Annotated in this window: 43 protein-coding genes, 2 tRNA genes and 6 pseudogenes (1 of these 51 running past the window's edge); 20 read left to right on the forward strand and 31 right to left on the reverse strand. The window is 50.8% G+C overall.

The window, feature by feature from the left end:
- The 5 genes and pseudogenes from GM30_RS12105 to GM30_RS12125 all read right to left on the reverse strand — a co-directional run.
- The coding region (locus tag GM30_RS12105) for a DUF932 domain-containing protein (RefSeq protein WP_155483967.1) at positions 1-230 on the reverse strand (230 nt) is incomplete at its 3' end.
- Positions 231-341: 111 nt separating this feature from the next.
- A complete protein-coding gene (locus GM30_RS12110; protein ID WP_049848825.1) occupies positions 342-575 on the reverse strand; it encodes a DUF905 domain-containing protein in 234 nt (77 codons plus the stop codon).
- 129 nt (positions 576-704) lie between these two features.
- Positions 705-1100: pseudogene (locus GM30_RS12115) on the reverse strand (hypothetical protein); the annotation flags it as partial.
- A 64-nt stretch (positions 1101-1164) separates the two neighbouring features.
- Positions 1165-1569 (reverse strand): hypothetical protein, encoded by a 405-nt coding sequence (locus GM30_RS12120; protein WP_049848827.1) that lies wholly within the window; start codon positions 1567-1569, stop codon positions 1165-1167.
- A gap of 198 nt (positions 1570-1767) precedes the next feature.
- The gene (locus GM30_RS12125) at positions 1768-2655 is read right to left on the reverse strand and encodes a GTPase family protein (RefSeq protein WP_049848929.1); all 888 of its coding nucleotides are present in this window, start codon (positions 2653-2655) and stop codon (positions 1768-1770) included.
- Between the two features lie 2098 nt (positions 2656-4753).
- On the opposite strand from GM30_RS12125, the gene GM30_RS12135 reads away from it, so the two are divergent.
- The 10 genes from GM30_RS12135 (at position 4754) to GM30_RS12180 (ending at position 14752) form a co-directional block, all read left to right on the forward strand.
- Positions 4754-5341, forward strand: coding sequence for an inovirus-type Gp2 protein (locus tag GM30_RS12135; RefSeq protein ID WP_049848829.1), 588 nt, complete (start codon positions 4754-4756; stop codon positions 5339-5341).
- Positions 5342-5440: 99 nt separating this feature from the next.
- Positions 5441-5647, forward strand: a complete 207-nt coding sequence (locus tag GM30_RS12140) for a helix-turn-helix transcriptional regulator (protein WP_049848830.1) — start codon at positions 5441-5443, stop codon at positions 5645-5647.
- A gap of 116 nt (positions 5648-5763) precedes the next feature.
- Positions 5764-6156: a putative zinc ribbon protein gene (locus tag GM30_RS12145; protein WP_049848831.1), complete on the forward strand. Its 393-nt coding sequence runs from the start codon at positions 5764-5766 to the stop codon at positions 6154-6156.
- Between the two features lie 61 nt (positions 6157-6217).
- Entirely contained in the window at positions 6218-6637 is a 420-nt protein-coding gene (locus GM30_RS12150; protein WP_049848832.1) for a putative zinc ribbon protein, read from the forward strand.
- 176 nt (positions 6638-6813) lie between these two features.
- Positions 6814-7401 carry a restriction endonuclease subunit S domain-containing protein gene (locus tag GM30_RS12155; protein ID WP_049848833.1) on the forward strand — a complete coding sequence of 196 codons (588 nt, stop codon included), beginning with the start codon at positions 6814-6816 and terminating at the stop codon, positions 7399-7401.
- 41 nt (positions 7402-7442) lie between these two features.
- Positions 7443-9050, forward strand: a complete 1608-nt coding sequence (locus GM30_RS12160; RefSeq protein WP_049848834.1) for a type I restriction-modification system subunit M — start codon at positions 7443-7445, stop codon at positions 9048-9050.
- Positions 9047-10249 (forward strand): restriction endonuclease subunit S, encoded by a 1203-nt coding sequence (locus GM30_RS12165; protein WP_049848835.1) that lies wholly within the window; start codon positions 9047-9049, stop codon positions 10247-10249. Before GM30_RS12160 ends, GM30_RS12165 begins: the two co-directional genes overlap by 4 nt.
- Before the next feature lie 58 nt (positions 10250-10307).
- Entirely contained in the window at positions 10308-13223 is a 2916-nt protein-coding gene (locus tag GM30_RS12170) for a type I restriction endonuclease subunit R (protein WP_049848836.1), read from the forward strand.
- Positions 13224-13358: 135 nt separating this feature from the next.
- Positions 13359-13922 (forward strand): hypothetical protein, encoded by a 564-nt coding sequence (locus GM30_RS12175; protein ID WP_049848837.1) that lies wholly within the window; start codon positions 13359-13361, stop codon positions 13920-13922.
- On the forward strand, positions 13922-14752 hold the full coding sequence (locus tag GM30_RS12180; protein WP_049848838.1) for a hypothetical protein: 831 nt from the start codon (positions 13922-13924) through the stop codon (positions 14750-14752). Before GM30_RS12175 ends, GM30_RS12180 begins: the two co-directional genes overlap by 1 nt.
- 323 nt (positions 14753-15075) lie before the next feature.
- Here GM30_RS12180 and GM30_RS12185 read toward each other — a convergent pair whose 3' ends face one another.
- Together GM30_RS12185 and GM30_RS12190 are read right to left on the reverse strand one after the other, a co-directional pair.
- A complete protein-coding gene (locus GM30_RS12185; RefSeq protein ID WP_049848839.1) occupies positions 15076-16347 on the reverse strand; it encodes a tyrosine-type recombinase/integrase in 1272 nt (423 codons plus the stop codon).
- Between the two features lie 200 nt (positions 16348-16547).
- A tRNA-Leu gene (locus GM30_RS12190) sits at positions 16548-16632 on the reverse strand.
- Between the two features lie 244 nt (positions 16633-16876).
- Between GM30_RS12190 and GM30_RS12195 the strand changes: the two genes are divergently transcribed.
- The 8 genes and pseudogenes from GM30_RS12195 (at position 16877) to GM30_RS12230 (ending at position 24071) form a co-directional block, all read left to right on the forward strand.
- Positions 16877-17890, forward strand: coding sequence for an HNH endonuclease (locus GM30_RS12195; protein WP_049848840.1), 1014 nt, complete (start codon positions 16877-16879; stop codon positions 17888-17890).
- The gene (locus tag GM30_RS12200) at positions 17890-18477 is read left to right on the forward strand and encodes a class I SAM-dependent methyltransferase (protein ID WP_049848841.1); all 588 of its coding nucleotides are present in this window, start codon (positions 17890-17892) and stop codon (positions 18475-18477) included. Before GM30_RS12195 ends, GM30_RS12200 begins: the two co-directional genes overlap by 1 nt.
- Before the next feature lie 86 nt (positions 18478-18563).
- Positions 18564-19321: pseudogene (locus tag GM30_RS12205) on the forward strand (NAD(P)-dependent alcohol dehydrogenase).
- Positions 19322-19454: 133 nt separating this feature from the next.
- Positions 19455-20330, forward strand: coding sequence for a carbohydrate ABC transporter permease (locus GM30_RS12210; RefSeq protein ID WP_049848930.1), 876 nt, complete (start codon positions 19455-19457; stop codon positions 20328-20330).
- Positions 20320-21107: pseudogene (locus tag GM30_RS12215) on the forward strand (carbohydrate ABC transporter permease); the annotation flags it as partial. The gene GM30_RS12210 and the pseudogene GM30_RS12215, both read left to right, overlap by 11 nt.
- Positions 21105-21729: pseudogene (locus GM30_RS26600) on the forward strand (metallophosphoesterase); the annotation flags it as partial. The pseudogenes GM30_RS12215 and GM30_RS26600, both read left to right, overlap by 3 nt.
- 5 nt (positions 21730-21734) lie before the next feature.
- Positions 21735-22756 (forward strand): annotated as a pseudogene (locus GM30_RS12225) (ABC transporter ATP-binding protein).
- Positions 22749-24071 (forward strand): ABC transporter substrate-binding protein, encoded by a 1323-nt coding sequence (locus GM30_RS12230; protein WP_049848842.1) that lies wholly within the window; start codon positions 22749-22751, stop codon positions 24069-24071. The pseudogene GM30_RS12225 and the gene GM30_RS12230 overlap by 8 nt, the downstream one beginning before the upstream one ends.
- 43 nt (positions 24072-24114) lie before the next feature.
- Here GM30_RS12230 and GM30_RS12235 read toward each other — a convergent pair.
- A pseudogene (locus GM30_RS12235) lies at positions 24115-25663 on the reverse strand (dihydroxyacetone kinase subunit DhaK).
- A 134-nt stretch (positions 25664-25797) separates the two neighbouring features.
- On the opposite strand from GM30_RS12235, the gene GM30_RS12240 reads away from it, so the two are divergent.
- Positions 25798-27276 carry a helicase HerA-like C-terminal domain-containing protein gene (locus GM30_RS12240; protein WP_049848843.1) on the forward strand — a complete coding sequence of 493 codons (1479 nt, stop codon included), beginning with the start codon at positions 25798-25800 and terminating at the stop codon, positions 27274-27276.
- A gap of 40 nt (positions 27277-27316) precedes the next feature.
- On the opposite strand, the gene mtr is transcribed toward GM30_RS12240, so the two are convergent.
- The 12 genes from mtr to GM30_RS12295 all read right to left on the reverse strand — a co-directional run bounded on the left by mtr (position 27317) and on the right by GM30_RS12295 (position 40960).
- Positions 27317-28540, reverse strand: a complete 1224-nt coding sequence (mtr, locus tag GM30_RS12245; protein ID WP_049848844.1) for a tryptophan permease — start codon at positions 28538-28540, stop codon at positions 27317-27319.
- A gap of 148 nt (positions 28541-28688) precedes the next feature.
- Positions 28689-30584: a DEAD/DEAH family ATP-dependent RNA helicase gene (locus tag GM30_RS12250; RefSeq protein ID WP_049848845.1), complete on the reverse strand. Its 1896-nt coding sequence runs from the start codon at positions 30582-30584 to the stop codon at positions 28689-28691.
- Positions 30577-30657: a protein YrbN gene (gene yrbN, locus GM30_RS26160; protein ID WP_124965724.1), complete on the reverse strand. Its 81-nt coding sequence runs from the start codon at positions 30655-30657 to the stop codon at positions 30577-30579. The genes GM30_RS12250 and yrbN overlap by 8 nt, the downstream gene beginning before the upstream one ends.
- Before the next feature lie 104 nt (positions 30658-30761).
- The gene (gene nlpI / locus GM30_RS12255) at positions 30762-31646 is read right to left on the reverse strand and encodes a lipoprotein NlpI (protein WP_049848846.1); all 885 of its coding nucleotides are present in this window, start codon (positions 31644-31646) and stop codon (positions 30762-30764) included.
- Positions 31647-31756: 110 nt separating this feature from the next.
- Positions 31757-33892, reverse strand: coding sequence for a polyribonucleotide nucleotidyltransferase (pnp, locus tag GM30_RS12260; protein WP_049848847.1), 2136 nt, complete (start codon positions 33890-33892; stop codon positions 31757-31759).
- Positions 33893-34138: 246 nt separating this feature from the next.
- Positions 34139-34408, reverse strand: a complete 270-nt coding sequence (gene rpsO / locus GM30_RS12265) for a 30S ribosomal protein S15 (protein ID WP_003861789.1) — start codon at positions 34406-34408, stop codon at positions 34139-34141.
- Between the two features lie 150 nt (positions 34409-34558).
- Positions 34559-35503, reverse strand: coding sequence for a tRNA pseudouridine(55) synthase TruB (gene truB, locus GM30_RS12270; RefSeq protein WP_049848848.1), 945 nt, complete (start codon positions 35501-35503; stop codon positions 34559-34561).
- The gene (rbfA, locus tag GM30_RS12275; protein WP_049848849.1) at positions 35503-35904 is read right to left on the reverse strand and encodes a 30S ribosome-binding factor RbfA; all 402 of its coding nucleotides are present in this window, start codon (positions 35902-35904) and stop codon (positions 35503-35505) included. The genes truB and rbfA overlap by 1 nt, the downstream gene beginning before the upstream one ends.
- 94 nt (positions 35905-35998) lie before the next feature.
- A complete protein-coding gene (gene infB, locus GM30_RS12280; protein WP_049848850.1) occupies positions 35999-38683 on the reverse strand; it encodes a translation initiation factor IF-2 in 2685 nt (894 codons plus the stop codon).
- Between the two features lie 24 nt (positions 38684-38707).
- Entirely contained in the window at positions 38708-40195 is a 1488-nt protein-coding gene (nusA, locus tag GM30_RS12285) for a transcription termination factor NusA (protein ID WP_049848851.1), read from the reverse strand.
- Between the two features lie 27 nt (positions 40196-40222).
- Entirely contained in the window at positions 40223-40675 is a 453-nt protein-coding gene (gene rimP, locus GM30_RS12290) for a ribosome maturation factor RimP (RefSeq protein ID WP_049848931.1), read from the reverse strand.
- 208 nt (positions 40676-40883) lie between these two features.
- Positions 40884-40960 (reverse strand) — tRNA-Met (locus GM30_RS12295).
- Between the two features lie 332 nt (positions 40961-41292).
- Here GM30_RS12295 and argG point away from each other — a divergent pair.
- On the forward strand, positions 41293-42639 hold the full coding sequence (gene argG / locus GM30_RS12300) for an argininosuccinate synthase (protein ID WP_049848852.1): 1347 nt from the start codon (positions 41293-41295) through the stop codon (positions 42637-42639).
- Between the two features lie 179 nt (positions 42640-42818).
- On the opposite strand, the gene GM30_RS12305 is transcribed toward argG, so the two are convergent.
- The 11 genes in view from GM30_RS12305 to tssH are tightly spaced (at most 48 nt apart) and all read right to left on the reverse strand, a layout consistent with a single transcriptional unit that may run on beyond the window.
- On the reverse strand, positions 42819-43175 hold the full coding sequence (locus tag GM30_RS12305; RefSeq protein ID WP_038162322.1) for a DUF6277 family protein: 357 nt from the start codon (positions 43173-43175) through the stop codon (positions 42819-42821).
- 21 nt (positions 43176-43196) lie between these two features.
- A complete protein-coding gene (gene tssM, locus GM30_RS12310) occupies positions 43197-46685 on the reverse strand; it encodes a type VI secretion system membrane subunit TssM (RefSeq protein ID WP_049848853.1) in 3489 nt (1162 codons plus the stop codon).
- An 8-nt stretch (positions 46686-46693) separates the two neighbouring features.
- Positions 46694-48229, reverse strand: a complete 1536-nt coding sequence (icmH, locus tag GM30_RS12315; RefSeq protein ID WP_049848854.1) for a type IVB secretion system protein IcmH/DotU — start codon at positions 48227-48229, stop codon at positions 46694-46696.
- Complete coding sequence (tssK, locus tag GM30_RS12320) at positions 48226-49581, reverse strand: type VI secretion system baseplate subunit TssK (RefSeq protein ID WP_049848855.1); 1356 nt, start codon at positions 49579-49581, stop codon at positions 48226-48228. Before tssK ends, icmH begins: the two co-directional genes overlap by 4 nt.
- An 18-nt stretch (positions 49582-49599) precedes the next feature.
- Positions 49600-50097 (reverse strand): type VI secretion system lipoprotein TssJ, encoded by a 498-nt coding sequence (gene tssJ / locus GM30_RS12325; RefSeq protein WP_049848856.1) that lies wholly within the window; start codon positions 50095-50097, stop codon positions 49600-49602.
- A complete protein-coding gene (locus GM30_RS24385; protein ID WP_072091742.1) occupies positions 50090-50455 on the reverse strand; it encodes a PAAR-like domain-containing protein in 366 nt (121 codons plus the stop codon). Before GM30_RS24385 ends, tssJ begins: the two co-directional genes overlap by 8 nt.
- 5 nt (positions 50456-50460) lie before the next feature.
- Positions 50461-51084 carry a DUF3540 domain-containing protein gene (locus GM30_RS12330; protein WP_049848857.1) on the reverse strand — a complete coding sequence of 208 codons (624 nt, stop codon included), beginning with the start codon at positions 51082-51084 and terminating at the stop codon, positions 50461-50463.
- Positions 51077-52180, reverse strand: a complete 1104-nt coding sequence (locus GM30_RS12335; RefSeq protein WP_049855661.1) for a pentapeptide repeat-containing protein — start codon at positions 52178-52180, stop codon at positions 51077-51079. Before GM30_RS12335 ends, GM30_RS12330 begins: the two co-directional genes overlap by 8 nt.
- Before the next feature lie 20 nt (positions 52181-52200).
- Entirely contained in the window at positions 52201-54438 is a 2238-nt protein-coding gene (locus GM30_RS12340; RefSeq protein WP_049848859.1) for a DUF2169 family type VI secretion system accessory protein, read from the reverse strand.
- A gap of 11 nt (positions 54439-54449) precedes the next feature.
- On the reverse strand, positions 54450-56819 hold the full coding sequence (vgrG, locus tag GM30_RS12345) for a type VI secretion system tip protein VgrG (protein ID WP_049848860.1): 2370 nt from the start codon (positions 56817-56819) through the stop codon (positions 54450-54452).
- Between the two features lie 48 nt (positions 56820-56867).
- Positions 56868-57671: the 3' portion of a type VI secretion system ATPase TssH gene (gene tssH / locus GM30_RS12350; protein WP_049848861.1), read on the reverse strand. 1773 nt of this gene lie beyond the right edge of the window; only the last 804 of its 2577 coding nucleotides appear in the window; its start codon lies beyond the right edge, outside the window; it ends in the stop codon at positions 56868-56870.

Genomic DNA, 57671 nt, shown 5'->3' on the forward strand with positions numbered 1-57671 from the left:
CGTCGGTTCTGATCGCGGACGCGACTCTGGCAGGCAAAGAACGGTTCAAAACCTTCGCGATGCAGGTTTTCAAGTACGGTGATGGTCGGTATCCAGGTATAGCGGTCTGAACGGGACTCATGCCTGTCGCTCCCGAAGACGCTGGGAACAACCTGCATCAGTTCTTCACGGGTCAGGGGACGGTCGCGGCGGATCTGGTTCACCCGACCAAAATGGCTGGCTAATCTCATACTTAATTTCCTCATGGTCAATGTCACGGTATAAACAAAAAGACCATGCGCCCTGACGGGCGCATGGTCTGTCGGTGTACTGGCTGGTGTGCGGGTGATGCCCGTGGTGCGTCAGTTCTGGGGGAGCCCATGGCTTACCAGATAACGGTTAAACCACTCCCCGGCATCCGATTCAAAATTCCATGCCCGCCAGATTAACTGACTGTCGCGGTCACGGATCACCAGCCGAAAATGGCTCCCCTTGTCGTCTTCAATGGTGATGTTGCAGTAAAGTGCCGCCACGGCTTCAGCCTGTTGGCGGGTGAAAGGGCCGGGTGGTAACGGCGTATCGTCAGTGTTTTGCACAGTGCGCTCCTGATAATTGGTACAAAAACAAACGCCCTGCCCGAATGAGCAGAGCGTGGAGTAGTGTTGGCTAAAAGATTGTTTACGGCAGAAGTGTTATTACGGAGGCTGGTTCAGCGAGTATTGCANTAGCGTGAAGACCGCCGGTTTTGCACCAGAGCCGGAAACGATCACACGTTTACCGGTACGCAGCTTGTTCCACGCCCACATAAGGTTGTCTTCTCCCACGTGAGAGTCGCTTTCGCTGATATTTGCCTCTTCTTCGTTATCAATTTTCATCGTCAGGGTCTGACCGCTGTCCATGCTGACCTGATGGCCGTTTGCGTCGGTAAAGATGATGGTGGCGGCCTGTGAACCGGAGCTGTCGCAGGCGAGATACAACTGTGACTGCCCCTTGCCGAGGATGGTATATTCCGCCGTACCCTGTGCGAAGCCGCTCGTCCATGTGTCGTGGCTACCGAACGCCAGCACCTGACCGGAGAAACAGAGTACGAGGGCCAGGGGGACTATCGATTTGAATGACATAAAAATTTTCCTTTACCAAACAATGAGAAATTTGGGGAGATTAGAGGTCGATGCTAAAGACTGTTTATTCGGTCACCGTGAAGGTGCCATGGTCGGTGAATACACGGGCTTCAAGGAAGCTGCAGACCACGCCCGCCGGTGGCTGAAGGTAGGTATGGCCGAAATGCCAGGTCAGTCCGTCAGCAAAATGCATCGTGGTGGGCGTGAAGGTCGCACCCTGCGCCACCCATCCCTCAAGTCGTTTGCCCTGGTATGTGATGGTTCCCTTTGTCAGCAGCGGACATTTGCCCCGGTTGACGTCAATATTCTTAATCACAACGGTATCAGTTTTAGCCGTAACGGTGACATTGATACCCTGTATGTTCTTCTGAATATCGACCTTAATGATGTCGTTTTCAGCCGCTGCGGCCGTTGAGGACAGGGCTGCCAGCAGCGTCATGGCTGCAGCAACGGTATAATATTTAGTCATGTAAGTTCCTTAAGGCGTGACAACTCCTGCGAGTCATCGCATTGATTTTTAATGAAGAAATAACGTAATGACACGGTTCCCCGTGGATTATGTAACTGCGGGACTTATCAGGTACAGCGATGAATATCGATCTGTTCGATCGGCGATACTGATCGTGATGAAGCGAAAATGCTTATCGACAGTGATGAACTTTTTTATCTAACCGAAGAAAAATCCCCACAGGGAGCGTGCCGCGCGGGCGACGGTGTGGGTCACCGCATGCAGCGCCGAACGGGCCACCTGCGGCAGCGGGGCCAGGTCAATGACCTTATCGATAACCTCCACCACGGCATCACCGAAGCTGTTGCTGGCGGTGCTGATGATGCTGGTGGTGCGATACCCGGTCTGCAGGTGCGGCACAAGCGGACTGCGGGCCTGCTTTGGGAGGCGGGTTATCATCGCCTCCACCAGGCGCGACAGACGGTAACGCCCCCGGACCGAGACCGGCAGAATATTAATTTCTGCTATCTGTAACTGACGGGCCACCGCCTGCTGTTTCTGCGCAATACGTTCTGCCTGTAACGCTGAGGGCTGAGCCGATAACCAGTTCCACCGTTCCGCAGGTTCGGTTTTGTCCACCTGGTTTAACACCCACAGCACCGGCGGCAGCGGTGCGCTGAACTGCGCGAATACATTCTGATAAAAGTATTCTTCCACTGCATAAGCCCGGTCATCGGCTTTGAGCACCCACAGCACCATATCGAGCTGTGGCATGAGTTCGCGGTACAGCTCACGATATTCATCGTCGCGGCTGACACTCTCACCCACGCCGGGCAAATCGACCAGCGTCAGAAAATGGCTCCCGAAGCGCAGTCGTATACGTTGTGGCTGGCGGGTGCAGGCTTCAACCGCATTGACCGCACAGACTTCACTGCGGAATAACGCATTGCACAGCGAGGATTTGCCGACACCGGTTTTGCCCATAATGCCAATCACGGGTTCGTACGTGACCAGCCGGTTAAGCTCCTGCAGCAAATGCTGGCGCAGTGAGCGCGGATAACACCGGAGATGGCGACGAATAAGGGCATAGCCTGAGGGATGTTTCATATCGGCCTCTGAATGAAAAAAGGCCATCCGGTGGGGATGGCCTGTTGAAGTGAAACGTGAGTAAATTCAGTAAGATGATATATAAGTTAGATTTTTTTAATCCAGAACTTCAGCAATAGCCCTCGGCCCCGCCAGTAACGAGTACTACATATCATCGTACATTATACCCTCTGGAATCTCCCAGATCTCAGCAGAGGCGGNATACTAATTACTTTATCTTCTCCGCCATTTGAACCAGTTATTATTTTGGGCTGTTTTCGTTCTTTCCGGGCGAGGTATTTCTCATTTGAGTATTGATTGTCATAAGTAAAGCTACCAGCCTGAGTAAAGGTCGTTACACCCGGTATTGCATTATAATTTTTTGCTACGCGGGCCATATAATTAAGATGATTTTTTTTATTTTCAGTTCGTTCCGTTATGCTTTTTAGCAGTTTATTCAACTCCTTAATTTGATTATGAACGCGTAACTGCCCATTAGTTTTCTTTTTAACCTGTTGGTTTTGAAGTTGATTCTGAAGGTACTCTTCAAGATGAGCTATTTTTTGCTTAACTTCACTAATGGTGATAGCTGCTTCTTCGTCCCTGTTGGGATCTTCCGAACTAAAGGGCAACAATACGTCTTTATAATGCAATTCATAGTCCGGGAGAGTATCGGCGATTTTCTTCATGACATGATTTGGAGGTTCTGCAAGTTCGCCGGTAAAGGAGTAGTAGTGAACTTTGACCCGGCAGCCACTGATAATACCCCAGGTTTTGCTAATATCATGAGAATACCATGTATTGAGGTCACCCTCTGAAAGGTAAAAAATAACATGCAGAAAAGGCTCAAAAGCCGTATCAGTTACCATGACCAGTTTTGAGTATCCTAAAAAACTAACATAGGGTGACCTGTGCCGAAGTATTTTCAAAACCTTTGGAAACTGCCTGGTAAGCAATGCCGCACGAGCTTTCAGCCGCTTATAAGCCGAACCAGCATCGAAATGCTCCATCTCTTCTCTCTCAAGAAAAATGGATAATGGAAGCAATGTCAGTTTCTTTTTCTTGACTCTGGCTTTTTCCTGCATAACGCAATAATGCTGCTGCAGGCTGGTGAAAACCTTCTTTTTATCATTGAGCAAAATCTTGAGTTCGCGCCGATATTCAGCCTCAGGCGGGTGACTGAACTTATGTCTCCAGTAACTGTGATGGTATTGCCTGGCAAGGACCACTTCGTTGTCTGCTCTTTGCCTGGTGCTGAAGTTTTGTGGGGGTTGTCCCTTCGCTTTCCTTTCGTTTAGCTCTTTTCTGATATTTTCGCGCAGAAGCGTCAGGAGAAAATTTGCAGGCTCGTAGCCCCTCTCCCGGGAATCAGAATCCTGGACTGATTTCTTATTGAACTGAATCAGAGTATAAGCATCAGCGATTTCACCAAAGATAACGTCATTCCATCGCTTTCCCACATCAGCAGGTTCTACATTGAAAAATCGAAGTTCATCTAAAGGAAGAGGGGAAAGTCCCGTCGCAAGACGCTGATCTTTCTGTTTCTCTATGTCTCTCCATTTAGCATTTTCTTCTGAATCTGGCGTTTTTTTCATCACAGTCCTTTTCCTGTCTCTTCAACGACCTTCGCTTGATGCCGACATCGCGACAGCTTACTTTATGCCAATTCCTTCATTTTCGCATTCAATAATGATGTTTAAAATCTTGGTTTTTTATACATCAAAAACCTATAAAACATGTCTAAAAATACCGTTTTTCATGTCGAAAAAATATGCTTTAAATCTCATTAATCACTATGTTTTAGCCAGTAACCTTCAATTTTCACTGTTTTCAATTTCTCCACTCATGATGCTCACGTTCCGGTCTGAAGGAGAGCGATCCTGCTCAAGCATCAATCTCTTCCCGTAGGTCTCCCATAGAAGAAGTAAAGCATGTACAGTGAAGCAGAATATTTCACTGCGTTTAGGTATTATTATTCTTACTTAAAGAAGTGCTCTTAATCACCTTTCCACCTTCCCCTTTAGAGCTCACTACCAGACTTACCACTCCACATGTCCCTGAGTGATTCAAATCTGAAGTATCTCTCACATCCAGTGTTAACCACATTGAGAGAGACGACATGACATATCGAACTAACCCGAATTTCACCATAGATGATGAATTATTCACTGACCTGACAGACCACATGGAAAGTCTTCGGGAGCGTTACTCTGACATCATCCCGCTACGTATGGATTTCGCTTATAAGACGACCAGCAGACGTTATGCCGACCGTTATCGGGACCACTGGGATATGGACATGTACCGGTTGGCTGAAAGAGTAATGCGGACTAATACCGTCATTGGCTATGCATGGGTGATGGAGCTCACCTGTCAGCATGGTCTTCATTTTCACGCGGTGTTCTACCTGGATGGCCAGCGTAAGCGGAATTCCTACCGTTCTGCGAGAGTGATTGCCGAAGAGTGGCGAGAAGTTACAAACGGCGAGGGTATCTTTGAAAACTGCCAGAAAAAAATTTACCACAAAGTGAATGGCTCAAGATGCCTGCACTACTCAGATCGCAAAGGCTATCGTGATCTGGCGTTTATCGTGAGCTATCTGGCAAAGCTCGAGCAGAAAGAGATGCTTGCAAACCCGGCATGCTGGCTGAGTGAGATTAAGCCTAGGGGGCGTGGAGGAAGGCCACGCCTGATAAGGGGAAGATGAGTATCAGTTAAAAAATACGCCACGGGCACATCGTTTGAAGAAGTCTGCAGCATTCGGATACCTGGCTTCTTCTCCCTTACCACCAACGGAGAAAAAACGATGACCACACCTGGTAGCCTTCTCAGCGACAAATTTGTTGATATGGCCTTCATTACACAGCTCACTGGCTTAACCGACAAATGGTTCTACAAACTGATTAAAGACGGGGCGTTCCCAAAGCCCATTAAGCTGGGCAGAAGCTCCCGCTGGCTTGAAAGCGAAGTGGAAGCCTGGCTGCAGCAACGCATCGCACACTCCCGTCAGTAATCTATCGAAGCAATCACCTTCCCCATCTGATTTAACGCCACCAGTCGTATGACCTGCACTGCTGCCCTCCCCGGGATGGTTTACGCCTGCGCTTCATCCGGCAAAGGACCAATACTATGACGATTTACGCCAAATCTTTTATCGCGCTTGACGGCAATCAGCGCCTTACGGGCGCGACCACCGCACAGCTTTACCCTTACGCCCACTATACCTGCCACCTCTGCGGCAGCGCCCTGGTATTCCACCCTGAATGGGGTACTAACTGCCCGTGGTTTGAACATACATGGGAAAACCTGACCGAGAACGGTCGTCACCATTGCCCGTACGTACACCCTGAGCCGAAAGAAGCGCGGCGGATACGCATGCTGCGCCGTTACGTCCCGGATGTCCTACCGATAGTGCGGAAGGCCGACTGGCACTGTTCGGAGTGCGGCAGCGAGTACCACGGCGAACGTTACTGCATGAGTTGCCGTACTGGCGACCACAGTGTCGAAGTCACTGCTAACTAACCCCCTTACCTTTTTCCCCGTCAGCAGCGACTGGATTACCTGCTGCGGGAGGAGTTGTACCATGCGAATTCTGAAATGTTATCTGGCGAACAACATCCGTAATCAGTTTGTTAATGCCAAAGAAGCCGCTAAGGCCGGTGATGATGCAGGGCACTGGACATGCGCCAGTGAATTACTCCTGCGTACAGGCGAAGCAGGAGAAGCCCCCTGGTTTGAACACATACCGCATTCCATTCCCCATCAACGGCTTATGAAATGCGCATGGGTGGACCCTGAGGAAAAAGCACGGGCTCGAGAAAAGAAGCTCCGTCAGGTGGTGTATTCCGTGGACAAAAATTTAAGACCGCCTCAGGAATGGCATTGTGTGCTGTGTGATACCGAATATCAGGGGAATAAGTACTGCAGAATATGTAAATCCGGGCTCTACAGTACGGAGCCGAGGTTCATAGGCTGTCTCCCCAAACCTGAGGACGAAAACTAGCTCGGTACAATCTGTAGCGTATCTGATGTGCTGCCTGCCACTAACATACAACTCGCCAACGTAGCTCTTTCTACCTAGTCTGAAAACGAGAATTTTACGTAATAAATTTAAATTCAGTTGACTTCACCACCCGGATTGATAGACTCACCACACGCATTGTAATTTAAGTTTATTCAATGAAAACTGAGCCAGTACCCTATTCCATCGTTGCTTCATTTACTCCCGGTGCGCATGTCAGTCGTATCAGACAGAATGATAAGGCTAAAGCATGTCGCTTTTATGCTACCGAGCAATTTATGCGTGACTGCTGGCAACCGGGTACTACTATCAACGGTGATAAAGAACAGGTTGTACGCCCCACTCAAGCGGTTCTGTCAGTCCAGACGGGAGATGTAGTTATAAGCCTGATTCATGGTAAGGCTGCTATCGTCAGCCCTGAGCATGCCGGACGTCTGCTCAGTAATAACTATGTCAGGGTCGAAGTTGACAGCCGGAAGGTTATTCCTGCGTGGTTTGTCTGGCACTTCAATGAAAGCAGGGAGAGCCGCCGCCAGCAAGCTATGGCAACGCAGGGGTCAACGTTTGTATTGCGTTTGTCTCTTACTGAGGTACGTCAGTTTACTGCAACGCTGCCTCCTCTTAATAAGCAGAAGGCAATCGGTGGGCTCTATTTGGCGACCATTGAAAAACGCCATTACCAGGAACGCTTGGCCGTACTAAACGAACAACAGATCCTGAGCCAGCTCAGTGATATGATTCAGTAACTATCCCTTAACCGGGACTTACAAGAACAACAGGAAGAAGTATGTCGCCCCAGATTGAAGCGCAAAATTTGAGTGAACTGCAAAGCCGCCTTTGGAATATTGCAGATACCCTGCGTGGCAAGATGAATGCCGATGAGTTTCGTGACTATTGCCTTGGTTTCATCTTTTACAAGTATCTTTCCGAGAAGTTTGTCACCTATGCCAACAAAATCCTGAAGGAAGACGGGATTAAGTATAACGAGCTGACAGCTGAGCATCCGGTTTATCAGGACATCATTGATGCGGTAAAAGACGACAGTGTTCAGACGCTGGGTTACTTTCTGCCCCCAACTGACCTGTTCCACACCATGGCTCAGCGTGTAGCGAAAGATCAGAAAGGTGCTGGAGAAGGTTTTATCCTCGAAGATCTTGCTACCACCTTACGCAATATTGAGCAAAGCACCTTGGGCACTGACTCCGCTGATGACTTCAGCAACCTGTTTGAAGACCTGGATTTAGGCTCCAGCAAACTGGGTAATACTGCCAAAGCCAAAAATGAGCTGATTGGAAAGGTTATCACCGAACTCGACAAACTGAGTTTTAACCTGAGTGAAGCCAGTTCTGACATTCTGGGCGATGCTTACGAGTATCTGATTGGTCAGTTTGCATCCGGTGCAGGTAAGAAAGCAGGCGAGTTCTATACACCGCAGCCAGTTTCTACATTGCTGGCAAAAATTGTTACCACACATAAGCTCAAACTGAAAAACGTCTATGACCCGACCTGTGGCTCTGGCTCTCTGCTGCTGCGTGTAAAACGTGAAGCCTCTTCCGTAGGTAAGATCTACGGTCAGGAGATGAACCGCACCACCTACAACCTGGCACGTATGAACATGATTTTGCATGGTGTTCACTATGCTGACTTTGAAATCATGCAGGAGGATACGCTGGAGCATCCGCAGCATACGCATCTGAAATTTGATGCGATTGTCGCCAACCCACCGTTCTCGGCCAAGTGGAGCGCCAGTCCGCTGTTTATGAACGATGACCGTTTTGCGCAATACGGTAAGCTCGCGCCGTCCAGTAAAGCGGATATGGCATTTGTGCAACATATGTTTTACCACCTGGAAGATGACGGCACGATGGCGGTGGTTCTGCCTCATGGGGTCTTATTCCGTGGTGCGGCAGAAGGACACATCCGCAAGTTCATGATTGAACAGTTGAACTGTATTGACGCCGTTATCGGGCTACCTGCGAATATCTTCTATGGTACCAGTATCCCAACCTGTGTGCTGGTGCTGCGTAAGTGCCGTAAACACAACGACGGTATTTTGTTTATTGACGCAAGCAACGACTTTGAGAAGGTGAAAACTCAGAATCGCCTGCTGCCGGAACATATCGACAAGATTGCAGATACTTACAACGACTGGAAAGCTCAAGAGAAGTACAGCCATATTGCGACGCTGGAAGAGATTCGCAGCAACGATTACAACCTCAATATCCCGCGCTATGTCGATACCTTTGAAGCAAAAGATGAAATTGACCTCAATGCGATAGCACATGAGATTCGTGAGCTGGAAGGAAAAGTGGCTCAGATCGATAAGACCATTGCTGGATTCTGTAAAGAATTGGGGATCGATGCGCCATTTGTACAGGCGGAGGATAAAAAATGATGGTGCCAAAGTTAAGATTTAAAGGTTTTAGTAAAAATTGGTATAGTAATAAACTGGAAAATATTTTTTCATTTAAGAATGGACTCAATGCCAGCAAAGAGATGTATGGAAATGGCATTAAATTTATTAATGTTCTAGATATCATTAATAATGATAAAATTACATTCGATACGATTCAAGAAAGTGTACAAGCCACAGATGAGCAGATATCTTCTTATCAAGTAAAGCAAGGCGATATACTTTTTCAGCGTAGTTCGGAAACAAGAGAAGAAGTTGGGCAGGCTAATGTATATGCTGATACTAACCCTGTCTTATTTGGTGGTTTTGTAATCAGAGGCAGGCCGTTAGTTAAGCTAAATAGCGCTTTTATAAATTATCAATTAAAAACTGACATATTGAGAAAAGACTTAACCCAGAGAAGCGGCGGTAGCACCAGATATAATATTGGACAAGAATCTTTAGGCAAGGTTACGGCTTTTTTCCCTGAATTAGAAGAGCAAAATAAAATTGCTGATTTTTTGTCTTCTATTGATAAAAAAATAGCACTTTTAAACAAACAGTATGTCTTATTGAATCTGTATAAAAAAGGAGCAATGCAAAAGATTTTCTGTCAAGAAATTTTCTTTAAAGATGATAAGGAAGATAAGTTTTCTCAATGGAGTGAACTAGTTTTAGGTAATGTATTTGAACAACGTACAGAAAGAGCTTTCGGAGATGAGGAATTACTATCTATCTCTATTAATGGAGGTATCCAAAAATTTGATGAGACAGTCAGAAAGAATAATTCCAGTTACGATAAAAGTAATTATTTGAGAGTATACTGTGGTGATATTGCTTACAACTCAATGAGAATGTGGCAAGGTGCGAGTGGTGTGTCATCCTTTGATGGTATTGTTAGCCCCGCATATACAGTTCTTAAAGGTAATAGTAAACATAGTAGTATTTTTTTTAGTTATATGTTCAAAACGGACAAAATGATTTTTGAGTTTCAAAAGCACTCTCAGGGACTGACATCTGACACATGGAATCTAAAATATGCTCAATTAAAAACTATAAAAGTTAAAGTTCCTTGCTTACAGGAACAATTGAAGATTTCACATTTTCTTTCTTCTATCGATCATAAACTCACTTTAAAAAAGGAGGAACTAGACAAATTAAAAATCTGGAAGCAAGGCCTGCTCCAGCAAATGTTTGTATAAAAATAATTCGGCTCGGCCAGATCCAGACCCGCATAACAACGAAAGGCACAACATACTGATGGCAACGCAAAGCGAATACGAGTTAGAAACGCAGCTGATCAACCAACTGGTGGGGATGCACTACGAACTGGTGAATGTTACAGACGAAGCCAGTATGAAAGCCAACCTGCGCAAGCAGATCGAGATTCATAATCGGCTGGAGGCTGCCCCACTCACCGACAGCGAATTTAACCGTGTTTTCCTGCATCTGACCAAAGGCAATGAAGTGATCGATCGTGCCAGAATCCTGCGCGATCGCTACCAGTTGCTGCGTGATGATGGTACGGAGAAATGGCTCAGCTTTATCAACAAAGACGAATGGTGCCAGAACGAGTTTCAAGTCACTCGTCAGGTCAAGCAGTTTAATGCCGAGCAAAACACTCGTAAAACGCGCTTTGACGTTACGCTTTTGATTAATGGCTTGCCTTTAGTACAGATAGAGCTTAAGAGACGTGGGTTGGGCCTGAAAGAAGCCTTTAATCAGATTGACCGTTACCATCGGGATGCATTCTGGGTTGGTAGTGGTCTGTTCCAGTATGTTCAGTTGTTTATTATCAGTAATGGTGTTGATACTAAGTATTACGCTAATAATCGGGCTAACCATTTCGAGCAGACCTTTTTCTGGACAGACGAGAAAAATGAACCCATTAAGTCGCTGGAGAAGTTTACAGAAGCCTTCCTGAAAGTTTGTCACATTGCAAAAATGATCACTCACTACACGGTACTGAATGAAACCCGTAAGTGCCTGATGGTCATGCGACCCTATCAGTACTATGCCTGTGAGGCGATGATTCGCCATGTTAAGGACAGTCTTCACCTACAGGGCAAACCCCGTAATGGCTATATCTGGCATACCACAGGTAGCGGGAAGACCTTAACCAGCTTTAAGGCCAGTCAGGTGATCATGTCCATGCCTGAAGTTGATCGGGTTATTTTCGTTGTCGATCGTCGCGATCTGGATTATCAGACAGCCAAAGAGTTTAACAGTTTCGCTAAAGACAGCGTAGATACCACTAACAATACCAGTACACTAATTAAGCAGTTAAAGGCCAACAACAGTAAACTGATACTGACCACCATTCAGAAACTGAACAATGCCATTACCCATGAAGGATATAAGGCACAGCTGGAGCACCTGCGTAAGGAACGTATTGTCTTTATCTTTGATGAATGCCACCGCAGTCAGTTCGGTGAAACTCACAAGGCTATCGTAAGTTTCTTTGAAAATGCACAACTGTTTGGATTTACCGGGACCCCGATTTTTGCCGATAACGTCAATATTACCAATGGTATCAAGCAGACTACTGAAATGCTGTTTGACAAATGCCTCCACAAATATGTCATTGTCGATGCCATCCGTGATGAGAACGTATTGCGCTTTGCCGTGGAGTATGTAGGAACATATCGCCGTAAAGAAACCAGTAATGAGATCGATATCGATGTGGAAGATATTGACACCAAAGAGGTCATGGAAAGCGATATCAGGCTGGGCAAGATAACCGACTACATCCTAGCTCACCATAATGCAAAGACCCGAAACCGTGAGTTTACCGCAATGTTCTGCGTGGGCTCGGTGGACATGCTGATTAAATACTACAAACTCTTTAAAGACAAACAAACAGAGCTTCAGCAGGCCGATCCAGATTACAAGCCGCTGCGTATCGCAACAATATTTACTTATGCAGCAAACGAAGCGGACAAAAGCGATAAGGAAGCGGTTAACGGCTTACTGGATGAAGAAGACATCAGCCTGCCTCAAGGCGGGAAAATCGATATCTCGAGCCGGGATCATCTAGACAGCTTCATCAAAGATTACAATACGCTGTATGGCACCAGCTATTCAGCTAATGATTCGCAAAGCTTTTACAATTATTACAAAAACATTGCACAACGAACCAAAGATAAAGGAATTGATATCCTGCTGGTGGTCAATATGTTTCTGACGGGATTTGATAGCCCTGCTCTCAATACGCTTTACGTTGATAAAAACCTGCGTTACCACGGGCTGATACAGGCATTCTCCCGAACCAATCGTATTCTTAATGAGAAGAAAAGCCACGGTAACATCGTCTGTTTCCGCAATCTCAAGAAAGCCACTGATGATGCCATAGCGTTATTCTCGAACAAAGACGCATCTTCAGTCGTGCTTGTTAAGCCTTTTGAGGAGTACCTGAGCGACTATCAGGCTGCTGTAGATACCTTGTTGACCCTGACACCTACAGTGGAAAGCGTGGACAGCCTCTCTGATGAAAAAGCTCAGCTTGCTTTTGTGACGGCTTTCCGTGACATGATGCGACTGAAGAATATCCTGGAGAGCTTTGCTGATTTTGATGAAGTGAGTAAGCCTTTATCGGATCAGACTCTTGCCGATTACACCAGTAAATATCTCGATATTTATGACAAGGTGAAAAAACGCACTGGCAAAGATAAAGTCTCGATTCTGGATGAGGTCGATTTTGAAGTGACACTAATTCATCGGGATGAAATTAATGTCGGCTATATCCTGAGGCTACTGGCTGGCATCCAGGCTATGCCACCTGAAGCGCAGCAGAAGCAGAAGAAGAAGGTCATGGATATCGTTGACAGTGACGTCACGCTGCGCAGCAAACGCGAACTGATTGATAATTTCATCGAAGAAAATCTGCTGAATGTTTCGCATGATGAAGATATCACCCAGACCTTTGAAACCTACGTTGAACGTGAAAAGCGTAAAGCGGTTGCAACGCTATGTGCTGAAGAAAATCTTGATGAAAGCAAAGTTACCGCATTACTGGATAACTACCTCTTTACAGATGTGACCCCACGCGAGGACGAGGTAGCCAGGGCTCTAACGTGGACACCAAAGATCCTTGAAAGGAAGATGGTGCTTAAACGTGTATATGACAAGGTTTGTGGCGTGATTGATACTTTTATCAACGGAATGCGTGGGTTCTGAGGGTAGCGAAGCCCCAATTGGGGCTTCGCTATTGATATATTTAACCGGTTGAGCGAAATATTGTAGGTGGAAAGTAAATGATTAATTGATATACTATAAAATAATTGTACGCACTATTTAACACAGGAAAACATTATGATAATAAATTTCCTTTTTAGAGTTCTTTTAACATTTAACGCAACATCGTTGTTGGCTATAATTTTCTTTGTACAAAAGAAGTACACTCTTTATTACTTTTTCCAAGGGTTTGAACACAGTCATTGGTTGAGTTTATTACCACAAATGACATCATACGTATTTTACATGCTAATCCCCATATTACTAACTTGGATTAGTTTGTTTTTAAGTTCCAGACTGGGCAAGGATGAGTTTAAAGAAGGCGAAGTAGTTTCTGTGGAGCATGCGAACAACTCATTTCTTCCAAGTTATCTTGGTTATTTTTTTGTAGCTTTAAGTATAACTAGTTGGTCAGCCTTGTTTTTTGTTTATGCCGTTTTATTTACTTTTACCTTTATGTCTCAAGCATTATACTTTAACCCTTTATTTCTACTGTTTAGATATGAGTTTTATAACATTAAAAACAAGAGCGGCGCATCCATTTTTTTAATTAGTCGTCATAAATACAAAACCCCCAAAGAGATCAAGATCCCCGTTGCATTTAGAATAAACAACTATACCTTTATCGAAAGGAAAAAATAATGAATAACATTTTTGCGAAAGTAAAAGGACCTCGTAAGAAACCTTTTTTTAAATTGGTATCAGACTACACTTTGTTTGACGCTTTAGATTTATCTACTCTTAGCCTCATTCCATATAACCCTGACCATAATCTTGATGAAGATTCATGGTTCAAAATTGATAATTTTAGTCAGCAATCATTCTGCTTATCATGCATTAAGGATGAATTTGATTCAAAGGACTTCGACGATTTAACAAAAAAATATTTCACGAAGATTTCATATATATTCTCTCATCAGGATGAAGACTTTTATTTTCAGAAAATAACTCCATCCCTGTTTATCAAGAGAAAAACAATTGCTTTTGGTGAATCAGCAGAAATAGAAGAAAATGAAGGGCGTTTGATTGTTAATCATATACCTGATGCTGTATATCTAAAGGAAAGAAATATATTATTATTCAGAAATCTCGCCACAATTTCAAGTATATTTAAAGGCATCGATGTTCTGTACAAAGAAGCCACGGAAGAAGAAGTTAAGTCGTTTTTAAGTGAATCCTTCATTGTACTTTCAACTGACTATGATGTAGAAAAGGTATCAAAGCCAAACCGAAAGAGAATTGCATTAGCTATGGATACTCTTGCAGCGATGCCAGTGGAAGACAGAGGTGAGATGCTGAATTACATTAATGATTATTGTGCTGAAAAACTTAAATATGACACAACTGAGAGTAAATTCGAAATATCATCAGAAGAAGAGTTAAAATATTTGCTGTATGGTATAGAACAAAGATTTTACACTACTAGATTTGGTAATGAAAAGAGATTAGCCAACTCAATACAAAGATTATAAAAGTGGTGTAATGGATACCTTAATCAACAGAGTTTGTGGATTCTGAAGCTGAAGAAAATCTGTATAATCTTTGCTATTACCATTACAGTTTAGGTCGAGGCTAATCTAGGGGGACAGGTAACAAAACCTGTTGCTGCCCCGTGCCTGCACACTGAGTGCACCTGCCTTCCTGCCGATATTACGTTCACTCGCACGGTCAGAAGCAGATTGCGTGCATATCGTAGTCTTTTGTTATTCTTCTAATTTGGGGTTTTCAAAGGTAAAAAGGCGTCCGGAATTTAACTTCCGGATGCCTTCTGTATGTAATTGGTGTTCTACACGATTTACCTGCTTAGCATCGGGTTATTGAGTTTTGCATAATCAAACGGGCTAATTGTTTCCTCCCGGTTCGCATCCAGAAAATCGGCCCACCACTGCAACATCAGCTTGCGTTCATCCAGATGTTCCGCTTTATGGATATACGCAGCTCGCACCGAATTGCGTTCCATATGGCTCATCTGGCGCTCCACTGCATCCTTCGACCATAGCCCTGACTCAATCAACGAACTACAGGCCATTGTGCGGAATCCATGGCCGCAAACCTCAACCTTAGTGTCATAGCCCATCACCCGTAGCGCACTGTTTACCGTGTTCTCGCTCATGGGCTTACGCGGATCGTGATCGCCAATAAAAATCAGTTCATGTTCCCCGCAGAACTGTTTTATCTGCTTTAGGATCGCCAGCGCCTGCTTTGAAAGCGGCACCAGATGCGGTGTACGCATCTTTGAACCTCGCTGAGAATGTTTCACGCCGGGAATAGGTTCTCGCTCAGGCGGGATGGTCCACATTGACGTTTCAAAATCGATCTCTGACCAGCGCGCAAAACGCAGCTCACTGGATCGTATAAAGATAAGCAGAGTAAGTTCGGTTGCCCAACGGGTTAGTGGCCTGCCGGTGTAGTCATCTATTTTCTGGAGTAATTCAGGAATGCGCTTTAACTCCAGCGCCGGACGATGCTGCCGATTACTGGAAGCTACCGCCCCCGCCATCTCTTGCGCCGGGTTATAATCAATTAGACCGCTTTGCACCGCATAACGCATGATGGCCGTGGTGCGCTGTTGAAGACGGGAAGCCACTTCAAGACGTCCAGATGTCTCCACGGCTTTAATGGGAATTAATAGATCGCGGGTGCCTAGTTCAGCAATATTGCGAGCACCAATTGCCGGGAAGATATTGTCCTCTAGGCTCTTTTTAACGCGATGAGCATGATCTTCCGACCATTTTTGGTTGGTCACAAGCCACTCTCTGGCAACCTTCTCGAAAGTAATAATCTCTTTCGCCTGCTCTTCTTTCACAGCACGTTTATGCTCACGAGGATCGATACCAGCAGCTACCAACTTTCTGGCCTCTTCCCTTTTCTTTCTGGCATCCGCTAGTGAAACTTCGGGATAGACACCGAACGCCATCAAATGTTGTTTACCGCCAAAACGGAAACGAAATCGCCAATACTTTGAGCCGTTAGGTTTTACAAGTAAGGACATGCCGTCGCCGTCAACAAGTGAATACTCTTTCTCCTCAGGTTTCGCAGAACGAACTTTAGTATCCGTTAGGGCCATAATGGTCCTCCTTCCATTGGTATATCGTGAGTATACAAACAATATCGAATCGGCAAATATACTCATTAGTATACTCACAAGTCTGTTGATGTAGGTTGACTCAGATTGACTTCAGTCGAGGGGAAAAGCTGGGAAAGCCTTGTGTAGCGCGGATTTCAGACATAAAAAAAGACCTCAATTGAGGTCCATTTACATGCTTTTGGTGCCGAAGGCCGGACTCGAACCGGCACGTATTTCTACGGTTGATTTTGAATCAACTGCGTCTACCGATTTCGCCACTCCGGCACTGAAGGGGATATGCTGATAGCCGGTGTATTATACCTGTTGGGGATCCTCGTGCAAGGGGTCGCCCGCCTAACCGCTTCTGAATGCCGAAAATTTCAGCATCGTCCGTTTCGCTGTCCTCGTTCCTGAATCCGCCTCGCAAAACGATGCAACGTGATCGTTGTGGTTTACATTTGCATCCGTCTGGTATCTGATCCTGTTACTGGTTGTTGTTATTCACCCCATCCATTGATCAGGATTGAGCATGCGTTTCTATCAGGTCGATCCCACGCTGGAGAACTACTGGCGCGGCATCATCCTCTTTGGCAAAAATGTCGCATCCTACAAGTTTGCGCTGGCGCATGCGTTATATGACGTTAAACGCGATGGCAGCGACCTTATCCTGCTCGAAGATCTTGCCCTGCCCTTCAGTCAGCATCTGTGCCGCCATCTGGCGCAGGCACCGAAGCAAATCACCGCGAAAAACAGTCAGTACCTGAATACCTGCGGGAGCTTTAATAGCGGTGAAATCGATCAGAACATCTTGATCGCTGCGACGGTGAAGACAGGTTTCAGCGTGGTGCTGGATAAGTTTCACAACGTCAATCAGGGTGAAATCGAGAAACGCTTTTTCATCGACGAGCGAAAAACCCACAAAGGTATTCGCCTGACGGATAACTTTTACCGGCTGACGGAACGCCAGCAGTTTCAGAATCTGATCCATGAAACCGACGCCCGGTGGCGTCTGGTTGAGCAGGCATGGGCGATGGGCGTATCACGCAACCTGATCGCCATCGAATACGATGCCGAAGAAAAGCAACTTTTCAGCACCATGAACCACCGTCGGGTGACGATTACCAGCTGTCGCGACAGCCTTAACGGCTATCAGAAAGGGCACTGCTTTTATTGTTTCGCACCGATAAGCCTTGAGCCGGGCGATGAAAATCTGGCGGATGTCGATCATTTTATCCCCTGGATGGCGCGTACCCAGGTGGCAAATATTAATGGCGTATGGAATCTGGTGCTGGCCTGTAAGCACTGCAACCGCGGCAAGCAGGGAAAATTCGCTCATATTCCATCGCTGAAGTTGCTAAAACGCCTGAACGACAGGAATGAGTATTTTATTAACAGCCATCTGCCGCTTCGCGAGACGTTGATTCAGCAGACGGGCAATACGCCTGAACGGCGGGGTGACTTTTTGAACCGGGTCTGGAACACTGCACAGCAGGAACTGTTCCATCTATGGGAACCTCAGGCCGCCGGACCGGATACTTTCTGATGACGATTCATTATTACCAACAAAACGCGAACAGCTTTTTTGATGCCACGGTTGCCGTGGATATGTCCTCGCTGTATGCGCCCTTCGTGGCCGCAGTGGTGCCGCAGGGCAAAATACTTGATGCAGGCTGCGGTTCGGGCCGTGACAGCAAAGCGTTTTTAGCGATGGGTTTTGACGTTGATGCCTTCGACGCCACAGCGGAAATTGTCGCGCTGGCAACGAACTATACCGGGCTGCCGGTGCGTCAGCAGACCTTTGCGGATCTTAATGATCACGAACGCTATGACGGTATCTGGTGTTGCGCGTCGCTGCTGCATGTTGATCGAGGCGCATTGCCGGAGGTGATGCAGCGCCTGTCGCGCGCCTTAAAACCGGGCGGTGTCTGGTACGTGTCGTTTAAATACGGTGATGGCGAGCGGCTGAAAGACGGGCGTCATTTTACCGATCTGAACGAAGCCGGGCTGGATGCACTGGCTGCCGGGCTACCGGATATCCGCCTCTCTTCAACGTGGCAAACGCAGGATAAACGCCCCGATCGCGACGAAACCTGGCTGAACGCGCTGCTGGTGAAATCAACCGCACGTTAGCCCCACCCCTATGCCTCCTTCTGCCAAAGCGCCTGCCTCGCGCATGCTCTACACTTCCTGTTCAACACCAACAACGGGAAAGCATGATGACGATTATAAAAAGCTATGCCGCAAAACACGCGGGCGCCGATCTGGAAGTCTGGGAGTACGACGCGGGTGAACTGACGGCGGACGATGTGGAAGTGCAGGTGGAGTACTGCGGGATCTGCCATTCGGATTTGTCGATGATCGACAACGAATGGGGCATGTCGCAGTATCCGCTGGTCGCGGGCCACGAGGTGATTGGTCGCGTGGCGGCGCTGGGCAGCGCGGCGCAGGGCAAAGGGCTGAAAGTCGGTCAGCGCGTGGGCGTGGGCTGGACAGCGCGCAGCTGCGGTCACTGTGATGCCTGTATCAGCGGCAATCAGATCAACTGTCTGGAAGGCGCAGTGCCGACCATCATCAACCGCGGCGGCTTTGCTGATAAGCTGCGCGCCGACTGGCAATGGGTGATCCCGCTGCCGGAAAACATTGATATCGAAAGCGCGGGCCCAATGCTCTGCGGCGGTATCACCGTCTTTAAACCGCTGCTGATGCATCACGTCACGGCCACCAGCCGCGTGGGAGTGATCGGTATCGGCGNCCTCTGCCGGTCCCGGCGTTTACCCTGATCGCGGGCGATCGCAGCGTCTCCGGTTCGGCGACGGGCAATCCGTCGGAACTGCGCAAGCTGATGAAGTTCGCCGGGCGCAGCGGCGTCACGCCGACCACGCAGTTGTTCCCGATGTCGAAAATCAACGACGCGCTGAAACACTTGCGTGACGGCAAAGCGCGCTACCGCGTGGTGCTGCAAGCGGATTTCTGATCCTTCCGGCCTTCTCTCCCCTGAGAGGGCCAAAAACCGCCTGTTCATTAAATCATCATCTTACCGCCATGGTTTTGCAGTAAATCTTTTCCACACTGGGTGGCTTTGAAACGCCTTAGCGAGCCCGTAGATGATGACGAAAAAAACCTGGCTTCCCTGGCTTATCCTGTCGCCTTCCCTGCTGTTTTTGCTGTTGTTTACGTACTTCCCGCTGGTGCGTTCGGTGTACGACAGCCTGTTCGATACCCGCATGGCGGGCGATGCGGCGCCGTACGTCGGCATGGGTAATTTTCTCCGCCTGTTTGATGACGCCGTTTTCTGGCAGTCGCTGGTGAACAACCTGATTTATATCCTGCTGACGGTGGTGCCCGGCGTGGCGCTGGCGTTACTGCTGGCCGTCGCGCTGTGGGAGAACCACCGCGTTAACCGCTGGCTACGCACCGCCTTTTTCTTTCCAATGATTATCCCGATGGTCAGCGCCGCGGCGCTGTGGCTGTTCATCTTTATGCCGGGCATGGGGATGCTGGATTACTATCTGGCGAAGCTGTTCGGGCCGATGAACAACAACTGGCTCGGTCGCAGCAACAGCGCCCTGTATGCGCTGGCGCTGATTGGGGTGTGGAAATTCGCCGGCTACTACATGCTGTTTTTCCTCGCCGGGTTGCAGAGCATTCCGGTCTCGGCGCGTGAAGCGGCGATGATGGAAGGCGCGACGCCGACGCAAATCTTCTTCAACGTCACGCTGCCGCTGCTGCGCCCGACGCTGAGCTTTGTGGTGACCACCGCGCTCATCTACTCCATTACGCAGATTGACCATGTGGCGGTGATGACGCGCGGCGGGCCGGACAACGCCACCAGCGTGCTGCTTTATTACATCCAGAATCTGGCGTGGGATACCCACGACCTCGGCAAAGCTTCCGCCGCGACCTTCCTGACGCTGGCCGGGCTGTTCGCCTTTTCCTTCATTAACCTGAAATTACTGGAACGGGGTGCGCACCATGAGCGTTGAAATCTCGCCGGTTATTACCCGTACGCAGAACGCCTCGCATCCGCTGTGGCTGCGCCTGCGCCGCTCAAAAACAGTCACGCTGAGCGTGCTGATGAGTTGCCTGGCACTGCTATGGATAAGCCCGTTCCTGTGGATGCTGTCGTCGGCGTTCAGCACCAGCACCTTTGGCGAGGATATGGCCTCGGTGCTGCCGCGCTTCCCGCTGACCTTTGACAACTTCCGCGACGCCTGGAGCAGCGCGAACTGGCTGAGCCTGTACGCCAACACCATCATCTTCGCGTTCGGCACCTTTGCCGTGCAACTGCTGACCATCACCACCGCCGGGTACGTCTTTGCCTGTCATGAGTTTCGCGGCAAGCAGACGCTATTCCTGCTGTTTCTCGTGCAGCTGATGATCATGCCGGTGGTGATGATGGTGCCGAACATGATGACCCTCAACATCTTCGGCCTGCTCAATACATTGACCGGCGTGATGATGCCCTACTTCACCTCGGCGTTCGGCGTGTTCCTGATGCGTCAGGCGTTCCTCGCCATTCCAAAAGAGCTGGAAGAGGCGGNNATCACTGGAACGAATATTTATGGCCGCTGATGATGCTCAACGATCCGGACAAACAGGTGCTGACCGTTGGCCTCGTCTCTTTCGCCATGGGCGCGGAATCCGGCGGCCAGTGGGGAATGATCGGCGCCGGGACGCTGATGGTCTGCCTGCCGCTGATGGTGGCGTTTATCGTCTTCCAGAAACAGTTCCTGAGAAGCTTCGGGTTTTCAGGCANGCGCGAACGCCCGGACGCGGTGGTGGTGAGTGGCGATATCGTCAACTGCGGTCGCCCGGAAGAGTATCTTGTCGCCCGCCAGACGCTCGGCGCACTGCAGTATCCGCTGCTGCTGATCCCCGGCAATCATGACGACAAAGCCCATTTCCTCGAATATCTGCACCCACTGTGCCCGCAGTTGGGTAACGATCCGCAAAACATGCGCTATGCGGTGGACGATTTCGCCACCCGCCTGCTGTTTATTGACTCCAGCCTGCCGGGCCATTCGAAAGGCTGGCTGNCCGCTGGGTAACGCACAGATGGACCCGATCGCCTGTGAAAACGGTCATCGTCTGCTGGCGCTGGTGGAGCGTTTTCCGTCGCTGGTGCGCATCTTCTGTGGCCACAACCACAATCTGACCCTGACGCAATACCGTCAGGCGACAATCGCCACCCTGCCTGCCACTGTGCATCAGGTGCCGTATCACCATGAAGACACGCGCCCGTATTACGACATGTCGCCGCCGTCGTGCATGATGCACCGTCAGGTGGGCGAGCAATGGGTCAGCTACCAGCACTCGCTGGCGCACTACGCCGGGCCGTGGCTGTACGACGAAAGTACCAGTTGCCCGACGGAAGAGCGCTGATTGCCATGTTGAGACTGAACAATATCTGTAAGGCATTCGACGGCAAACCGGCGCTGAACGCGCTGTCGCTGGAGATTAGCGACGGGGAATTCGTGGTGCTGGTCGGGCCGTCCGGCTGTGGCAAGAGCACGCTGCTGCGCCTGCTCGCCGGGCTGGAAACGGTGAGTGACGGCGAAATCTGGCTGAAGGAAGAAAACATCACGTCGCTGTCGCCGCGCGAGCGCAACTTCGCGATGATTTTCCAGAACTACGCCCTGTTTCCGCATCTGTCGGTGCGCGACAACATCACCTTCGGCATGAAGATCCGCAAAGAAGAGAAAGCCAGCTGGCAGCCGCGCCTCGAACGGGTGGCGCAGATGCTGCAACTGGAAACGTTGCTCGACCGCAAACCGGCGAAGCTCTCCGGCGGTCAGCGCCAGCGTGTGGCGATGGCGCGGGCGATTGTGCGCAATCCGCGGCTGTTCCTGATGGACGAACCGCTCTCCAACCTCGACGCGCGTCTGCGCAGCGAAGTGCGCGACAGCATTATGGCGCTGCATCTGCAGCTCAAAACCAGCACCATTTACGTGACGCACGATCAAACCGAAGCGATGTCGATGGCTGACCGCATTGTGGTGCTGAACAACGGCCACGTGCAGCAGGTGGGCAAGCCGGAACACCTTTACGCCAGCCCGGCAAATCTGTTCGTAGCCGGGTTTATCGGCTCCCCGGCGATGAACCTCGTGCTGCTGCCCTGCGCGGAAGGCCGGGTGCAGGCTGGCGAAGTGGCGTACCCGTTGCCGCCGCNCACCCCACCGGCGATCAGCTCGTTCTGCCCGCCACGGTGATGCAACGAGAACTGATGGGAGCCGATTACCTGCTCCACGTCAGCACCCCTGTCGGCACCTTGCGCTACAGCCGCCGCCATCGCGGGGCGGTGCCCGACAAAGGCGACACCCTTACCCTCGGCTTTTCGCCGTCGGACATTCATCTTTTTCATGCTGAGAAACAGCACAACTTACTCCAGGAGATTGACCATCATGCTTAAGCCCCTGAAACAGAAGTTGCAGGCGCTCACCGTTAGCGTCGTACTCGCCTTTAGCGGTACGGCGCTGGCAAAAGAAAAAATCGATTTTATGTTCCCGGCGCCGGTCGACGGCAAGCTGACAATGGAAATGACCCGCGTGATTAACGTCTTCAACGACTCGCAGCAGGACGTTGAAGTACGCGGCATTTTCACCGGTAACTACGACACCACCAAAATCAAAGCCGAATCCGCGCAGAAGGCCGGGCAGCCGCCCGCGCTGGTGATCATGTCCGCCAACTTCACCACCGACCTGGCGCTGAAAGACGAAATCCTGCCGATGGACGAGCTGTTCAAATTCGGCAATCAAAAAGCAGGCCCGTTCCTGCTGAACGAGTTCTGGCCGGCGATGCATAAAAACGCGCAGGTGATGGGCGTGACCTACGCCATTCCGTTCCATAACTCAACACCGATCCTCTATTACAACAAAACACTGTTCGATCAGGCCGGGATCAAACAACCGCCGCAAACCTGGGCAGAACTGCTGGCGGCGGCCAAAAAGCTTACCGATGAGAGCAAAGGTCAGTGGGGGATCATGTTGCCGTCCACGAACGACGATTACGGCGGATGGATTTTCTCTGCGCTGGTCCGCGCCAACGGCGGCAAGTTCTTTAACGAAGATTACCCAGGCGAAGTCTATTACAACGCCCCGTCCACCATCGGCGCGCTGCGCTTCTGGCAGGATCTGATCTATAAAGACAACGTGATGCCGTCCGGCGTGCTGAACTCAAAACAGATCAGCGCCGCGTTCTTCTCCGGCAAAGTCGGCATGGCGATGCTGAGTACCGGCGCGCTGGGCTTTATGCGTGAAAACGCCAAAGACTTCGAGCTGGGCGTAGCGATGCTGCCTGCCAAACAGCAGCGCGCGGTGCCGATTGGCGGCGCGAGCCTGGTGAGCTTCAAAGGCATTTCCGACGCGCAGAAAAAAGCCGCGTACCAGTTCCTGACCTGGCTGGTCAGCCCGCAGGTGAACGGCGAGTGGAGCCGCTTTACCGGCTATTTCTCACCGCGCAAAGCGTCTTACGACACGCCGGAAATGATAGCGTATCTGCAGCAGGATCCCCGCGCGGCGATTGCTCTCGATCAGCTGAAATACGCCCATCCGTGGTACTCCACCTATGAAACCGTGGCGGTACGTAAGGCGATGGAAAACCAGCTGGCGGCGGTGGTAAACGATCAGAAAGTTACGCCGGAAGCGGCCGCTAACGCCGCGCAGCAGGAAGCTGACTCGCTGATGAAGCCCTACGTGGAGAAAACCGCGCTGGCGGACGTGAAGTAAACCAAAGACTGGCGCCTTCATGTGTGGTGAAGGCGCCCACACATTACTGCCCTATCGCAGCAAACACCTCAGCAATGGCGACCGCGCCCGGGTCGGTCACACCGTCAAGATTCTGTTTATTCACATACGACGAACGCCCGGCACCTGCTTTTTGCATCGTCGCCGTGCGCGCTGCGCCCTCTTTCGCTGCCGCGATGGCCGCGGAGAGATCGCGGTCACGCAACGCTTCCAGCGCAGGCTGGAGCGCGTCGATCAGCGTGCGATCGCCGAGATCCGCGCCGCCGTAGTGTTTCATCTGCTTCAGGCCGTTCAGCAGCGCATCCGGCAACGTTTTGCCATCCTGCACCGACTGCCCCGCCGCCGTAAAAAAGATGGACATCAGCACGCCGCTGGAGCCGCCCATCACCGTCGCCAGCCGCTCACCAATGAGCTGGAGCAGCTGCGCGGTGTTGNGCAGTTGGGCGATGTCCCGCGCCCCTTCGGCAAAGGTGGAGCCAGTGTCGCCGTCGCCGACTTTGGCATCGAGCGCGTTCAGCCGGTTTTCAAGGTGGATTAACGTCTGCGTTGCCGTTGCCACCAGCGCCTTCACCTGCGGGTTGTCAGACGGCGTGGCTTCCACGCTGTCATGGATTTTTCCGTGCTTCAGCGTTTTCAGTGGCGCAAACGCAACAGGCTTCTGCCAGCCAACGGTTTCCACTTCTTCTTTCAGCGCCGCTTCAAATCCGGCATTTAACGTCAGCAGCGACAGCGAAAAGCCTTTCATGTCGAGGGAACTGACCAGCGGCGCCGGGCCAATCAGGTACGCTATTTGATCTTTCAGCGCCGAGTGCGCCAGCTCTTTGGTCAGCAGCGCCATTTCCAGTGCCGACACGCCGCCGAGGTTGTTGATCAGCACCGCGACGCGGGCATCGCCCACTTTTTCTTTTAACGGCGCCACCAGCGTATCAACGATGGTTTTGCTGTTGTGGCTGTCAACGGTCGAGGCGCCCGGCTCGCCGTGGATCCCCAGCCCCAGTTCCACCTGCCCGTGTTTGATGCGCCCTTCTTCATCATCGCTGCCCGGCAGATTACAGGTTTCCATCGCCACGCCAAGGCTGAACACGCTGTCGCAGGCCTTCTGCGCAATGTCGCGCACCTCACACAGCGATTTGCCCTGTTCGGCGGCGTAGCCGGCAACTTTATGCACCAGCGCCGTTCCGGCAATGCCGCGCGGCTGTTTGTTGTCCGGCAGCGCAATGTCGTCCGCGACGATCACCATTTCCACCTTCAGGCCGTAGCGTTTCGCTTTTTCTGCCGCGAGACCAAAGTTCAGGCGATCGCCGGTGTAGTTTTTCACAATCAGCAGGCAGCCGCGGTCGCCGGTTACCGCCACGATGGCGTTGAGCACGGCGTCGACGCTTGGCGAGGCAAAAAGATCGCCACAGACTGCGGCGGGTTGCATCGCGGGATTTATCCCAGTCGCCGCGGGCGACGATACGAATAGCCGGATCGATATCCAGCTTCACAAGATTGCCATGCGGCGCAGACAACACTAAACCTTCAATGGCATCATTAACCAGCTGTTTGCGGTCATTAAAAAAGAATCTGGACATAATTTCCCAAAAAAAAGTAAACCGTATGCAAAGCATAGTTCGCACTGGATAATACGCCGCAAAGTGCAGAATTTACTGAGTCGCTTTGGCGTCAGGTTGCCTATACTGCTCGCAGGACCAACGGAGGAAGCATCATGAGCGCACCCTTGTTAATCGCGCGTACCATCGATAAAACGCTGTTTTTGTTGCCAGGCATGGCGAACCGGCATGGGTTGATCACCGGTGCGACAGGAACCGGCAAAACCGTCACCCTGCAAAAGCTGGCGGAATCCTTTTCGGAAATTGGCGTTCCGGTGTTTATGGCTGACGTGAAAGGCGACCTGACCGGTGTCGCAAAAGCGGGGCAGTCGTCGGAAAAGCTGCAGGAACGACTTAAAAAAATCGGTGCCACTGACTGGGAGCCTCATGATAATCCGGTGGTGCTGTGGGATATCTTCAGCGAGAAAGGCCACCCGGTGCGCGCCACGGTCTCTGACCTGGGCCCTCTGCTGCTCGCCCGCCTGCTGAACCTGAATGAAGTGCAGTCCGGCGTGCTGAACATTATCTTCCGCATTGCCGATGACCAGGGTCTGCTGTTGCTCGATTTCAAAGATCTGCGCGCCATTACGCAGTACATCGGCGATAACGCCAAAGCCTTCCAGAACCAGTACGGCAACATCAGCAGCGCGTCGGTGGGCGCTATTCAGCGCGGGCTGCTGACCCTGGAACAACAGGGCGCGGAACACTTCTTTGGCGAGCCGATGCTCGACATTAAAGACTGGATGCGTANNAATATCCTCAGCGCCGAAAAGCTCTACCAGATGCCGAAACTCTACGCCGCCAGCCTGCTGTGGATGCTTTCCGAACTGTACGAACAGCTGCCGGAAGCGGGCGATCTCGAAAAACCGAAGCTGGTGTTCTTCTTTGATGAGGCACATCTGCTGTTCAGCGACGCGCCTGACGTGCTGCTGGATAAAGTCGAGCAGGTGATCCGCCTGATCCGTTCCAAAGGCGTCGGCGTGTACTTCGTGTCGCAAAACCCGTCTGACGTGCCGGACAAAGTGCTCGGTCAACTGGGCAACCGCGTGCAGCATGCGCTTCGCGCCTTTACGCCGAAAGATCAGAAAGCGGTCAAAACCGCCGCTGAGACCATGCGCGCCAACCCGGCGTTTGATACTGAGAAAGCCATTCAGGAACTGGGCACCGGCGAAGCGCTGATCTCCTTCCTTGACGAAAAAGGCAGTCCATCGGTGGTGGAACGCGCGATGGTCATTGCCCCTTGCTCGCGCATGGGACCGGTGACTGACGACGAGCGCAACGGGCTTATCAACAACTCGCCGATGTACGGCAAGTATGAAGATGAAGTCGATCGCGAATCCGCATTTGAGAAGCTGCAGAAAGGCGTTCAGGTGGCGACGGACGAACAAAGCGCGCCACCGGCTAAAGGCAATAACGTTGAGGTGGATGACGGTATTCTTGGCGGCCTGAAAGACATTCTCTTTGGCACCACCGGGCCACGTGGCGGCAAGCGCGACGGCGTGGTACAAACCATGGCGAAAAGCGCGGCGCGTCAGGTGACGAATCAAATCGTGCGTGGTGTGCTGGGCAGCCTGTTAGGCGGTAGACGTCGGTAATACGTGATTACGCTCTCCCCGGTGGGGAGAGCGGTTTTTGTTACTGATAGACCGGCAGCAGGTTAAAGCTCGACAGCACATGCACCACGGCGTTGCCGATGCCGAACAGCAGGATCAGGACAATCATCGGCTTGCCGCCCCAGACGCGGAACTGCGGGCTGCCAAAGCGCTTACGCGACGCGTTCGCCAGCAGTGCCGGAACAATCGCCGCCCAAATGGTGGCCGCCAGTCCTGCATAGCCAATGGCGTACAGGAAACCATTCGGCCACAGCAGACCACCCACAACCGGCGGCAGGAAAGTCAGCAGCGCGGTTTTGAAGCGCCCCATCGCGGAATCATCAAAACCAAACAGATCCGCCAGGTAGTCAAACAGGCCCAGCGTCACGCCAAGGAATGAACTCGCCACCGCAAAGTTGGAGAACACCACCAGCAGCACATCAAGGCTGCGGCTGTTCAGTACGCCGCTCAGCGCCTGTACCAGCACATCGATATTCCCGCCCTGCTGCGCGATGCCGACAAACGCCGGACGCGGAATATTGCCCATCGTGCCCAGCAACCAGATAACATACAGCCCCAGCGCCAGCAGCGTGCCGTAAATCAGGCAGCGGGTGATAGTGCGCGGATCTTTGCCGTAATACTTCATCAGGCTCGGTACGTTGCCGTGATAACCAAACGACGCCAGACAGAACGGCAGCGTCATCAGCAAGTATGGCATGTACGACGTATTCGGCTCCGCCACGTTAAGCAGCGTGGCAGGTTGTACATGCCCCAGCAGGCTACCAAAGGTGAGGAAGAAGGTGATCACTTTCGCACCCAGCACGATGGCGGTCATCCGGCTGACGGCTTTGGTGCTGATCCAGACGATCAGCGCCACCAGCAGCGCGAAACCAAACCCGGCAGCGCGTGCGGGCACGTTCAGCGAAAACTCGCCAAAGGTGTGATGCAGAATCGAGCCGCTCGCCGAGATGTAGGCGTAGGTCAGAATGTAGAGCACGAACGCGATCGAAATTCCGTTCACCACATTCCAGCCCGTGCCGAGCAGATCTTTGGTGATGGTGTCGAAGCTGGAGCCGATGCGATAGTTGAGGTTCGCCTCAAGGATCATCAGCCCGGAATGCAGCATACAGAACCAGGTGAAGAGCAGCGCCGCCAGTGACCAGAAAAACCACGCGCCGGACATCACGACAGGCAGTGAGAACATCCCTGCCCCGATANCGCCGCCAAACAGTGACGGTCGGGTTGCTGTGGTAGTGAGTGTCGCCATGCGAGCCATTCTCCAGAAAAGCGTTAATCTGTTAACGTGACGCACTGTACCAGTACACGAGTACAAATGAAATAAAAAAAGCCCCAATCGTAAGATCGGGGCTGTATATTTTACTTTACGTCAGTGAACGTAGTTTTTTACGCGGCAATTACGCGTCACGACGACGGCTGCTGCCGTTGTCATCACGACGCGGCGCACGACCTTCGCGACGCTCACCACCGAAGCTACGACCGCCTTCGCGACGTTCGCCGGAGAAGCGACGACCTTCAGGACGGCCGCCTTCACGACGCTCGCCACCGAAACCACGACCACCGCCACGACGTTCACCGCCGCGATCGGTACGCGGTTGCGCGTCGCCCAGCAGCTGCATGTTCATCGGCTTGTTCAGGATGCGGGTGCGAGTAAAGTGCTGCAGGACTTCGCCCGGCATACCTTTCGGCAGCTCAATGGTAGAGTGGGATGCGAACAGCTTGATGTTACCGATGTAACGGCTGCTGATGTCGCCTTCGTTGGCGATAGCGCCCACGATATGACGTACTTCAACGCCGTCATCACGGCCCACTTCAATGCGGTACAGTTCCATATCACCCACATCACGACGTTCGCGACGCGGACGATCTTCACCGCTGCGCTCGCCACGCGGGCCACGATCGTTACGGTCGCCACGACGCTCAAAGCGATCGTCACGGTCACGGAACTCACGCTTCGGACGCATCGGCGCATCCGGCGGCAGGATCAACGGACGTTCGCCCTGCGCCATTTTCAGCAGTGCAGCGGCCAGCGTTTCCATATCCAGTTCCTGGCCTTCCGGCTGCAGTTTGCCAAGCAGGTTGCGGTACTGGTCCAGATCGCTGCTTTCCAGCTGCTGCTGTACTTTCGCGGCAAATTTTTCCAGACGGCGTTTGCCCAGCAGTTCTGCGTTCGGCAGTTCCACTTCCGGAATGGTCAGCTTCATCAGACGTTCGATGTTGCGCAGCAGACGACGCTCGCGGTTCTCAACGAACAGCAGCGCGCGGCCAGCACGGCCCGCACGACCGGTACGGCCGATACGGTGGACGTAAGATTCGGTATCCATCGGGATATCGTAGTTAACCACCAGGCTGATACGCTCAACGTCCAGGCCACGGGCCGCAACGTCTGTCGCGATCAGGATGTCCAGACGACCATCTTTCAGGCGATCCAGGGTCTGCTCACGCAGGGACTGGTTCATGTCGCCGTTCAGCGCGGCGCTGTTGTAGCCGCTGCGCTCCAGCGCTTCTGCCACTTCCAGAGTCGCGTTTTTGGTACGAACGAAGATAATCGCCGCATCAAAGTCTTCCGCTTCCAGGAAACGCACCAGCGCTTCGTTTTTACGCATGCCCCAGACGGTCCAGTAGCTCTGGCTGATGTCAGGACGGGTGGTGACGCTGGACTGAATGCGCACTTCCTGCGGCTCTTTCATAAAGCGGCGGGTAATGCGACGGATCGCTTCCGGCATCGTTGCAGAGAACAGCGCGGTCTGATGACCTTCCGGGATCTCCGCCATAATGGTTTCTACGTCTTCGATGAAGCCCATGCGCAGCATTTCGTCAGCTTCATCCAGTACCAGACCGCTCAGTTTAGAGAGATCCAGCGTGCCGCGTTTCAGGTGATCCAGCAGACGACCCGGCGTACCGACAACGATCTGCGGACCCTGACGCAGGGCGCGTAACTGCACGTCATAACGCTGGCCGCCGTACAGGGCTACCACGTTTACGCCGCGCATATGTTTAGAGAAATCCGTCATCGCTTCAGCAACCTGAACCGCCAGTTCGCGGGTCGGTGCCAGCACCAGGATTTGCGGTGCTTTCAGTTCCGGATCGAGATTGTTAAGCAGCGGCAAAGAGAACGCTGCGGTTTTGCCGCTACCGGTCTGGGCCATACCCAGAACATCGCGGCCGCCCAGCAGGTGCGGGATACATTCCGCCTGGATCGGGGATGGTTTTTCGTAACCCAGATCGTTGAGTGCTTCGAGGATAGGAGCCTTAAGACCCAGATCTGCAAAAGTGGTTTCGAATTCAGCCATGTAGTACGTGTGCCTCAATATGAATGGCGGCCAGTCTACATAACTCATCGTGAAAACTTACGGCAATTTTCATTGAAAAGTGTGAACCGGCTCAAATTAGTTGAATTAACGAACAATAAAGCCCTCACCCGCGAAGGTGATGGCAATCAAAAAGATTTGGGCTGATGTGTTCGTCAGCTATTGCTGGTCCGATTCTGCCAGGTCATCTTGCTCCTGGCCCAAGAGCGATAATTCCAACAATGCGTATCGGTGCTCAACAAAGTTATGAACGTTGTTAGCCACCGCCAGTTTGAACAGTGCCGTAGCGCTGTCCATATCCCCCAGACTTAGGTAGTACTTACCTAAATAGAAGTTGGTTTCACTGAGATGCTCAGCGAGCGAGGTGTTATCCGTTGCGTCCGCCTTCAGCCTGTCCATTAGCGTTGCTTCGCTAATGTCACCGAGGTAGAACTCGACAATGTTCCATCCCCATTGCTCTTTGTCCGATTTGTCGAAGCGCTGTTTCAGTGCTTCGCGCGCCTGCTTTTCGTCGAGCTTCCGCTCAACGACATAAAGCCACAGGCTTCGGAAAGGATCATTGGGATCGTCTTGATAAAACGCCAGCAGATCATCTTGCGCTAACTTAATGCGACCGCCGTAATACAGTGCGATGCCGCGATTTAAATGCGCATAATTGTAAGTTGGATCAAGCTCAAGTACAGAATCAAACGCTTCATAGGCAGCATCAAAATTGCCTGCCTGCGTTAAATAAATGCCTAAGTAATTGAATACTTCAGGCATATCCGGTCGGATTGCCAGCGCTTGTGAGAAATCATTTCGCGCTAAGGCCCTCAGACCGAGACTATCATACAACACTCCGCGCTCATATAAAAGCTGTGCGCGTTCGTCATCGGTTAAAGCCCGACTGGCAAGAATTTGTTCCATGCGTGCCAGAATCACTTCTTGCTGCAAAGTCGGTTGCAATGGTACCGCGAGGACTTCACTCTTACGCCAGGCAGAATTGCTGCATCCTGCCAGGGTGAGTGCTGTCGCAACGAAACACCAGCGCAAAAAAGGCTTCATTTCCCACTCCCGAAGACAACAATTGGATGAACGTCCTGTTCCCCGGTTGCAAATCAGGCATCCTGCCGGGTCAATACGCCCTCCGCTTTCGCGGAGGGCAAATGGCAACCTTACTCGCCCTGTTCCGCAGCCGGTGCTTCCGGCGCGGCGGCAGGCTGAGACTGCTCGGTCGCTTCTTTAATGCTCAGACGGATACGGCCCTGGCGGTCAACTTCCAGCACTTTCACCGGCACTTCCTGACCCATCTGCAGGTAATCGGTCACTTTCTCTACGCGCTTGTCAGCGATCTGCGAAATGTGAACCAGACCTTCTTTACCGCCACCAATGGCAACGAACGCGCCAAAGTCAACGATACGGGTCACTTTACCATTGTAGATACGACCGACTTCGATCTCGGCAGTGATCTCTTCGATACGGCGGATAGCGAATTTCGCTTTGTCGCCGTCGGTCGCTGCGATCTTCACGGTGCCATCATCTTCGATTTCGATGGTGGTGCCGGTTTCTTCGGTCAGCGCGCGGATCACGGAACCGCCTTTACCGATCACGTCTTTGATCTTGTCCGGGTTGATCTTGATAGTGTGGATACGCGGTGCGAACTCAGAGATATCGCCGCGCGGCGCGTTGATCGCTTGTTCCATCACGCCCAGGATGTGCAGACGCGCACCTTTAGCCTGGTTCAGAGCAACCTGCATGATCTCTTTGGTGATGCCTTCAATTTTGATATCCATCTGCAGCGCAGAGATACCGTCGCGGGAACCCGCCACTTTAAAGTCCATGTCACCGAGGTGATCTTCATCGCCCAGGATGTCAGACAGCACAACGTAGTTGTCGCCTTCTTTCACCAGACCCATTGCGATACCCGCAACGGCAGCTTTCACCGGAACACCCGCGTCCATCAGCGCCAGAGAAGCACCACAGACGGAAGCCATCGAAGAAGAACCGTTAGATTCGGTGATTTCAGACACCACGCGAACGGTGTACGGGAATTCGTCCATGGTCGGCATAACGGCCAGCACACCGCGTTTCGCCAGACGACCGTGACCAATTTCACGACGCTTCGGCGAACCTACCATGCCGGTTTCACCGACAGAGTACGGAGGGAAGTTATAGTGGAACAGGAAGCTGTCAGTACGCTCGCCCATGATTTCGTCGATGATCTGCGCATCACGTGCGGTACCCAGCGTTGCCGTTACCAGCGCCTGGGTTTCACCACGGGTGAACAGTGCGGAACCGTGAGTACGCGGCAGCACGCCAGTACGCACGTCCAGACCACGGATCATGTCTTTTTCACGGCCATCGATACGCGGCTCGCCAGCCAGTACACGGCTACGTACGACGTTTTTCTCGATAGCGTGCAGGATATCGCCCAGCTCGTTTTGATCCAGGGTTTCGTCTTCGGCTACCAGGGTCGCGATCACTTCTGATTTGATCACATCAACCTGAGCGTAACGCTCCTGCTTGTCGGTGATGCGGTAAGCATCGCTCAGACGGGATTCGGCCAGGGACGCTACGCGCGCGTTCAGCGCGTCGTTCGCCGCTTCCGGCTGCCAGTCCCAGCGCGGTTTACCCGCTTCTTTCACCAGTTCGTTGATGTTCTGAATGACTACCTGCTGCTGATCGTGGCCATATACCACCGCACCCAGCATCTGATCTTCGCTCAGCAGTTCTGCTTCGGATTCCACCATCAGCACAGCGGCTTCGGTACCGGCAACCACCAGATCCAGTTTGCTGGTTTTCAGCTCTTCCGGCGTCGGGTTCAGAACGTACTGGTCATTGATGTAACCTACGCGAGCGGCACCGATAGGGCCATTGAACGGGATACCAGACAGGGACAGCGCCGCAGAAGCACCGATCATCGCAACGATGTCCGGGTTAACCTGCGGGTTAACGGAAACCACGGTCGCAATGACCTGTACTTCGTTAACGAAACCTTCCGGGAACAGCGGGCGAACCGGGCGGTCAATCAGACGCGCGATCAGGGTTTCGCCTTCGCTCGGACGGCCTTCACGACGGAAGAAACCACCCGGGATTTTACCGGCAGCGTAAGTACGCTCCTGATAGTTAACGGTCAGCGGGAAGAAGTCCTGACCCGGCTTGGCTTTTTTCTGACCAACAACGGTAACAAATACCGCGGTGTCATCCATGCTTACCATCACAGCGGCCGTTGCCTGGCGCGCCATCATGCCGGTTTCCAGCGTTACGGTATGTTGGCCGTACTGGAATTTACGAACGATCGGATTAAGCAAAATAATATCCTTTACTTGATTGGGGGACAGCACACCATGCTGGCATGCTGACCAGTGCACCCGATCCTCTTGCATCCTCGCGACTAATGACAATCCTAACCCCTCTCGGGTCAAGCCTCTCATTAGCCGCGCGAACCTCTGCAATGAAGATCATTTAAAGCAACAATACATTAGTTTCCAGTGAATTGCTGCCATCGGCTTGAAAAAAGGGGCCATGAAGGCCCCTCTTTATGAAACTCGCCAGACTTAGCGACGCAGGCCCAGACGCTCGATCAGCGCGGTATAGCGTGCAACATCTTTACGTTTCAGGTAGTCGAGCAGTTTACGACGCTGAGAAACCATGCGCAGCAGACCACGACGGCTGTGGTGATCTTTTTTGTGCTCTGCAAAGTGACCCTGCAGGTGGTTGATCTGTGCAGTCAGCAGAGCAACCTGAACTTCGGTAGAACCGCTGTCGTTAGTACCACGACCGAACTCGGAAACGATTTTAGCTTTAGCTTCAACGCTTAGAGACATGATGTACTCCAAAAATATAAAAGAAAGAAAGGGCGCCGATCTCTAATTCAGCCACCCTGAGATTAACGCCGCGACATATGTTAAACAAATGTGCAGACGTCAAGCGGCAATATTCTACTCGCAGTACCCTGTAATCGCAAGATGAGCGCTTTACTGCGGGTATTCCACCACCAGACGACGCGGCGCGACACGGCCTTCGTCGTCGATTTCACCCATGCCGATAAACGCCTCGTCATCGCCTTCCGTTACACGGACCAGACCTGCGGCCGGCACCTGAGACGCCCGCACTGGCTGGCCCTGTTTAAAGTAGGCGGCAACGACGGTCGGAATGTTCACCCGCGGGAAATCAGACGCGGGGCTGTCCATTGGCATTAGCAGCGGATCCAGCAACTGAGCGGCCGGAATCTCCTGCGCGTCCGCCTGCTCAACCAGCGAACGCAACTGCTCAAGCGTCACCATCCGTTCGACCGGGTATTTGCTCACCGCCAGACGACGCAGGTAAATCACATGCGCACCGCAGCCGAGCTTTTCGCCTAAATCATCAATGATGGTACGAATGTAGGTGCCTTTGGAACAGTGAACTTCCAGCTCCAGCTCATTCCCTTCGTGACGAATAAACAGCAGTTCGTAGACGGTAATCGGTCGCGCTTCACGTGGAACTTCAATCCCCTGACGCGCGTACTCGTACAGTTTTTTGCCCTGATACTTGAGCGCAGAATACATCGACGGCACCTGCAGGGTGTCACCGCGGAAGCTTTCCAGCGCCTCGGCCAGTTGAGCATCGGTGAACGTCACCGGGCGCTCTTCGACGATATTGCCGTCCGCGTCCGAGGTGTCGGTACGCTGACCGAGACGCGCGATAACGCGATAGCGCTTATCGGAATCCAGCAGGTACTGAGAGAACTTCGTTGCTTCACCGAGGCAAATCGGCAGCATGCCGGTCGCCAGCGGATCCAGCGCGCCGGTGTGCCCGGCACGGTTGGCGTTATAAATACGCTTTACCTTTTGCAGGACATCGTTGCTGGACGCGCCCTGCGGTTTGTCCAGCAACAGCACGCCATGCACATCGCGACCGCGACGACGAGGACGACTCATCAGTCCTCCTTGCTGTCGTCCGGGTTCACACGACGCTCTTCGTCATGCTTCACCACGTTGGTCACCAGGTTTGACATGCGCATCCCTTCGACCAGCGAGTTGTCGTAGAAGAAGGTCAGCTCGGGCACGATACGCAGGCGCATCGCTTTACCCAACAGCGAACGGATAAACCCGGACGCTTCCTGTAACGCTTTGATGCCCGCTTTAACGGCGGCTTCATCTTTGTCGTTCAGGAAGGTGACAAATACTTTGGCATAAGCCAGGTCACGGGACATTTCGACACCGGAAACGGTGGTCATCATGCCGAGACGCGGATCTTTAATTTCGCGCTGCAGGATGATAGCAATCTCTTTTTGCATCTCCTGTGCCACGCGCTGCGGGCGACCAAATTCTTTCGCCATAATAAATTCTCCAGACTAAAGACAAAAAAGGGGCAAAAGCCCCTTTTGAAATGCATTGCCGGGTGGCGCTGGGCTTACCCGGCGAGTGGCGTGATTACTCGATGGTGCGTTGGATCTCGATAATCTCGAACACTTCGATCATATCGCCGGAACGCACGTCGTTGTAGTTCTTAACGCCGATACCACATTCCATACCGTTACGGACTTCGTTAACGTCATCTTTGAAGCGGCGCAGGGATTCCAGCTCGCCTTCGTAGATAACCACGTTGTCGCGCAGAACGCGGATCGGGTTGTGACGTTTGACCACACCTTCGGTAACCATACAACCTGCGATGGCGCCGAATTTCGGTGATTTGAACACGTCACGAACTTCAGCCAGACCGATGATCTGCTGTTTCAGTTCCGGAGACAGCATGCCGCTCATCGCCGCTTTCACTTCGTCGATCAGGTTATAGATGACGGAGTAGTAACGCAGATCCAGGCTTTCCGCTTCGATCACGCGGCGAGCAGAGGCATCGGCACGGACGTTGAAGCCAACCAGGATGGCGTTGGAAGCAGCGGCCAGCGTCGCGTCGGTTTCGGTAATACCACCCACGCCAGAACCCACGATCTTCACTTTCACTTCGTCGGTGGACAGTTTCAGTAAAGAGTCGGTGATCGCTTCCACAGAGCCCTGAACGTCGGCTTTCAGCACGATGTTCACTTCGTGGACTTCGCCCTCGGTCATGTTGGCAAACATGTTCTCGAGTTTAGATTTCTGCTGACGCGCCAGTTTAACTTCGCGGAATTTACCCTGACGATACAGCGCCACTTCACGCGCTTTTTTCTCGTCACGCACGACGGTCACTTCGTCACCAGCAGCCGGAACACCGGACAGGCCGAGGATCTCAACCGGAATAGACGGGCCCGCTTCCAGCACTTCCTGACCCAGTTCGTTACGCATTGCACGAACACGGCCATATTCGAAGCCACAGAGAACGATGTCGCCTTTGTTCAGCGTACCTTCGCGGACCAGAACGGTGGCGACCGGACCACGACCTTTATCCAGGAAGGATTCGATAACCGCGCCGCTTGCCATACCTTTACGGATCGCTTTCAGCTCAAGCACTTCAGCCTGCAGCAGAATGGCGTTCAGCAGATCGTCGATACCGGTTCCCGCTTTCGCAGAAACGTGGACAAACTGCGCTTCGCCGCCCCACTCTTCAGGGATAATGCCGTACTGAGCCAGTTCGTTTTTAACACGATCCGGATCGGCTTCTGGCTTATCAATTTTGTTCACCGCAACCACTACCGGCACCTGCGCCGCTTTCGCGTGCTGGATTGCTTCAATGGTCTGCGGCATCACGCCGTCGTCAGCCGCCACCACCAGAACAACGATATCCGTTGCCTGCGCACCACGTGCACGCATCGCGGTAAACGCGGCGTGGCCCGGGGTATCCAGGAAGGTGATCATGCCGTTTTCAGTTTCTACGTGGTAAGCACCGATGTGCTGGGTAATACCGCCCGCTTCACCAGACGCCACTTTCGTAGAACGAATGTAGTCGAGCAGAGACGTTTTACCGTGGTCAACGTGACCCATGATGGTCACGACAGGTGCGCGCGGTTCAGCCGCAGCGCCGGTATCACGGTCGCTCATTACGGCTTCTTCCAGCTCGTTTTCACGACGCAGAATAACTTTGTGGCCCATCTCTTCGGCAACCAGCTGCGCGGTTTCCTGATCGATGACCTGGTTGATAGTCGCCATCGCGCCCAGTTTCATCATCGCTTTGATGACCTGAGAGCCTTTGACCGCCATCTTGTTCGCCAGATCGCCAACGGTGATGGTTTCGCCGATCACAACGTCACGGTTAACCGCCTGCGCTGGCTTCTGGAAGCCCTGCTGCAGTGCAGAACCTTTACGTTTGCCGCCTTTACCACCGCGAACGGCAGCACGGGCTTCTTCACGATCGGCTTTCGATTCAGCGTGCTTGTTGCCTTTTTTCGGGCGCGGCGCTTTCGCGGTGCGACCACGGCCACGGCCGCCTTCAACTTCACGGTCGTTTTCGTCTTCAGCCTGACGCGCGTGCTGAGAAGTGGTGACGTGATAATCGCTCTTATCGTCTTCCACTTTTTCCTGGTCTTCCCAGACACCGGCATTTTCTTCCGCCATACGACGAGCTTCTTCGGCAACGCGACGGGCTTCAGCTTCCAGCTTACGACGCGCTTCCTCTTCCGCTTTACGCTTCAGCTCTGCAGCTTCGTTTTCGCGGCGAACCTTCTCAGTCTGGGTGGTTTTGGTTTTTTCGTCGATTTGTTGATTGCTCACTTTGTCTTTTTCCGCTACTTCGCGTTTCGCCTTGTCTGCGGCATCACGCTTAGCTTGTTCTGCGGCCTCACGTTCAGCTTTTAATTGCGCCTCACGCTTGGCTGCTTCCTCAGCTTCACGACGGGCTTGCTCTTCCGCTTCACGCTGTGCTTCTTCTTCGGCCGCGAGACGCTCAGCTTCTTGAGGGTCGCGTTTTACAAAGGTGCGTTTTTTGCGGACTTCAATCTGTACCGATTTACTTTTCCCACCGGTACCCTGAATGCTTAATGTGCTACGCGTTTTGCGCTGCAACGTCAACTTATCCGGGCCTGAACCATGCTCGCGGTTCAGGTGCGTTAATAAGGTTTGCTTCTCTTGCGCGGTCACAGAGTCTTCAGCAGACTTCGGGATCCCTGCATCAGCAAATTGCTGTACCAGGCGTTCCACGGAAGTCTGAATCTCTGCGGCCAGCGATTTTACGGTTACATCTGTCATGCTGTTCCTTCCTGCTACAGTTTATTACGCTTCGTCACCGAACCAGCAAATATTGCGGGCGGCCATGATGAGCTCACCAGCCTTCTCGTCGGTCATCCCTTCGATATCAGCCAGGTCATCAACGCCCTGTTCGGCGAGATCTTCCAGCGTACAAACACCACGGGCAGCCAGTTTGAATGCCATTGCGCGATCCAGACCTTCAAGGTTCAGCAGATCGTCAGCCGGTTTGTTATCACCGAGGCTTTCTTCCTGAGCCAGCGCCAGCGTGGTCAGTGCGTTTTTCGCGCGTTCGCGGAGTGCTTCTACGGTCGGCTCATCGAGACCGTCAATTTCCAGCAGCTCTTTGATCGGCACATAGGCCAGTTCTTCCAGTGAGGAGAATCCTTCTTCCACCAGCACCGTTGCGAAATCTTCATCAATATCGAGATATTTGGTGAAGGTATCGATAGCGGCATGCGCTTCGGCCTGGTGTTTCGCTTGCAGGTCATCAACGGTCATTACGTTGAGTTCCCAGCCGCTCAGCTGCGAGGCCAGGCGAACGTTCTGACCGTTACGGCCAATCGCCTGCGCCAGGTTACCGGCTTCAACCGCGATATCCATGGTGTGCTTGTCTTCGTCAACCACAATGGAGGCGACATCAGCAGGCGCCATCGCGTTGATCACGAACTGCGCCGGGTTGTCGTCCCACAGCACGATATCAATACGCTCGCCACCCAGTTCGGTGGAGACGGCCTGCACACGCGCACCACGCATACCGACGCAAGCACCGACCGGGTCGATACGCTTGTCGTTGGTTTTCACGGCGATTTTCGCGCGAGAACCCGGATCGCGGGCAGCGGCTTTGATTTCGATAACTTCTTCACCGATTTCCGGCACTTCAATGCGGAACAGCTCAATCAGCATTTCAGGTTTGGAACGGGTCACGAACAGCTGCGCGCCACGCGCTTCCGGACGAACGGCGTACAGTACGCCGCGAATGCGGTCACCCGGACGGAAGTTCTCACGCGGCAGCATGTCTTCGCGCAGGATAACGGCTTCAGCATTGCTGCCGAGATCCAGGCTGATGTTGTCGCGGTTCACTTTCTTCACCACACCAGTGATGATTTCGCCTTCGTGCTCGCGGAACTGATCGACTACCATTGCGCGCTCGGCTTCACGGACTTTCTGTACGATAACCTGCTTCGCGGTCTGAGTGGTGATACGGTCGAAGGTCACAGATTCGATCTGGTCTTCGACGTAGTCGCCAACGTTGAAGCTTTCGTCTTCAAAACGGGCGGCTTCCAGGGTGATTTCTTTGGTCGGTTGGGTCACTTCTTCGACCACAACCCAACGACGGAAGGTATCGAAGTCGCCGCTTTTGCGATCGATCTCAACGCGAACATCGATTTCCTGTTCGTATTTTTTCTTGGTGGCCGTTGCCAGAGCACTTTCCAGCGCTTCGAAAATCTTTTCACGCGGCAGCGCTTTTTCGTTGGAAACGGCTTCAACAACAGCCAAAATTTCTTTGTTCATCGGGGCCTTTCACCTCAATCCAGACTGTTAAAAGTGGGGAACCAGGTTCGCCTTCTGGATGTTACTCAGCGCGAACACTTCATCTTTTCCTTCGACGGTTACCGTGATCATCTCACCGTCGACCGCTTTAATGATGCCCTGCCATTTGCGACGATTCTGAACCGCCATACGCAGGACCAGCGTGGCCTCTTCACCCACAAAACGCGAGTAGTGTTCAGCAGTGAACAGAGGGCGATCGAGGCCTGGGGAAGACACCTCCAGGTTATAGGCGACAGTGATTGGGTCTTCAACATCCATCACCGCGCTGACCTGGTGACTCACATCAGCACAATCATCAACATTGATGCCGTCTTCACTATCAATATAGATGCGCAGCGTCGATGTGCGACCGCGAACGAATTCAATGCCAACCAGCTCGAACCCTAAGGCTTCGACTGGCGCAGTGAGCATCTCAGTTAATTTCTGCTCTAATGTGGACAAACCCACCCCCAAGACATAAAAAAAGGGCGTATAGCCCAGTTATTCTGTAGTCAGATAACAAAAAACCCCGATAAATCGGGGCTTTAGATAACTGAACCCTATAACCGCAAATGCGGTCTGGAAAACATTTTCCGAGAGATTTCTTTCAAATCCAGCGACGAAGCCCAATGTCTTCACAGCTTATTTGAAAAAAAACTCTATGGGAAAATGGTTGCGGGGGCCGGATTTGAACCGACGACCTTCGGGTTATGAGCCCGACGAGCTACCAGGCTGCTCCACCCCGCGCCTGAAACGTGGCATATTTTACTCATACGAAGTAAAAAGTGCAAATACTGCTGGGATTTGGTACCGAAGACGGGACGTTAAATCGGTGTGCAGTATATTGAAAAATCATGTGATCTGTCAACCCACCACTTCTGTTCCCTTCAATACGCATAGATCCACTACGCTTATGCATACTCATATGGGGGCGACGGAAGAAAAATTCAAGAAAAATGCGTGAATCACTTCCTGTCATGTCCAAAAGATGATTAAATGAAAACTCACTAAAACTGCATAAACATGCAATAAGAGCTGAACAGCAGTTTCATCATAGTCTGGCTAGCAGGGTTCTACTTATGACGACGATTCTCAAGCATCTTCCAACAGGTCAACGTATTGGTATCGCTTTCTCAGGCGGGCTGGACACCAGCGCCGCGCTGCTGTGGATGCGAAAAAAAGGTGCGGTTCCTTATGCATATACTGCGAATCTGGGTCAGCCGGATGAAGACGACTATGACGCAATCCCGCGCCGCGCGATGGAATACGGCGCCGAGAACGCCCGCCTGATCGATTGCCGTAAGCAACTGGTCGCCGAAGGTATTGCCGCTATTCAGTGTGGCGCGTTCCACAACACCACCGGCGGGCTGACCTATTTCAATACTACGCCGCTGGGCCGCGCCGTTACCGGCACCATGCTGGTCGCCGCCATGAAAGAAGATGGCGTGAACATCTGGGGGGATGGCAGCACCTATAAAGGCAACGACATCGAGCGTTTTTATCGCTATGGCCTGCTGACCAACGCCGAGCTGCAAATTTACAAGCCGTGGCTTGATACTGATTTTATTGATGAACTGGGCGGCCGTCAGGAAATGTCCGAGTTCATGATCGACTGCGGGTTCGACTACAAAATGTCGGTCGAAAAAGCCTACTCCACCGACTCCAACATGCTCGGGGCGACGCACGAAGCGAAAGATCTGGAGTTCCTGAATTCCAGCGTGAAAATCGTCAACCCGATCATGGGCGTGAAGTTCTGGGATGAAAACGTGAAAATCGCGGCGGAAGAGGTCACCGTGCGTTTCGAGCACGGTCACCCTGTCGCCCTGAATGGCAAAACATTCAGTAATGACGTGGAGCTGATGATGGAGGCCAACCGCATCGGCGGCCGTCACGGTCTGGGCATGAGCGATCAGATTGAAAACCGTATTATCGAAGCCAAGAGCCGCGGTATTTACGAAGCCCCGGGCATGGCGCTGCTGCACATCGCCTACGAGCGTCTGCTGACCGGCATTCATAACGAAGATACCATCGAGCAGTATCACGCCCATGGCCGTCAGTTGGGCAAACTGCTGTATCAGGGCCGCTGGTTTGATCCGCAGGCGCTGATGCTGCGTGACGCACTGCAACGCTGGGTGGCGAGCGCGATCACTGGCGAAGTGACCCTCGAACTGCGTCGCGGTAACGACTACTCGATCCTCAACACCGTCTCTGACAACCTGACCTACAAGCCAGAGCGTCTGACGATGGAAAAAGGCGACTCCGTCTTCTCGCCAGACGATCGCATCGGGCAGTTGACCATGCGGAATCTGGATATCACCGATACCCGCGAGAAGCTGTTCAGCTACGCGGAAACCGGACTGCTCTCTTCTAATGCGGGCAACGGTTTGCCGCAGGTGGAAAATCTGGAAAGCGGCAATCAGAAATAACCGTCGCGGAATCTTCCTTCACAGGCCAGCTACGTTTGCGTACGCTGGCCTGTGAAGGTTGCAGAAATAGCGAAGAGATAGTGGGATGAAAGACATCGCCTAATACATTATGTGTGCTAATGTCTTTATCATTTCAAAAAAAAGGGGCGATAATCGCCCCTTTTTTTGATAATCATGAATTATTTAATTTTAGGCATCTTATCAAATAATTCTTTCATTTCCTGAGGGAAGCCGGTAGAGAGTTTAAGTCGTAAATCGCTCATTGCCGTTTCAAAATCTTTTGGCCGCTCCTCTTGTTGCATTTTTTGATGAGCATCAACATTATCCTGTAAACCACTAAATACTCCATTCATGTCGTCCATCATTTTTTTGCAGGTTGCATTGACGGAGTTCATAATGTCTCGCGCGGAGTCTGAACCAGACATTTGCATGTTTTTCATTCCTTCTGCAAAAGGCTTTTCCAGATCAGCTTGTGCGTTTTTGCCAAGCTCCGAACTGTCTTTCATTACAGATTGTAGATTTTTCGGATCTAACATAAATAAGTTCCTTTTTCACGGTTAAATACTACCAGGACATGAGAATTGGCTTAACGCCCTCGACCATAATGGATAATCTTTCATAGTCGAACTTAATTCGATCTTGAAAAATCCATTAACTGAATTCATCGCAATTGTAAGTTCGCGACTATTACCACTAAGCTGGACAGGATTGCTGGCGTCATACATTCTGAAAATTGCCCATGGGCCATCAAAACTTACCGCTTCAGTCCGGCCATCCTGAGTCTTAAATGTCAGCCGGATATAAACCCCACCCTTTGGCCCGGGCCAGTTCACACGTACTGGCTGACTGAATCCATGGCTGTAGGGAATGACCTGCCCGTCTATATCAAGTACGGCCTCCATAATAGAAGGTGTCAGAGATATTGGCCGGATAATCATTGACATACCAACCTGGCCCGATTCATTAAAAAACGTATCCCGTATCAGCGCAGCACTCTCAAAAGACTTAATCGTTTTTTCCGGTACCACTCCCGAACTTTCGGGTTTGACCTTCCATTTACTTCCATTGGTATTGACGTAGGATGCCAGATTCTCATCGAAGAATGTCTGCATTGCGCCAGTCCGGCCAAACATTCTGTTGAAATCATTAATCCCTATTTCTTCAGTTGCAGAACGGTTGAAGGGGTAACGGCCATTTATGGCATTACGACACAGGTCAGAGGCGATAGATGAAACACCCTTCGTCAAATTTTGCTTACTTTGTTGTAGGCTTTGCGTTTGCCCCATTGAGAGCAAATCCATCATTACGCTACGAATGGGTTCAGGCTGCCGCGCCATGTCGATCGTCAAACGATTAAAGTCGCTGTTTTGAGGTAATATTTGCCCGGCACGCAGCGAGGTGGACATCGTAATTAGCTTGTTGTAGATCTGCTCAAAGAGTCTTCCCAACGGATCACTGTTACTTCCTGAAGGTGCCTGTTGTAAGGAAATACCCAATCTCCTGAGCAATTCAAAGCGATCGGCTACGCTTTTTTCCGGTGTAAGACGGAAACGGGAACGCTCGCCGGTCATTTCATCCAGAATGCTGCGCCGCGTTTGTGTGAGACGGTTACGCTGTTTTTCAAACCAACTGGTGACATCCCCTTGTGTTTCAGGGATCAACGTGGTCTCTCTGGTGGCAAACCGAACCAGATTAGCCAGCGGTGAAGAGGGGTCTGAAAACTGTCGTGCCAGCAACGCCGCATCATCCAAATCACTAATTGGACGAACACGAATATCTTTCAAAAAGTTATCCCACTGATTGGCATATTCCAGCAGATAATATTTGCGAGATTCATCAGCAAGCTTTTGTGTCGCCGCCAGCAACTCGACTTCACCTTGTGTTGCCCGACTGTCACTTAGCACCCAGCTTTCTTCTTTAATCATCGCCCTTGACTCTTCCTGGAGTTGAGGGAGAAAAACATCAAAATAGCTGGCTCGCGTATAAAAACCCGGGATAGCAATATCAGTTACCGTGCTCTGACTTTTACGGCGTAGCATCAATGTGACGCTTGGTCCACCAGCGTCAGCCAGCGTTACCCCTTCAATCCGGGGTGGCAGCGGCTTATCCTGAATACGGCGTACGACACGCATATGAATAGGAATTCGCATAGACTTCACCCGTGCTATTCGCACGAGTTCAGCATCTATTTTTGCCTTTGGCGCCCCCGCAGACGTGTCTTTAAATAACTCACTCAAATGATACCGGAACAAGTTACGGTCATTTTCCGTATACCCTTGGGGGGCAAATTCATTCCAGCGTGCCATGAACCAATTTTCCAGAGCCTCGGCATCCCTATGCTCTGGATAACCTAGCATCATGTAAACTTTCAGGGTGTCATAAACATCAGCATCAGAGGCAAGCGTGTTTTTATTCAACTCATTAGCGATATAATGTTCTACCGCTGGCCAGAATATTTTATACAAATGCCGATGATAGGTTTGAAGCATTGCATGACTGAGCAACTTATGTTCAAAGTAAGGCGTCATCACCGGAGGAGAACTCTCCAGAAATTGTGTACTGATATACCCCAACTGTTCATAAGCTGCGACGAGATCGTCATTAATCTGACTGGTAAGTGGGATATCTCGCACAATACGTTTTGTTTCATCAAAACGCGCCGTAGCATAAGCGATGTAATCCCATTCCCAGAAATAACGTACGGCTAATAAGAAGCTAAGAACGAGCAGTACCACCACAACTGTCGTGTGGCGTGTAATATTAAATAACCGATTACGCAGTGGCAAAGGCCCCGTCGCATGCAAAATCCCTCGTTCATTAATTGCATGGCTTAATACAGGATAATAAACACCACCGCAAGGACGATCCTCATAAATATCTACTGAGTTTGGATTGAATATCGACTCCCAGGGTTTCAATGGCTGCGTACATCCCAACCACAACTGGCGTAAACATCCTGAATAACCGACAGGAGAAACCGGGAATACTTGCTCCAATAACGCAAACAAGGGTTTTTGCAGAGCGCCTAAGCTTTCGGTAAATAATAAAAGCTGATGACGGTTTTTTTCATCCGGAGCATTGTGAATAATTTCCAGTACATACTGACTGATCCTGAGCAGGAGTTCTTTATAGCTGGTTTCATCGACGGAAAAATCATTGTGCCCATTCTGGCTGCGCGTCATGGTGATTCCTAACCCATCGGCTAACAAGTCATCATTCATCATCGACAGAAATGTTTCCCCTCCGGGAAGTTTGTCGATGTTATTCAGTATCAGATAGACAGCAATATCCGTGTGAAACAACGAAGCTACTTCCAGGATACGTACACGCAGGGTGTCGGCTAAGGTTTTGCGCTCTGTCAATGAAGCATTCAGCAACATCACAACATCCAGACATAAGATAACGCCGTCAATACCCGGGTAACGACGGTACTTACGGATCAAGCTAAATAGCTTTTGTCTGGCATCTCCGGCCTCTTCGCTTCGCCCATGTAACAGAACCCATTCACCTGCTGTATCAACGTAGACAGCCCGTTCCGTCAGCCATAAATTACAATCCTGAGTAGGCCCAATATCACTGGTTTTAGCCAGTCCATATTGCTCTGACAATACGAAGTGTTCACCACTTTCATAAATCATCGATGTCTTGCCACTCCCCGGAGGACCGATGATCAGAAACCAGGGTTTTTCGTCGATATATTGTTTCTTCCGTTTAAGTTGCCAGCGTTCCCAATAAGTTTTTTTGCCTGCAAGACTGACCAGTTGCAAGGTATGGAGTGCGTCAAAGAAACGAGCCGAGACACGATCCAGTTGCAATGTTTTTTTCTTGCGCTTTGGTAAAGGTGCTCTGGCATGACGAAATATCCAGCTGATAAAAACGGCGACAAATGGCCAGAGCGCCCAGCAAAGAATTAAGCCAATGATAATCTGGCGGATCAATTCCCCCCCCAGAGGGAAAAACGAACCTATGGCAATTAACGGGCCGACCCACCAGACCGCATAGCAAATCACCAGAGCAATAATCAATATAAAGAAACGGCGTATCATATCTGTCCCTATTGTTTATCCACCGGACGCGGCGTTACCGGTGTTACCGTTGATTGTTGCAGAAAATCTTTCATGGCCTCATCAGCTTCGCGTTGTCCAATCTTCCAGAGAATGTCAACACGTCGGTTACGGCGTCGTCCTTCGTCAGTAGAGTTATCCGCGAGTGGTTCGTTTTCGCCCCGACCAACAGAAGAAATCACTCGTTGATGAGTCTGGTTGATATTGGTGGTTTCTCTGAGCTTGTCAGCAACCACCTCGGCGCGAGCTTCGGACAATTTCAGATTTGAATTCACTTTGCTGTTGCGGAATGGTTGGTTATCCGTATGGCCAATAACTTCCAAATCTCCCGGCCAGGGTGCCAGCGCAGCGCCCAGGCGTTCGATATTGCGTTTTTGCAAAAACGATTCTGACAGCTGAGCTTCACCAGTCCGGAATGCGCCGTCCGAGGTAAATATCAGCAACCATCCGCGAGGGTCTTTACGCACCTCCAGCCATCCTTCATTAAGAATTTGGGATAATGGGTTAGGCAACGTTTCCATGATGTTGATTTTGCGAGGTTCAGGAGGAACCCATGCCAGGATATCGTTACGGATCTTGCGTGCCTGCTCATGGAGATACCAGGCGGTGATCCCATAGGCTACCAGGCAGATTAACAATCCACACAGGAGGACCTTAATCGCCTTCAACCTGCGGCGTCTTGGCGTAACGCTTTCACTGGTAGCCGTGGTCAGATACTGAGTGGGGTTATGCCCATAAAGTAATGAATTCAGATGGGTTCGAAGATCCAGAAGCAATGCACTTCCTCGTTCTTCCATCTGATACTTACCTTCAAACCCTAAAGACAAAATCAAATCATAGAATTCCAGTAGTTCTCTGTTGCGCTGCGGAGCTTCCATATAGATTTGCAGGTGCTCAAAACAATCCTCGCCCCCCCATGCATCGCGATGAAACTCAACGAGCAGACTCAGCGATGTCACCTGTTTATCCGACAAAATGGCATCAATGTAAGTACAAAGAAGGTAGGAAATATGATTAATATCCTCCTGTGGTTTTCCTTGCTTTTGCAAATTTTGCTGAAAATGCTGTAATTCCCGGACAATCTGCGAGCGCGCCTCTTCAAAGGTTAATGAACGTTGGCCACGCAAACGCTCTACGAGCAATAACAGGGGCATCGCTGCAGCAATGTACGGGTTTCCCCACAATCCGTGTGAAATACCGGGTCGTTCGATGCTGACGCGTCGTGTTCCTGTTTCGTCTCGCCCGGAGCGAGTCATCGCATTTCGCATGAACGCATCAGATGGGGTATTTTGGGCCGCATCACCTGATTTATTTTGTTCAGTTTCCCGAGTATCTTCCGGTATATCGTCAGACTCATTCTCCTGATTCGAATTATTCCGGTTGCTTCCTTTGGGTAGCAGGCCACTCATTGAAGCCATGCTGCTCTTGGCTTGCCAGATAGGGCTTGTCAGTGACTGCTCTGCATGTTTTGCACCTGTTCGTGCTGCCGAGATCGCCTCACGGATCTGGCGTTCAAACTCATTCATCCCACCCTCCCTTGCCGCAGTCCCCAGGCCTCAAAGCGCAACTCTGGAAAGTCACCAACAATACTGAGTGCGATAGCGCTTCCCGCCATCATTTCCCGATACATCGCATCGGCATTGTCTACTTCGAAATAGACGCTGTTGGGATAATAAGGAATATGACGTGGCGGAGAGGCCATCGGCAGCATGCGTACCCCAGGCAGTTGAAGATCGATCAACTGAACGATCTTCTCCACAGGGCCTAACTTGGTTTGAGCCGGGAAATAGGTACGAACAGTATCCGCAGGCAAATTGGTAGTTACTGTAAAAATGAGTTTTTCCAGACGAAGTTGCGGATCGTTCTGGCACAGATAGATATTATCGCCTCGCTCAGAGAACGGCAGAGCGACCGCCGGAGCCTCAATGACCAGCGACAAGGCGCGACGAAGGGCGGCAAATAGCGTGAAATATCCGTTATGTGGTTCGTTGTGCGAATAAATTAAGTCCTGGCGTCCCCAGGCTTTCTCCCCTCCCGGAATGGTACTCAACCGGCCTAATAATCCTAACAGGGTGTGAAATAAAACTTCAGGATGCACTTGCGGAAGAGAAAGCAGGTGATTCAGCTGCAAGTTGTACTCACTTAAGGACTGGAGTAACAGAAGTTCCAGTAATTCTGAAAGCCCGCCAATAGATAAAGGAACATCCGGGCGGTAGACAGCTTCAAGCCGTTGTAAAAGTAAACCGAGCAACTCGGTCGTTGCGCTTTCGAGCCATCCTGTTGCCCGAAAATCAATCATCGGTGGAAGAAATTTATCATCCAGAATCAGCCGTCCATCCCGGGTACGTTCCTTGATGTAAGCAACCGGCAACAATGTTTCGGCATCACTGATCGCATTTCTGAAATTAAGACTGGACTGTAGCTGACCTAGCTGCATAGACGCCAGTAACGGTGTGCCTTCAGTAGCGATACCATGATTTCTGTCAGGGATCTCCGCTTCGATAACCCCGAAGCGGCTTTTGCCTTTACTCCGGGTAAGATCGATAAAGGTATTGCCCAGCAAATCCATCGGTGTCGACAGACAAATCACGTTGCCCTGACAGTTTTCGCCCGGTTCAAAAGGCAATGGTAATGGGTCGTCATCACCCAGGCAAAATGGCGTTCCATCAGGGAAAACGCCCCTGGCTTTACTGATCGCCACCTTCCCCTGATCCAGTAATCCCTGATTGATACTTAAGCGATGAAAACCCCAGGCCTGGGCGCTGAGGCTACGTGCCCGCATATCAATTAAATATTCTAAATGGCGCTCCTGTTGTTGAAAGTGTTGTGGTTCCATCAACATACCTTCAACCCAGGCTACCCGTTGTTTCAGTAGCATTTACTTTCCCTCCATGTTCTACGGCTTAGCCCTGGTTAGCGGTAACAACCGATTGCCATCGACAAGAACCACTGGGTTAAAATCGTTGCGCGCCCCTGACTTCAGTTGAATGACACTGTCTTTTCCCAGAGACTGGAATTCCACAGCAATGACCAGCCAACGGTCTTGCCTGTATGGGACTTCCCGTATAAACGTCCGTGTCTCCATCGGCGCCATAATGAAAGGCGTGACGCTGAGGACATCTTTATCAGGCTGGATATCACTGCACGCCCGTCCCTGATACAGTCCTGGCGGCGACCACCCTTCCCGATTCAACTCAACGACGCACATTTTTACAGGCTGAGCGACACCCGCTGACGTAGGATTCAGGTCATTCGTCGCAACGATCTGCAGCACGATATTGCGATTTTCAGGTTCTCTCTCCGGCTGATCTGAGGAAAAAAACCAACTACATCCACTTAGAAACAAGCTGCCTGCCAGAGAAATTGAAACAATAAAATGTTTTATATTAAGCATTAATAAAGTACTTCGTTTGGCTTGGTGAAATTTGCGTCGAAGATGAGTTGTTATTGTTCGTCATACTCATATCTCCTAAGCGTGTCGCTGGACTACCCTGGATGAAATATTTCCCAGAGCCCTGCATAGGATCCATTTTCGATGAGTGAGTACCAGATGCAGCACCAACAATAATACCAGTATCAATTGTTGATACCCTTATGGTATTTAAATTCTGCTCGTTCCCACCGCAACAATAATAATTACTAACATTAGGAACACCCGTGTTATTAGGTGCAAAATTTGGTCCAGAAATAGGTACCATTGGATCACATCCAGTAAAACTCATACCGCCAGCACGTGTATTTGCAGCTGTCATTTTAATTATCCCATATGAACCTGTCCGCCATCTATTTTCAGTACGGCAGAGGCATTAATTGAACCAACCCGGGCATTAACAGCGAGACTATGTTCTGCTCGCTGGCTTATATGTCTGGCTTCCACTTCATCGGTATATTCCACTTTCCGATGCGCATTCGTTGCCCGGACAAAGAGCGACCTGGTCACCTGATGGAGCGTTTCAGATACCCACTTAGATGTCCTGGATAACAGCGAAAGTTGTTGGGTGTGGATTTCTACGCGATCCGTTCCCTGGAGCATTAACGATGGCGCGACAATATGAAGCGGCACGTTCCCACCACTAAAAATTAAGGGGGCTTCACTGTCCTCACGCAAAAGAACGGCAGTCACATAGAGTTTCCCGTCATTGACGACTGCGCTCACAACATCGCCGCTGACTGGCGCCAGAAGACAACTGGCGGCAACCAGCGCAGGCAAATGAGGATACTCTTCAACACAGGGAATACCCTGCTCGTCAAGACACATGCGTCCGGTAATCAACCGTGGCCCGCTCTCTTGTGCTAGCGCCTGGAAAAAAGACAGAGGCTCGTTTAATGTTGCGTCATAGCGTCTGTTCTTCACTGACGTGATATGAATAATGTCAGACATAACGACTGGCTCCTGAAAATAAAGAGGAAGATTCGGTGTTCACTTTCGGTCCTGGTCTGTGAAGTGAATACCAGCTATCCAGCTGCCCCATCAGCGGTTCTGGTGTCTGTAATGCCCAGTCCAGAGGCTGAAGTGTGGCGCCGTGCAAACGCGTTTTATGAGTAATTGCTGGTTGCAACAGAGATGTTTTCAGATCGGCGAATCTCATATCTGCGTGGCTGAAATCCGCCTGAGTCAGATTACAACTCGTCAGCTTCGCCCGTTTCAGCGTAGCCCGAACCAGATTTGCGCTGAGAAAACTGCAGTTCGATATCGTCGCATCAGTGAACTGGGAGCAGGACAAATCCGTCTGGCCAAAATCGCATTGCTGAATTTGTGCACCATTGAACTGAGTCGCATCCATTTTGCATCCCGCAAACTGGCAGTCCCGTAAGACAGATTTCTGAAAGCCGGAACACGATAAATTCACTTTTCGGAAATCAATTTCCTGTAGCTGACATGAACTCCAGATAAAAATGTCGCAAGCGGTATTTTGATATTCACACTGTTTCAGTGTGCAACTGCCCATGACCTGGCGAGAAATCGTTGTCCCCTGCCAGAAAACCTGTTGAAGCGTACATTCATGCCAGTTGCCATCCTGAAAGGTTCCGCCTGACATGATGACATCCTGGACAGGGGTGTTTTGTGCCGTCCAGTAGCTAATACTGGTGTCATTCCACCGGGCATGTTCCAGATGACAACCCGCCATCATCCAACGCTCAATCTGACACTGCTCAAGCTGGATCCCTTGACATGGCGTCTCCAGAAAAGAAATGTTGAAGACCGTCGATTGCCGGATATCGACATTTGTCATCTCACAGTGGCGTAAAGTACAAAGGTGCAGGTCCGCACCTTTGATGCGAACATTACTGAACCGGCATCGTTCAAAGCTGATCCCCCGACCGACCAATCCTTCGATGTCTATATCGGAGAAGACACAGTCGATGTAATAGATATCTTCGACTACCGGACAAGACCACTGGCAGTGGCTAAAATGCTTACCATTTATCCTGCGTGGTTGTTCCGGCACGGTGACATGCTGTTCTGATTCGATCATTCCATTTTCCTCCCGCATAATCAGGTATTCATCCGATAACGTCGGGGAATCCAGTGAACGTGTTCCATCAGGCAGCCATCAAAGCGTGTGGTAACGTTCTGGCTAACCATTGCCAGATTGGCACCAGCCAGATTGCATTGCCTGAACGTGGTATCACGCAAATCTGCGTTGTAAAGCACGCTTTGTTGCAGGCTGGTTCCCCGCCAGAGTGAATGCGTCAGTACCGCATCTTTCAGGCGCAGGCCTGCCATATCGCAAGAAATAACATGGGCGCTATCAAAGTCTGCTTTATCGCAACATGCTTCCAGTAATGTGCAGTGCACAAAATGGCACCGCTGAAGATCGGCTTTAGTAAATCCAATTCTGACCAGGCTGCACTGTTCAAAGCGTGAATCAGAGAAACTCACTCCCAGCCCCGTCGTAACACTGTCCATCTGACATGCCATAAACTGGCTGTTTTGCCATGTCCCCTCAATGAATGAATTCTTATTTAGCGTGCAGTGCGAAAATGAAACATTCTGGGTCTCGCATTTCTCAAAAACAGAGGAAACCACCTGACTTTGAAGAAATGAGGCACTGGAGAATATGGAAAAAGTAAAGAATCCATTATTAAATGAACAGCTATCAAAACGACAATGGCTAAAATCATCCTGCATCATAATATTATTATTCAGGCTACTTTTAATAAAATGACTCATCTGAAAACCTGATGATTCCAGCGTGACTTTCTCCAGTAAAGAATTCTCTATTTGCACATCCTGAAGATGCGAATGCTTAATAAACCCACCTGACAACGTTACGCCAGAAAATGACGACCCATCAAAATCGCAAAGGATAAACTGGCATTGTTCAAATACACAGTCTTTCAACTGTGTCGCCTTAAATTTGCAATTATGAAATGTGCAATAACGGAACTGTTTATTTTCCAGGAGAGATGCAGAAAAATCAGTACCCGAAAACGTAATGTTCTCCGCCTCTGCATTTCCTTCACTTAGCCACGTTTCGCCTTGTCCTTCAGGAAGTGCGGGTAACATCGTCTCATTAATGCCAGGCGAACTGGCGTTATCCGATTCTTTCCGTGCCTGCTGTTGCTGTTGATAAAGTGCGATAGCCTCTTTCACATCATCATAAAAATGCGTCGTATCCGCTTTTGGTAAAGGCAACGCGCTGTAGAACTTCGAGTCCGGATGATCGGTGAGACTGCGAATGACATTCAACGGCATACCCACTGGCATCAGGTCCGGATCATTTAAAAATTCAAAGGCTGGCGCATCCTCATGGCTGCGACGTGCATACACATCACAGTAATGTGCTTCATCACGCAAAGACGTTGCAGGATCAAGCGCAACCAATAAGGTTTCAACAGGCTCATCAAATAAATGCTTCAACGGGTAATGTCCAGTGAAGACCATCAGCCCTATGTCATCATCAGGCAGCAGCCACAACGTCTTGCGTTGCAGTACAATTTCCTCGGGGTATTTCGCGTCATTTTCCCAGACAAAAGCCCTGGCGCGTACAACAGGAAAATCTCCGCTCAGCACTTCGTTATGTTCACGAAAGCCCTGAAGTTCAAAGGAAATACCGTTAGGCCATTCGGCTTTATTCAACCATTGCGCCGGTGCAGCCATCTGGAAATATCGGCGATCGATACCCGGGGGCAACCCCGGGAAAAACGTTTCCAGATAATGTTTGTCTGACATCGACGAAGCCACATTATCCATATGGTTCTTACGAATCTGAAAATCAGGTGGAAGCGGTGTCGGCGCCGCCAAAGGCGAACGAACAATGGCAGAACCATCAATGTTAATCGACATCAGATTAGGATGCTGAGAATCGCCATAGCCTCGTCCCAACGCGTTTTCTTTACATCCTTTACCTCCCCAACTGTGCGTATGATCCAATGGCATGCGCAAGAAAGGCTTAACGGTCATCCCGGCGGTGCCACTGTCCCCTTCAACGCGCCAGTGACGCTTGAGTGGCCCGACACGGGCCATTACATCCAGCGCATTAACTTCTTCACCAATACCCGCATGTCCTGCCAGTAAAAATTCGGCAAAAGGCTTTGGTTCCACACTATCGAGAACCCGAAATGATATTGGTGCCGACTTCCAGGCATGCCAGATCTGAGGCTCAGTAATAAAGTGATCCTGTCGGGAAAGATAAAACCCGGCCACAACGCTGATGCCCATATGGCTGTCCCGGCCAATTTGGTAGCCATTTTTCAGTACTGCAAGTTGTTGGGGACGAATGATACGCATAAGAAGCCCCCTCAGTTCTTGCTCTGCATGCCGACAGTTTTCAGGTCAATACCACAGTCTGCGTACTGGACGCCGTTGTAACTGATAGCGACCCCTGTGACGGAAATGCTGCTACCGGTTGTGCTGATACTGCTGCCTGTCGTACTGACACTACTACCGGTGGCGCTAACACTACTTCCTGTCGTACTGATACTGCTGCCTGTCGTACTGATACTGCTCCCTGTCGCACTAATACTGCTGCCAGTGGCACTGATGCTGCTTCCTGTCATGCTGATGCTGCTACCCGTCGTACTAATGCTGCTGCCTGTGACAGAAATGCTGCTACCGGTTGTGCTGACGCTGCTGCCTGTCTGACTGACACTGGATCCTGTAGAGCTAAAGCTGCTCCCGGTGAAAGACTCACTCGATCCCGTCATACTGGAACTATGTCCCGTTTCACTGACGCTACATCCTGTCAGACTACTGCTGAACCCGGTGATACTATGGCTGCTGCCCGTAATACTGTTGCTGATGCCGGTAAAAGAGTTACTACAGCCGGTCATTGAGTTGCTCACGCCGGTCAGGCTGTTAGCTGCCCCCGTAAAGGATGTGGACATTCCAGTAAAGTGAGTACCAACGCCCACGAAAGAAGTGTTGATCCCATTAAAATAGGTACCAACGGGCACGCACCCAACTTCAAAGCCAGTGAAGTAGAAGTTGAGCATCGTGGCGGATGCATTAAGGCCAGTGAAAGAAAAATTCATCCCCGTAATGGAGAAGTTCATATCCTTATAAGAGACGTGATTTGTGAACCAGTCCGTGCTGGTACGCGCAACGGTTTCGTATTTATCCTGCCCCACGGCAGACGCGTTGTTACGCTCGACGGTCTTTTGCAAATCACGCTCAGCATGGAGCATGACTCGCTCGTTACCCCGGTTATCATCGAATGTCAGCTGGCTGGCATGTTGCGGCTGTCCAAATCGGAGTGAGCGAGACACCAGTCCTGAATAATTAATATATTCAGGAAGGCGATATGGCGGAGGGTTTTCGCCATTGTAGACAATCCCGGTCACCATCGGACGATCCAGATCGCCATCGATATAGGTCACCAAAACCTCTTGTCCGACACGAGGCATGGCGACGACTCCCCAGCCTTTACCAGCCCAGGCCTGAACCACCCTTATCCAGCAGGAGCAGTCTTCTTCTGTTGTCTTATATCGATCCCAATGGAAGTGAACACGAATACGAGCATATTGATCAGTGTGAACCTCAGACTGTTCGGCACCGACAACGGTTGCACTTTGACTACCGGAAACCTGTGGGCGTTTTGTCAGACACAGCGGCCTAAAAGGAATATCATCGTTCAACGCCCTGAAACGACAGGAGATGTTACGTCCCTGGCTGGCGCTATCAGGACCATCCTGCAAGTAGGTGTAATCACAACTAATTAATTTGAAACCCCGATTTCTCCCCGGATCCGGATGCTGAACCAGGTCGAAAGCATAGCCTGCAATCAAGCCAGCGGCGTTACTTTCCCCTATTAACAGCTGGTTATTACTCTGCATCGCTTCCAGTCGCAAGCGAGCAATGGTGTCCCCTTCCTGAATATCGGTATAGCCGGCCGCATAGTCATACCATTCCAGCGGAATGCCCTGCAGATGTGCACGACTCTCTTCAATTTGTGTCTGTAACGTATTGCGTGGATTAATAAAATCAAAATCCCTCAATACAACTTCGCTGGAATGAATACGATTTGTTCGCTGAATGCGTTGAATACTTTCTCGAATCGCACGCTGCTCTTCACTATCAGGTAAAAAACTTAGCTCAGCGTAATTACCTTCAAGAACAGGGAAATGCTGGCGGTCGGTAATGACAAGAGTATTATTTTCTTCACTGTGATCGAAATAATACCAGACGCCCTCATCCTCCATCAGCCGGCTGACAAAGTTAAAATCGCTTTCTTCAAACTGAACACAATATTCTCGCGGAAGATAAGTTCCTTCGAGATCAATACGATAATCCGCAAAATTATAGCGTTCAAAAATCTGTTCAATAATATCAATGGCACTGATATTCTGAAAAATTCGACAGTTACGGTTTTGCATTAAAAACCATAGCCAGGTGCTCATTTCCAGACTATACACAAACTGGTTTTGTCGTTGTCCTTCATCGGCACCAGCAACGACATAAGTAAAATAGGTGCGATAACCCGCAGCATCGGGAAGTTCAATCCGTACCTTAATAACTTCACCAAGCAGTGCGCTCAGATCCAGATCGGCATCTGCAACCTGAAATTCCAGTTTGTAAACTGGATTACCAGAAATGTGCTCTCTCGTTGTGAAACTAAGAGGAAACGCATCCATTACTGACAATTTGTCATTTTCTATCTCAATTAAAGGCATATCGCCCCCATCGTAATAAAGGTAGTAATCCAATGTCCGAAACTTGTTTTAAGCAAACACGATACTGAGCTCCTGAGCTTCAACGATCAGTCGGACTGCTTGTAACGATTCTGATTCCCGTCTGCGTCGCAGGACTTCATTGCCGATAGCGGGGAGCACGGTCTGACGCAGAAGTTCATCTACCGCACGTCCACGATTCGGATGTGTACTGACCCGTTCGGCGATCCAGCCGGGGATATCCCCTTCCATCTCAAGCGCGGCGCCGGTTTCCGATTGCAGACGTTGACGTAGACGATTGAGATTGTGTTCAGCAATGGCAGAAAGCGCCTCCTGCCCCAGAGGTAAATAAGGAATAATATTGATCCTGGCGAGTAACGCAGGAGCAAAGTTACGTAATAACGCGTCATAGACCCGCGGCTTTAAAACATTAGATTTGACGTTTATATCTTCCTGGAAGGCCAGTTCAATTTCCTCTGCACCCTGATTACACGTCAGAAAAATAAAGCATTGTCGGAAACTGACAATTCGCCCTTCAGAGTCTTCCATCCAGCCTTTATCAAACACCTGGTAAAAAGCGTCATGAATATCAGGGTGAGCTTTATCAAACTCATCAAGTAAAATAATTGAGTAGGGTTTACGTCTAACGGCCTCGGTTAATTTCCCGCCCTTACCGTAGCCAACATATCCCGGAGGTGCACCTTTCAGGGTTGAAAGAGTATGCGCCTCCTGAAATTCACTCATATTGAACGTAATTAAGTTATGGACTCCGCCATATAACATTTCTGCCAGAACATTGGCTGTTTCTGTTTTCCCCGTACCTGTCGACCCGGCTAACAGGAATATACCTAAAGG

The sequence above is a fragment of the Trabulsiella odontotermitis genome, assembly GCF_001188485.1.
GTDB classification, from domain to species: Bacteria; Pseudomonadota; Gammaproteobacteria; order Enterobacterales; family Enterobacteriaceae; genus Trabulsiella; species Trabulsiella odontotermitis_A.

What these genes read in the sequence shown, in the direction of transcription:
- GM30_RS12120 (WP_049848827.1), bottom strand. Translation starts at nt 1,569, where the DNA reads ATGACTAAATATTATACCGTTGCTGCAGCCATGACGCTGCTGGCAGCC.
- GM30_RS12125 (WP_049848929.1), bottom strand. Translation starts at nt 2,655, where the DNA reads ATGAAACATCCCTCAGGCTATGCCCTTATTCGTCGCCATCTCCGGTGT.
- GM30_RS12135 (WP_049848829.1), top strand. Translation starts at nt 4,754, where the DNA reads ATGACATATCGAACTAACCCGAATTTCACCATAGATGATGAATTATTC.
- GM30_RS12140 (WP_049848830.1), top strand. Translation starts at nt 5,441, where the DNA reads ATGACCACACCTGGTAGCCTTCTCAGCGACAAATTTGTTGATATGGCC.
- GM30_RS12145 (WP_049848831.1), top strand. Translation starts at nt 5,764, where the DNA reads ATGACGATTTACGCCAAATCTTTTATCGCGCTTGACGGCAATCAGCGC.
- GM30_RS12150 (WP_049848832.1), top strand. Translation starts at nt 6,218, where the DNA reads ATGCGAATTCTGAAATGTTATCTGGCGAACAACATCCGTAATCAGTTT.
- GM30_RS12155 (WP_049848833.1), top strand. Translation starts at nt 6,814, where the DNA reads ATGAAAACTGAGCCAGTACCCTATTCCATCGTTGCTTCATTTACTCCC.
- GM30_RS12160 (WP_049848834.1), top strand. Translation starts at nt 7,443, where the DNA reads ATGTCGCCCCAGATTGAAGCGCAAAATTTGAGTGAACTGCAAAGCCGC.
- GM30_RS12165 (WP_049848835.1), top strand. Translation starts at nt 9,047, where the DNA reads ATGATGGTGCCAAAGTTAAGATTTAAAGGTTTTAGTAAAAATTGGTAT.
- GM30_RS12170 (WP_049848836.1), top strand. Translation starts at nt 10,308, where the DNA reads ATGGCAACGCAAAGCGAATACGAGTTAGAAACGCAGCTGATCAACCAA.
- GM30_RS12175 (WP_049848837.1), top strand. Translation starts at nt 13,359, where the DNA reads ATGATAATAAATTTCCTTTTTAGAGTTCTTTTAACATTTAACGCAACA.
- GM30_RS12180 (WP_049848838.1), top strand. Translation starts at nt 13,922, where the DNA reads ATGAATAACATTTTTGCGAAAGTAAAAGGACCTCGTAAGAAACCTTTT.
- GM30_RS12185 (WP_049848839.1), bottom strand. Translation starts at nt 16,347, where the DNA reads ATGGCCCTAACGGATACTAAAGTTCGTTCTGCGAAACCTGAGGAGAAA.
- GM30_RS12195 (WP_049848840.1), top strand. Translation starts at nt 16,877, where the DNA reads ATGCGTTTCTATCAGGTCGATCCCACGCTGGAGAACTACTGGCGCGGC.
- GM30_RS12200 (WP_049848841.1), top strand. Translation starts at nt 17,890, where the DNA reads ATGACGATTCATTATTACCAACAAAACGCGAACAGCTTTTTTGATGCC.
- GM30_RS12210 (WP_049848930.1), top strand. Translation starts at nt 19,455, where the DNA reads ATGACGAAAAAAACCTGGCTTCCCTGGCTTATCCTGTCGCCTTCCCTG.
- GM30_RS12230 (WP_049848842.1), top strand. Translation starts at nt 22,749, where the DNA reads ATGCTTAAGCCCCTGAAACAGAAGTTGCAGGCGCTCACCGTTAGCGTC.
- GM30_RS12250 (WP_049848845.1), bottom strand. Translation starts at nt 30,584, where the DNA reads ATGGCTGAATTCGAAACCACTTTTGCAGATCTGGGTCTTAAGGCTCCT.
- yrbN (WP_124965724.1), bottom strand. Translation starts at nt 30,657, where the DNA reads ATGAAAATTGCCGTAAGTTTTCACGATGAGTTATGTAGACTGGCCGCC.
- nlpI (WP_049848846.1), bottom strand. Translation starts at nt 31,646, where the DNA reads ATGAAGCCTTTTTTGCGCTGGTGTTTCGTTGCGACAGCACTCACCCTG.
- rpsO (WP_003861789.1), bottom strand. Translation starts at nt 34,408, where the DNA reads ATGTCTCTAAGCGTTGAAGCTAAAGCTAAAATCGTTTCCGAGTTCGGT.
- truB (WP_049848848.1), bottom strand. Translation starts at nt 35,503, where the DNA reads ATGAGTCGTCCTCGTCGTCGCGGTCGCGATGTGCATGGCGTGCTGTTG.
- rbfA (WP_049848849.1), bottom strand. Translation starts at nt 35,904, where the DNA reads ATGGCGAAAGAATTTGGTCGCCCGCAGCGCGTGGCACAGGAGATGCAA.
- infB (WP_049848850.1), bottom strand. Translation starts at nt 38,683, where the DNA reads ATGACAGATGTAACCGTAAAATCGCTGGCCGCAGAGATTCAGACTTCC.
- nusA (WP_049848851.1), bottom strand. Translation starts at nt 40,195, where the DNA reads ATGAACAAAGAAATTTTGGCTGTTGTTGAAGCCGTTTCCAACGAAAAA.
- argG (WP_049848852.1), top strand. Translation starts at nt 41,293, where the DNA reads ATGACGACGATTCTCAAGCATCTTCCAACAGGTCAACGTATTGGTATC.
- GM30_RS12305 (WP_038162322.1), bottom strand. Translation starts at nt 43,175, where the DNA reads ATGTTAGATCCGAAAAATCTACAATCTGTAATGAAAGACAGTTCGGAG.
- tssM (WP_049848853.1), bottom strand. Translation starts at nt 46,685, where the DNA reads ATGATACGCCGTTTCTTTATATTGATTATTGCTCTGGTGATTTGCTAT.
- icmH (WP_049848854.1), bottom strand. Translation starts at nt 48,229, where the DNA reads ATGAATGAGTTTGAACGCCAGATCCGTGAGGCGATCTCGGCAGCACGA.
- tssK (WP_049848855.1), bottom strand. Translation starts at nt 49,581, where the DNA reads ATGCTACTGAAACAACGGGTAGCCTGGGTTGAAGGTATGTTGATGGAA.
- tssJ (WP_049848856.1), bottom strand. Translation starts at nt 50,097, where the DNA reads ATGCTTAATATAAAACATTTTATTGTTTCAATTTCTCTGGCAGGCAGC.
- GM30_RS24385 (WP_072091742.1), bottom strand. Translation starts at nt 50,455, where the DNA reads ATGACAGCTGCAAATACACGTGCTGGCGGTATGAGTTTTACTGGATGT.
- GM30_RS12330 (WP_049848857.1), bottom strand. Translation starts at nt 51,084, where the DNA reads ATGTCTGACATTATTCATATCACGTCAGTGAAGAACAGACGCTATGAC.
- GM30_RS12335 (WP_049855661.1), bottom strand. Translation starts at nt 52,180, where the DNA reads ATGATCGAATCAGAACAGCATGTCACCGTGCCGGAACAACCACGCAGG.
- GM30_RS12340 (WP_049848859.1), bottom strand. Translation starts at nt 54,438, where the DNA reads ATGCGTATCATTCGTCCCCAACAACTTGCAGTACTGAAAAATGGCTAC.
- vgrG (WP_049848860.1), bottom strand. Translation starts at nt 56,819, where the DNA reads ATGCCTTTAATTGAGATAGAAAATGACAAATTGTCAGTAATGGATGCG.